The following is a 55266-nucleotide window of genomic DNA, read 5'->3' as shown; positions in this document are numbered from 1 at the left end:
TTCGCATCATGGTGTTCGTCGTGGCGACGATGATCGCGTTCGATTTCTATCCGATCACCGCGATCATGATCATTCTCCTCGCGTTCTTCAACGACGTTCCCATCATGACGATCGCCTACGACCACACCGACGTTGCCCCCGATCCTGTCAGGTGGGACATGCGCCGCGTCATCTCCGTCGCCAGTGCCATGGGCATGGTCGGGATGACGGGGAGCTTCCTGATGTTGCTGCTCGCACTCAAGTGGTTGAAGTTGGATACGGGTCAGGTGCAGACGTTCGTGTTCCTCAAGATGGCAGTCGCCGGTCACCTGGCGCTCTTCGTGGCCCGGACGAGGGGCTTCTGGCTGAAGAAGCCGTACCCCGCGCCGGTCGTCATCTGGTCGGCGATCGCGACGAAGCTGGCGGCCACGGTGCTCGTCGCCTACGGGTTCGGCCTCGTGACCCCGATCTCGTGGGGAGCGATCGGTCTGATCTGGGGGTACGCGATCCTCTTCGCCTTCGTGACGGATGTCGTGAAGATGGCGGTCTACGCCCGCCTGGACCGACGAGACCGGCACAGCAGGCGGTTCGTTCACAATCTGAACCGTTCGATGTTCTCACACGTCGGCCCCCACCGGAAGGGCCGTGTCGGAGATGGCCGCCGCGCAGCATGACGGGGCGACGATGAGCCGGCCCTGGTGGCAGACGGGTGTCATCTATCAGATCTACCCGCGGTCCTTTCAGGACTCCGACGGGGACGGGATCGGCGACCTGGAAGGCATTCGGCGGCGCCTCGACTACGTGAGTGACACGCTTGGTGTCGATGCGTTCTGGTTGTCGCCGTTCTATCCCTCACCGATGGCCGATTTCGGGTACGACGTCTCCGACTACTGCGACGTCGATCCGATCTTCGGAACGCTCGACGAATTCGACGGGCTTCTCGCCGAGGCGCACGAGCGGGGACTGAAGGTGATCATCGACTGGGTGCCGAATCACACATCGGATCGGCATCCCTGGTTCGAGGCGTCACGGTCTTCGCGAGATGACCCGAAGCGCAACTGGTATGTCTGGGCCGATCCGAAACCCGACGGATCGCTGCCCAACAACTGGCAGAGCGTCTTCGGCGGTCCGGCGTGGGAGTGGGACGAGAACACGCAGCAGTATTACCTGCACTCGTTTCTGGCGGAGCAACCGGATCTCAACTGGCGCACCCCTGCAGTCGAGGCGGCGATGCTCGACACGCTTCGGTTCTGGCTCGATCGTGGTGTCGACGGTTTTCGGATGGATGTCGTCGACTTCATCATGAAGGACCCGGAGCTTCGCGACGATCCCGAACCGCCGACCGAAGAGCCGCTGCGAAGCAGGGCTCACGAGGACCTGCACGCGGAGTTCAAGAAGATTCGCTCCGTCCTGGATTCCTACGATCCTCCGAGATTCTCCATCGGGGAGATTCACGAACCGGATTGGGGGCGCTGGGCCTCGTACTACGGTCGGCATCTCGACGAGCTGCACATGCCGTTCAACTTCACGCTGCTGCACGCGCCGTGGAACGCCGGCGTCATACGCCGCCTGGTCGACGCGTGCGACGGCTCCGTCCCCCGGGGAGGTTGGCCCAACTACGTCCTCGGGAATCACGATACGGTACGTCTCGCCACTCGGATCGGATCCGAGCGGACCAGGGTGGCCGCGATGCTGTTGCTCACACTGCGAGGAACGCCGACGCTCTACTACGGCGACGAGCTCGGCATGGAGCAGGTCGACATCCCTCCGGAGCTGCAGCGGGACCCGTGGGGGAGGCGTATGCCCGGGATGGGGCGGGACGGGTGCAGAACACCGATGGAATGGGACACGAGTCTGCACGCAGGCTTCACCGACGGCGTTCCGTGGCTTCCCGTGGCGGAGGGAAGCCGGCTGCGCTGCGTTACGGCGCAAGATGCCACTTCGATCCTTCGGCTCTACCAGGAGCTGCTCGGGCTTCGCAGGCAAACGCCGGCGCTCCAGATCGGGGCGTATCGATCGTTCGACGCTCCGTCTGGGTGCTTCGTGTACGAGCGCTCGCTGGGCCAGGACCGGTTCGTCGTCGCTCTGAACTTCGACGCCGAACCGCGCACGGTGAACGTGGAAGGCGCGGTGCTGCTCTCCACCGGCCTCGATCGGGACGGGCGGGACGTGCAGCACGAACTGCGCCCGAACGAGGGCGTGATCATCGAGCTTTGACGGCTCGCACCTCCGTTCGTACTGTTGAGGAGAACGACCACGAGGAGGAGACCATGTCGGATATCGTCTTCGATCGGCGGGTGGCCATCGTCACCGGTGCCGGAGGGGGGCTTGGCAGAACCTACGCTCTCGAACTTGCCCGTCGTGGTGCCCGCGTGGTCGTCAACGACCTCGGCGGAGCCGTGGACGGCGTCGGAGGCGCGGCTGCGCCGGCCGACGGTGTCGTCAAAGAGATCGAGGCGGCCGGCGGCGAGGCTGTCGCGAACTACGACTCTGTGGCAACCCCCGACGGAGGAGCCGCAATCGTCCAGACGGCTCTCGACGAGTACGGAACCGTCGACATCGTCATCAACAATGCGGGCATTCTCAGGGACAAGAGCTTCGCAAAGCTGGAAACGCCCGACCTGAAGGCGGTCCTGGCCGTGCACCTCGAAGGGGCCTTCTACGTCACCCAGCCTGCATTCAGGGTGATGAGAGAGCACGGCTATGGACGGCTCGTCTTCACCTCGTCGAACGCCGGTATTCTCGGAAACTTCGGCCAGTCGAACTACGGCTCCGCCAAGATGGGCCTCGTCGGACTTTCGAACGTCCTGGCGATCGAGGGAGCCAAGTACAACATCAAGTCGAATGTGATCGCCCCGCTGGCGAGAACACGGATGACCGAAGACCTGCTCGGGGAGCTCGCCAAGTTCATAGACCCGGAACAGGTCGCGGCGATGGTGGTCTATCTGGCATCGGAGGAGTGTGCGTTCACCCACGAGATCTTCTCGGCCGGCGGGGGCCGTTACGCGCGGTTCTTCATCGGAGCGACGAAGGGGTGGTTTGCGGGTGCGGGTGTCGTCCCGAGTGTCGAGGAGATCGCCGCCCACCTCGACGAGATTCGTGACACCGACGGATTCGAGATTCTCGGGCAGATCTCGGACGAGATCGCGTTGCTGCTGCGGTCGCTGCAGGGGGAAGACGATGCCGATTGACCTTGATCGGGCCCTCGGCGCTCCGCTTCCCGAGACGACCGAGTCCTGGGATGAGGACAGGGTGATCCTGTATCAGATCGGCGTCGGGGCCGGCGTTCCGGCAACCGACCCGAACGAGCTTCGATATGTCTACGAGGCCGATCTGAAGGTGCTGCCCTCGTTCGCCACGATCCCCGTCATGTCCTCGATGCTTGGCATCGGCGCGGTGGAGGGGCTGACGTTCAACCCGATTCTGCTCGTCCACGGTGATCAGGAAGTGGTCGTACACCGAGCGTTGCCCACATCGGCGACCGTCACGCAGTCGGGGCGGATCGCCGAAATCTGGGACAGAGGCAAAGGCGCGCTGGTGGTCATCGAAGTCGTGGGGAGGGACGCGAGCGGAGAACCGCTCTACACCGCGAGAGGGGGGCTGTACTTTCGTGGCGAAGGGGGCTTCGGCGGTGCGCCGGGTCCTCGCCCCGGTGACATCGCTCCGGACCGGGACCCAGATCTGGTGGTGGAGTCGCCGACGCTGGAACAGCAGGCGCTGCTCTATAGGCTGAATGGAGACAAGAACCCGCTGCATGCGGACCCGGCCGTTGCCGCCATGGCGGGATTCTCCCGACCGATCCTGCACGGGCTGTGCACCTATGGGATCGTGTGCAAGGCGGCGGTCGATGGCATGTTCGATGGCGATGTCTCGAAGGTCCGCACCTATCGCGCCCGTTTCTCCAAACCGGTGATCCCCGGTCAGACCATCTTGACATCCCTGTGGCGACACGAGGATCGTGTCATCCTGCGGGCATCCGTGAAAGAGACGGGTGAGACGGTGCTCACCAACGCTTCGATCCGATGACCCCGGACGCCCGTGTTCTCCTGGCTCAGCGTCGCCGCCCGAACGGTGCCCACGCGGCAAGGAGAATGCCGAGCACGATGCCTGCGATCGGCAGCCCGATCAAGGTCGTCGTCGTGAGGGGCGCGATGGCGAACTGCTGAAGCAGCAAGGCGACGAAGAATCCGAAGAAGAGACCGGAGATCGTCCCGAGAACTGGCTTGCCTCTCATCAGGTTTTCCTCCCGAACGCCGCTCCAAACAGTGCGAGCCCGGTCACGAAGGTGCCCGCCACCGAAACGATGCCGAGCGGACTCGAGAGCGGAGATCCATCGATCTTGACCATCACGTGTCCGTCACAGCGTCCTCCGGCCGCCTGGTGGAAGCCCGAGAGCTCATAGATTCCACGCGGAATCAGTGATACCGGCACCGGGAATTGCGCCTTGAACTGATCCAGGTCGTAGGTGCCGCTCGCCGATCGTGCATCACCGCTGTTGGGATCCCCCCAGTCGGCGATCTTGATGGTCCACGGACCGACCACCATGCCGAGACTCCCGTGGTGGTTCGTATTCAGGAAGTTGACCGATCCCTGCCATGTGGCGACAACGCCGTCCTTTTCGATAGGAATGACGATGGGGTTACTCGGTGTGTCGTTGTCGGGCCCGTAGGTGATCCCGTCGATCACGGCGGACCCCGTGCAGCCACCCTCGATGGCGGCGTTTGCGGCTGCCGGGAACAGCAGCACGGATACGATCAGCAGCCCTGCGAAGAGCAGCCTCCACAGATTTCTCAATCCGACCCTCCACTCGATCTCCTGAACATATCAGATTGAGGCGAACTATCAACGGCAAAAGCGGTTTCGGCTCATCTCTCGGGGAGGATCACGAGCAGGTTGCCGTCGGCAACGGCGATTCTCGCCTGTTCCCCGATGAACCGGTTCGACAGTCCTCGAGTGCCGCCCGGGTCGAGGTCCTCCCCGTGCAGCGGCCATTGAAGACCGGATGTCCGAACACGCTTCGCCGGTCCGCCGAATGCGAGCAGGCTGATCGTTTCTCCCGGCGAGCCCCGCAGGAGCAACGTTCCGTTGACTCGATGCGCCCAGCCCGTTCCGGTCCGCCACTCGATGTCGAGACCCGTCTGCGCGGCCAGGAGGGACGCATTTGCCAGGAAGTGATCCATGCGGCCGCCGTGCCCACCGATCACGATGAGCGAAGAGACCCCCTTCTCGCGCGCGTGCGCCAATGCGAGCTCGAGATCCGAGGCGTCCTTGTCCACCGGGTGGCGCTGAATCCGAGTGCCCCGCCGTTGCGCCCCTTCGAGCGCCGCCGCCGACGCGGAATCGAGGTCTCCGATCACGATGTCGACCCGAATGCCGAGCGTTGCCGCGAGGTCCAGCCCGGAATCCGCAGCGATCACGTACGTGTCCGCAGGAAGTCCGTCTGCGACCGCCGGTGGGACCTTGTCACCCCCGGAGATGATGATTGCCGTGTCGGTCATGTGTCCAGGATAGAGGAGGGGCCTCACGGTAAACCTATGGTTGAGGCGAATGACAAAATCATCTTACGCGCATTCTGCGCGTAAGAACCTGCTGACCTGGGGGTTTGGTGGCGCCTCGGGGGGAGTCCGGCAGAGGTTCAACCGGTGGTCGAGGCCTCGCCGAGGTAGCGAGCAAGCCATCCGTGGACCTCTCGATACCAGTGCAACGAGTTCTGCGGCTTGAGGATCCAGTGGTTCTCGTCGGGGTAGTAGACGAGGCGGGCCTCTACCCCCTTGGCCTTGAGGATCCCGTAGAGTTCCAGACCCTGTGTCGGCGGAACGCGTGCGTCGCGCTCTCCGGCGATGACGAGCGTGGGCGTCCGACAGCCCGCCGTGTGACGTGCAGGGTTCCAGCGGTCCACGGTGTCGGGGTCTTCCCAATACTCGGCGCCGTAGGCACGGATCCTGCCCATCGTCACGTCCGACGCATACATCCCGGGCAGGTCGGTGACCGCCGCGTGGGCGACTGCACAGGCAAATCGATCCGTCTGCGTTGTCAGCCATGTCGTCAGATAGCCGCCGTACGAGCCTCCGGTGATGGCCATGCGGTCCTCGTCGACAAACCCTCGCTCGAGGAGATGGTCGGTCGCCGACAGGATGTCCTGTGTCGGCAGATCGCCCCAGGCGCCGTGAATCGATGTCGCGAAGTCCTGACCCCAGGAAGTCGAACCGTGGAAGTTCACCAAGGCTACGACGTAGCCGGGGGCCGCAAACGTGTGCGCGTTCCATCGGAAGTGAAATGTGTCCCCGAACATGCCATGGGGGCCCCCGTGGATCATGTGCACGAGCGGCCTGCGGTGGTCGGGATCAAAGTCGGGCGGGTAGACGACGAACGCCTGTACCGGGTCGCCGCCGCCTCCGTCGAAGATGATCTCCTCGACATCGCCCAGTCGCAGCTCGCCCATCAGATCTTCGGTGAAGCGAGTCAGGCGTCGGCTTCCGGATGTGTCGACACCCACGACCTCCGGCGGATGGCTGAGGTCCTGGAAGGTGGCGAACAAGGTGTCCTTGCCGGGTGCCGGATGGCCGAAGGTCCCCCCTCCGGCGATCTGCCGTGGCTCCACGTCTTTCGGCGGCATCCGGTACAGATTCACCCGTGCATGGTCTTGCGCGGTAAGTACGAGGTCTCCCTCCGCGGTGAACTCCCATGAGGATGCGGAACGGTCCCAAGCTTCCGTGAGGACATGGTGTTCGTCCGATTGCCGCTCGTAGCTCACCAGCCGAACGCGATCCGCGTAGTAATCGATTTCGCGCTGCATCCCGTAGACGATGAGGTTTCCATCCGGGCTATAACGGGGCCGAAGCTCATGCCCGGTGCCGTCGGGAGTGAGGCAGCGGGTCGTTCCGCCGGCGACCGGGGTCGTGAAGATGGCGGTGCGAGGACGGTCATGCGGTGGTTCGCTCGTGTCGGCGGAGAAGGCGATCTCCTTCCCATCCGGCGAAACATCGTAGGAGTCGGCCTCTTCGTCCCAACTCCACCACCGTTGCGAGTCGGGGATGAGGTCTCGGATCTCTCGTGAGGCGAAGTCGAACAAGAAGATGTGTGGAACCTTCCCGTCGGTCAGCCAGCGATCCCAATGGCGGTAGAGGCGATCTTCGGTCACGCGGGCCTTGACGGCGGCATCCTCGCGCCGGTCTCGCAGTTTCCGGGTGCCTTCCACGGTCGGAGCCTCGGTGAACAACGGGGAGAGGAAGAGCAGCCCTTCTCCGTCGGGCATCCACTTGGGCCCGACCACACCGAGCGGCATGTCGGTGAGGCGCTCGGCCTCGCCTCCATCGAGTGGCAACACATGGAGTTGCGCCGGTTCGTCGGCGTTCTCCGAGCGAACGAAGGCGATGCGGGTGCCGTCCGGCGCGATGGCGGGCGATCTTGCATCCTGTTTCGGATTGGTGAGGAGCCTCGGCTCGTCCGGAGTGAGCAGGTACAGGCCGGTCGTCGCCTTGTTGTCATCGAGATCGAACCGTGTGACGGGAACCACGACGATTCCGCCGCCTGCGACCGGGTCGCCGACACGGGGAAGCATCCAGAGGTCCTCCGCGGTGATGGGGCGTGTCATGCCGGCAATCTAGTGGCCCACCTGGCCGTATCGACCCGGCCGGGGCTATTCGCCGCTTTTCCTCCGCTTTCCCGGCTTGCGTCGGGTGGCTCGATTCAACGCCTGCATGCGTTGTCGTACCTCGGTGTCGACCGCACCGGCGGTCGCGCGCCACTGCCAGTTGCCGGACGTGGTGCCGGGGCGGTTCATCCTGGCTTCTGTCGGGAGATCGAGCAGATCCTGAAGCGGGGCGAGAGCGAAGACCGATCTCGACTTCCAGACGGCCCACATGATGTCCCATGCGATTTCGCTGTCGTCGGTTCCCAGATACTCCAACACGAATGAGCGTCGGGCGTCGTCGAGGCTCTCGAACCAGCCTCTGGTCGTATCGTTGTCATGTGTTCCCGTGTAGGCGACGCTGTTGCGTGGGTAGTTGTGTGGGAGGAACTCGCTGGTCCGGTCCGTGTCGAATCCGAACTGAAAGACCTTCATTCCCGGGAACCCCAGGAGGTCGCGCAGGGCGGGCACTCGGGGGTCCAGTTCGCCGAGGTCCTCGGCGATGATCGGGAGCGTCCCGAGTTCTCGCTGGATGGTCTTGAAAAAGATCTCTCCGGGCCCGTCGACCCATCTTCCCTCGACCGCGTCGAGTGCTCCTCCAGGCACTTCCCAGTAGTTGACGAATCCGCGAAAATGGTCGATCCGGACGATATCGACGAGCCGAAGCACGGCCCGAAAACGCTCGGTCCACCACGCGAATCCGGTTTGTCGGTGTTCATCCCAGCGATAGAGAGGATTGCCCCACAGTTGGCCGGTCTCGGAGAAGTAGTCGGGTGGCACCCCTGCCTGGAAGGCAGGTTCTCCGGCTTCGGTCAGTTGGAAGAGTCGGCGGTTCGCCCATACGTCGGCGGAATCTCCGGCGGCGAAGATCGGGATGTCTCCGATGATGCTGATGCCGAGCGAACGCGCGTGGCGATGTAGCGCATTCCACTGCCGAGAGAAGAGGAACTGAGCGAACTCATGACGGCGAATCTCTGTCGCGTAGGCCGAGGATGCCTTCTCCATCTGTGCCGGGTCGCGATCCCTCAGCAAGGAAGGCCACAACGTCCAGGATCTGCCGCCGTAGAGATCCTTCAGCGTCATGAACAGGGCGTAATCGCCGAGCCAATTCCGATTCGCGTACCGGAAGCGTTCGAAATCGTCTTGCAGCCCACCGATGTTGGCGAAGGCGTGATCCACCAGATCGCGTTTCCACCCGATGACGGTTCCGTAGTCGACGCGATCGTCTGGAAACGCAGGGGCGCTGCGGATCTCCGCCTCGTCGAGCAGGCCTTCGGTGACGAGACTCTCGGGGCTGATCAGGTTGGGATTCCCGGCGAAGCTCGAGAAGCTTTGATACGGGGAGTCGGCGTAGCCGGTCGGACCGAGTGGGAGAACCTGCCACAGCGCGCACCCCATCTGTGCGAGCTCGTCGAGCCACGCATGCGCAGAAGGCCCGATGTCGCCGATGCCGGGTGGGCCGGGAAGACTCGTCGGGTGGACGAGCACGCCTGATGATCGGGTGAAGTGCATTGGAGCATTATTGCGCGATTGGAGCCGGGAACCCGGCAATGATCGGTGATCAGTCCGGGGTGATCACGATTTCGAGTTCGCTTCGGGCCGCTGCCAGAGACGTCTCGACCTCGAGAGGAGTGTCTGCTCTCGCGAAGAGGAAGCCGAGGTAGCGTGCTCCGTCAGGGACCGGAATGACGTACGTGCCCGGGGGGATCGTGATGACGACCTCGGTGATGCCGGTCACGTCCCTGGCGGCGTCGAGTCCGTCGACCGTCTGCAACGTTCCCGCACTCGGTACAGGGATCATCAGAACGCCCGATGCGATATCTTCGCGTCGGGTGTTCAGGCGCAACCCGAGGGCATGCCTGAGCAACAGATTCTCCAAGGTCGTTCCGAGGAGCCCGAAGTGCAAGGACCGGCCGCACAGCCCTCCGATCGAGCGAGCTGCCACCTCGATGATCGCCACCCGACTCCCGTCGATGCGAAGCTCGGCGTGGATGGGGCCTTCCCGCAGACCCAACGCCTGGACGGCTCGAGCGGTCACCGTCTCGACCTCCTCGAGGATCTCGGGATGGAGCCTCGATGGTGTCACGAGCATGGTCTCTGCGAAGTAGGGGCCCCTCATCGGCTCCGGTTTGTCGAAGAAGGCCAGGACGCTCAGCACCCCCTTGACGAGGAGCCCCTCCAGGATGATCTCCTTCCCCGGGATGTAACGCTCGATGAGGATCGGTTCGTTCGGATTCCGGCCGGCGACGGCGAGGATACGACGGATTCGCTCAACCACGGGCGGGACCTGAAGCGGGTGGTCGACCCTGATGACACCTCTGCTTGCAGAGAGCGAAAGGGGCTTGATCACCACCGGGACTCCGACGAATTCCGCAAGTGCGACGGTATCGCTCGAGGGTGCGGCGAGTTCGAAGGCGGGCTGTGGAACTTCGCGTTCCTCGAGCGCCCTGCGCAGGATCGCCTTGTTGCGGGTGGCGGCGACCGCTGCGGGGGGATTGTGAGCCAGTCCGAGCCCCTCGGAGGCTATCGCCGCGATCATGACGCCGGCATCGTCCACCGGGATCACGGCGTCGATCGGGTGGTGGTCGCCGGCTTCGACGATGGCCTCCGCGGAACGGCGTGGATCCGCACAGTCGATGGGGATGAATCCCTCGTCGCCCAGCAGGGTGTGGCGTTCCTCGGAGGCGATGATCAGACCCACTCCCAGCGATCTGGCTGCCTCGATGAAGTCGCCTGCACGGTAGGTTCCGGTGGGGAGGATGATGACTGCGGTGCTCACGGACCCATGATCGTCGTTTCTCGTCGGTAGGGGCTTGCAGCCTGCCTGGGACCGTGAGCCGGCGAAGCCGAAACAGGGACCGGATGTTGCGTCGGGCCCCCGGTACGATGTGACCCGCAATGGCACGAACACTCACGATCACCGACCTCGCCCGCACCAAGATCATCGAGATCCGGGACCAGGAGGCCGGTGATCTCGAAGCAGCGCTCTTGCTGGAAGTCACCGGAATGCACGGCAACGATTTCGCGTACGAGCTGAGCTTCGTGCCGCTCTCGGACGTGGAGCGGACACACCGCATCGAGCGCCATGGTGAACTTGCGCTCGCTCTGCGAAATGAAGACATCGAGAAGCTCGACGGTGCTCTCCTGGACGTGAAGGCCGGTGGGTTGGCCATGGAGAACCCGAACCGGCCCGCGAGCCCGACCTTCGATCTGGATTCGGTCGGGACGCCGACGGGATCGTTGGCCGAGCAGGTCGCTCAGGTCCTTTCGCAACAGGTGAATCCGGCGATCGTCTCGCACGGCGGATCGGCGGAGCTCGTGGGCGTCGAGGGCCGGGACGTGTACGTGCGGCTACTCGGCGGCTGCCAAGGATGTGGACTCGCCTCGGTCACGTTGCGGCAGGGAATCGAGCAGATCCTTCGTCGCATGATTCCGGATCTCGGACAGATCATCGATGTCACCGACCATCAGGCCGGCACCAGTCCCTTCTACGAATCCGAGAAGAAGTAGTCGACACTCCCCGGGGTCTCGATACCCTTGGCATATGGACTGGCCACGCACCGCCGAGGATCTCCGCGATGTGCAGGCTTGCCTCGGTTCGATGCAGCCGAGTGTCTTCGCCGTGTCGGGGACCCCGTCCGTCGGTGGCGTTTTCGTCTGCTTTCCGAGAGGTGGGACGGGAGCAGGCGACGCCGGTGACCCGGGATGGGCCGCGGCCGTGATGATGCAGCGTGGACGGCATGCCCAGGTTGCAGTGGTGAGGGGCCCTGCCGGTGCCGCCTACCGGCCGGGGCTCCTCGCGCTTCGTGAAGGGCCGCTTCTCGCAGCAGCCGTGGATGCTCTCGAAGGGGAGCCCGACGTGCTCATCGTGAATGCGACCGGGCGAGACAGCCCCCGTCGTTGCGGGCTCGCCGTGCATCTCGGAGCCGTCCTCGCCATTCCCACGGTCGGTGTAACGCACCGTCCGCTCCTGGCCTCCGGCGTGTGGCCCCGGGAGCAGCGCTGGTCCCGGTCCCCACTGACGTTGGGAGGAGAGGTCGTCGGGTACTGGCTGCGGACAAGGGCCGGGGTGCGTCCCCTGTGCGTGCACGCCGGATGGCGAACGGACCCGGAGCTTGCCGTGGAGATCGTGAAGCTTGCGACGGGCCGGTTTCGTACTCCGGAACCCTTGCGCCGGGCGAGAACGGCCGCTCGTCGTTTTCGCACCACACAACGTTTCTGATTCCGCCCGGCGGCCTATTCCCGTCGTGTCGTCGTCAGCGCCTCTGCGATACGATTGACGAAGTTCTCGATCGTGCCCTCTGCGATGCGATGGAGGAGCGCATCGTCGAAGATCTGTCCTATCGAGCCCAGAGGGACCGTGTACGAGCCACTGAGTCTGATCTGGGTCGTGTCCTTCGAGACCCGTAGCAGGTGCAGATCTGCCCGCATCATGGGGAAGAACATCGGCGCCCCCGTCGCCCTCCAGGAGACGGGGATGATCAAGCTGTCCAGTCCCCGCTCAGGGGTGGCCGTCTCCAGTACGACGGTCTTCGCGATCATGGGTGCGACCTTTCCCATTCCGATTCTCGCTCGCAGCTTCTCGCCATTCCGGTATGCCTCGTGGGCCCATCCGCCGAGTTCACCGAGCACCGGCTCGAGTCGTTCGACGGCTATGTCGAAGGGCACAGGGACTTGTGAGAAGTAGGAGACGAACATGGACCGCCTTTCGGTGCGCAGGATTCTTGCAGGCTCATGGGGGTACGACCAGGGTCGAACGGCCCTTCTCGGATGTTGGACGCGAGGAGAGAGCCGGGAGTGTCTCCCGGTGGGAGCCTCGAGACGAGCTGTCCTTCTCGGATGTTGGACGCGAGGAGAGAGCCGGGAGGGGTGTGGGATCGATTGGGGTCGAGTTGCTCCCGGCTCTCTCGGGTACCGGCGCCTGGCACGTAGACGTTACCGGCTCCGGTCCCCTGAACTGTCCCCATCATCTGTCTGTCATCGGAAGCCGACCAGAGGCGAAAGACCCTTTTCGGTTGCGGTGTGTCCGTACAGGCGCGCCAGGCGCGTAACCGCCGTCGTCGACGAACTCGGACGTCTCCGTGCCCGGCTCCGAATCGTCCTACATCCTGCCCTGCAGGCCGAGGAGCGCCGTGAGCCTGTCCGACAGGTTTGGAGCCAATGCTCCCAGCCACGCATAGACGCGTCCACCGAATGCGGGGAGATAGATCTCCGGGCGAGGCCGCCGGATCGCCGAGAGGATCGCCTCTGCGACTCTCTCGGGCGGCATCTTCCTCTGGATCGCCGGGACCCGGAGTCCATCGATGAGCGCGGTGTCCACTCTTCCCGGAAAGATGCTCGTCACGGCGATTCCCCGACTGGCGAGTTCCTGGCGGGCGACGCCGGCGAACCCCGAAAGTGCATGTTTTGCCGCCGCATAAGCCGCTTCCGAGGGAACCCCCTTCTTGCCATCGAGAGAGTTCATGAACACCAACTGGGCTCCCCGCTCCAGGAAGGGGAGCGCCTCCAGGGCGGTGTTGAGGGCCCCGAAGTAGTTCACCGCCATGACGGTCTGCCAGTCCGTGGGCGCCGTTGCCTCGACGGCGGCACTCTGCCAGATTCCGGCGTTCGCCACGACGACGTCGATCCGCCCCCATCGTTGCACGGTACGCTCGATCAGGTCCCTGATCTGGTCACGCTCGGTGACGTCGACGGGTACGGCGAGCGCCTGGCCACCCCTCGCTGTGATCTCTGCCGCAAGGTCTGAGAGGAGTGTTTCTCTGCGGGCGGCGACGGCCACGTTTGCGCCGTTGGTGCCGAGGGCGAGTGCCGTCGCCCTGCCGATCCCTGAAGAAGCGCCGGTGAGCACCACGACGCTGTCTCTGATGGCCCGCCTCATTTCCCTCCACTCTAGGAGGCTGCGACGTAGTCTGGACTGGCGAAGGAGGTGCGATGAGTTTTCGACAGTATCCGACGAGCGATGCGACCTACGACGCCTACGGCACGTACATCTCTCCCGGCAAAGTGGCCTTGTATCGCCGGTTGGAGCTCGGTCTCGTGATGGGATCCAGGGATGGTGCCATCTTCACGGACGCCTACGACGGAACCCGCTTCTACAACTGCCACTGCAATGGTGGTGTCTTCAACCTCGGTCACAGGAATCCGCGTGTCCTCGGTGCCGTCCGAACTGCGCTGGACTCGTTCGATATCGGGAATCATCATCTCGTCTCCGGGATGCGGGCGAGGCTCGCGGAGCGGCTCGTCGCAACGACCGGCGGGGCACTGTCGGGCGTGATCTTCGGTGTGGGAGGGGGAGAAGTGATCGATCTCGCCCTCAAGGCGGCTCGAGGGGTGACCGGTCGACAGAAGATCGTCTCCGCGAAAGGCGGCTACCACGGGCACACGGGGCTCTCGGTGGCAGCCGGTGATCCCGAATACCGCACACCGTTCGGTCCGAACCTTCCCGGCTTCGTGCAGGTCCCGTTCGACGACATCGATGCGCTCGCCGGCGAGATCGATTCCGACACTGCCGCCGTACTCCTCGAGCCGGTGCCGGCGACTCTCGGCATGCCGATCGCAGCCGACGGCTACTTTGCATCGGTTGCGGAGCTCGCGAGATCCAGAGGCGCTCTCCTCGTGCTCGACGAAGTGCAGACCGGGCTCGGTCGGACGGGAACCATGTGGTGTTATCAACAACTCGACGCCGTTCCGGACATCCTCGTCACGGGAAAAGGGTTGAGTGGAGGGATCTATCCGATCAGCGCCACGTTGATGAGTCCCGCGGTGTTCTCTTTCTTCGACGAGCTGCCGTTCGTGCACCTTTCCACGTTCGGCGGCGCAGAACCGGGATGTGCAGCCGCTCTCGCGGTCTTGGACATCGTCGAGACACCCGGCTTTCTCACCCGTGTCCGCGAGCTTGGCGAACGCTTCCGGAGCGGGCTCTCCGACCTGCCGTTCAACCTTCGCCGGCGAGGGATGATGATGGGGCTGGCCTTCCCGGCCCCCGACGCGGCCGTGATGGCCGCCAAGATGTTCTTGGACGCCGGTATCTTCGCCGTGTGGGCCGAGAACGATCGCTCGGTGCTGCAGTTCCTTCCGCCCCTGATCCTCGACGATGAGCAAGTCGAAGACATCATCGCCCGCGTCCGGAGCATCTTCACATGAACCTCGAACCTGTTCGGGTCGACGACCTGGAGGCGTTGGAAGAACGATTTCAGAAGGCGTTCGCCACGGGTCGCGCCGAAGGACTCGATGTCGTCGGGTACGGCGAGATCACGACGGTCGTGTCCTGGGCCGGTATCGACGGCATGGCCGTGGCGAAGCGGCTTCCGACCTTTCGACGCGGTGACGGAGTCGAGGCGTATCTCGCCCTTCTCGAGGATTATGTGACAGGGTTGCGGGCCGTCGATGTCGCGGTCGTGCCGACATCGCATCAGATACTGGGGCTCGACGGTCGAGATGTCGCCGTGTACATCCTCCAGCCGTTGCTTCCCGCCGAGTGCGTCGGGCACGCCTATCTCAGGGAGGCAACGGAAGAACAGGCCATCCGTCTCTTCGACCAGGTCTTCGCAAAGACCGAGGCGGCCATAGGCGCCCAGATCGGGATCGATGCACAGATCTCGAACTGGGCGGTCGACGGGGATGATCTCGTCTATTTCGACGTTACGACGCCTCTCCTGAAAGACGACCAAGGGGTCGATCGCATCGACGTGGACATCTTCCTCGCATCACTGCCCTGGGCTCTGCGGGGGATCGTGAAGCGCTTTCTCGTTCAAGGGATCATCGACGATTACTTCGACGTCCGCACCACCATCCTCAATCTGGTTGCGCAGTTCCACAAGGAACGGCTCATCTCACTCATTCCCTTGGCGCTCGAGCACGCGAATCGCAGGTTGTCGGATCCCATCGGCACGGATGAAGTCAGGCGCTACTACGCGAGTGACGCTCGAATGTGGGAGCTTCTGCAGCGTCTTCGCCGAATCGACCGGTGGTGGCATCACAAGGTTCGCCGGCGCCCGTACCCGTTTCTGTTGCCGGGCAAGATCGACCGTTGACGAGAATGACGACCCGGGTCGTATTCCATGTGGGCATCGCTGCGGTGGCCTTGCTCGTCGGCGGATGCGTGCCGCGGGCATCCGGACCTGCCCGGTCTCCGTCCGATGTTCCGGCTCCGACGACTTCGACCACGGCGACGTCCGTCCCTCCGGCCGTCACGGCGACGTCGACCACCACGACGACGTCGACCACCACGACGACGTTCGCCACGCTGGAGACGACACGGCGCCCCACCGTCCGCATCGCGATGGTGGGTGACGTCATGCTCGGCCGTGGTCTGTCGCGGATCGTTCGCAGCGACCCGCAGAGCATCTTCGAGGACGTGCGATCCGTCCTCTCGGAGGTGGATATCGCCGGCGCGAACATGGAGTCGCCGTTGACGAATCGGCGACACATCGCGCTCAATCCGTACGCGCTCGAGGCGAGGCCGGAGACGGCGCGGCTGCTCGCCGCGGCGGATGTCCTGTCGGTGGCGAACAACCATGCGGGTGACGCCGGGCGGGCATCGGTGATCGACAGTGTCGAGGCGATCGATGATGCCGGGATGCTGGCGGTCGGCGGCGGGGCGAACCTGAGCGAAGCCGTGCGGCCCGTCATCGTGGAGGTGCGGGGCCTTCGCGTGGGGTTTCTCGCTTTCGACGCGACGAGAGCGGGTACCCCGGCAGGTGATGATCGGGCGGGCATCGCACCGTGGAACGACGAGACGGTCCGTACCGCGGTGACCGGGTTGCGCCCCTTGGTGGATCTGCTCGTGGTGGCCGTACACGGCGGGGTCGAATACCGCACACGGACCGACCCGTACATGGCGGAGCTTGCCGGGGAGCTCCACGGCTGGGGCGTGGACGTCGTGTGGGGGAGCGGGCCACATGTCGTCCAGCCCGTCTTCGTGATCGATGGTGCACGACCGACCGTGGTGGCGACGAGCCTCGGCAACTTCCTCTTCGATCAGGGTGATCCTGAAACGAAGGAAGGGGCGATCCTCGAGGTCCTTGCCGACGCCGACGGTGTCGCCGCATACCGGGTGGCGGCGGTGCAGCATCGCGACCGACGGGTGCATTTCGTGCGATGGGACGATCCGGACGGTGACGCGGTGATGCTCGGCACCGGATGGTGGAGCCTCGGTCGCGATTTCGAGTCCGGCGAGCCCGGCGAGCGAGGGGATTCGGAGTGGTCGCGGCGCCTCACGGCCTGCGGCGCAAGCCTTGTCTCCGGATACGGCTCGGATGAGACGGACGGTGTCGCGATGTCCGGAGCGTGGCGATGGCGCAGGTTCAGTGCCCTCGTCGCTCCGATCCTGGATCGCGATGTCGCGCCCGAGTGCGCGGACGTCGATGGCGACGGCCGGACCGACCCCATTCTGGTGCCCTGACGGGTATCCGTTCGAGCATGCCGGAGGTGTAGCGGAGTCATGTGCCGTATGGGCGCGGATCCATGGGAGTGGTTGCACAAGCTCGCGAGAAGCGGGTACCGTGATGCATGCGGCCGGCCGTCCGGTTGGCTACCCTCCATCCGTGCCCGCTATACCCGTTGCCCCAGCGGGGGGTACGGTGAGCCTCCCAGCCCCGGACGGCTGCCGCATGAACCGTTCCGAAGGAGTTCCGAGGGCACACCGCGTCGGCGTATCCTTACGGCCATGCCTCGATTCACCTGTCGAACCTGTGGAGCCGTTTTCTCGCTGCCCCGGCATGTCCTCGACCGCTTCCCGGGATGGGAACCGTCGGTGTGTCGCACCTGTCGGGATGCCGTGAGGCAGGACCGTCCGGCAGCGGCGGTCGACGACGGGCCGACGACCGGGGTGTTCACCGATGGGAGCGCCTCACCGAATCCCGGCCCCGGCGGTTGGGGCGCGGTCTACGTCGTCGACGACGAGATCGTCGCCGAGGCATTTGGACACGCGGAGCACACCACGAACAACCGTATGGAGCTCACCGCGGTGATTGCGGCACTCGACCTCGTTCCCGAGGGCACCCCCATGACCATCTATTCGGATTCGAATCTGGTGGTACGCACCATCAACGAGTGGGCGGCAGGGTGGGAGAAGCGTGGATGGAAGCGCAGGACGGGGCCGGTCGAGAACGTGGATCTGGTGAAGAAGGCGTACTACGGCTGGCGGCCCGAACTGACGTTGGAGTGGATCAAGGGGCATGCCGGCTACCGGTGGAACGAGTACGCGGACAAACTCGCCAATCGGTGGCGGGACTGAACGGTCCTACTCCCCCGGAAACGTCAGCCCGATCTGCTCTCGGATCCGATCGAGGGTGCGCATCACCACCAGCGTGTCGTCGAGGCCCATGCGGGGGCTCTCCGTCGCCCCTTCCAGAAGGCACCGGTGTACCTCTTCGACTTCGAACCGGTACGCCGATCCCTCGTAGCTCGTATCGATCGTCTCGACGACGCTTCCCCGTCGCTCGATCGAGAGCATGGGGGAGTGGTGGAACGGAGGATGGACTCGGACGTATCCGTCGGATCCGGAGACGAATGCTTCCATATTCGAATCTGCCACGAATGACGTGCTCAGCGTGGACACGCCTCCGTTGCGATGGTGGAGGACGATTCCGGCCTGCTCGTCGATCCCTGCATCGGACATTTCGGCTGTCACGGCGATGCGATCGGGGGTGCCGAGGAGCATCGTGGCGAAGGTCACCACGTAGACGCCGAGGTCCATGACCGTTCCGCCGCCGAGTGAGGGGTCGAACAGACGGCCGCTGGGGTGGGGTCCTGCGAGGAATCCGAAGTTGGCCTGGACCGAGCGGACCTTGCCGAGGCGTCCTGAACGTATGATGGCCTCGAGGCGACTGATCGCCGGCTGAAAGCGCATCCACATCGCCTCCATCAGAAACACATCTCGATTTCGAGCGGCGGCGACCATTTCCTCGGCCTGCCGAAGGTTGAGAGCGAAGGGCTTCTCACAAAGGACCGGTTTTGCGTGTTCGAGGGCCGCAAGCGTGTTGGCGTGATGCAGGTCGTTGGTCGTGGCGACGTAGACGACATCCACATCCGGGTCGTTGGCGACGTCCTCGTGTGTGGCGTACCGGCCGGGGATGTCGTGGAGATCGGCAAAGGCTTCCGCTCGCTCTCTCGACGAGGAACCGATGGCAACGATCTCTCCGCCCGGCACCTGGCGCACGGCCTCGACGAGTGCGGACGCGATCCGGCCTGTTCCCATGATGCCCCATCGCACGTTCTTCATGGCACCGACATTACCTCGGTACAGTGGACCTATGAACGACCGGCCCCTCGTCGCGATCTCCGTTCCGCTCTTCGGTGACGAGCGTCACAAGAACTGGGCGAAGGTGGTCGAGAGGGTGGACGAGGCCAAGAGTTCCGGCTGGGCGTTTGAAGGCGAGTTCATCGCAACGGGGGGAGTACAAGACGTCCCTGTGGGTTCCGTGATCCTCGTGTACGGAGAGCGTGGGTCCAGGGCAAACCCGCGAGTGGAGGTGGGGGTGTTCACGGTCAACGCCGACGGAACGTTGTCGCAACAGGCCGATGCGAAAGGACGGGCTTGGGCTCGGACGCTGCGAGATGTCGTCATCGGGTTGCTCGAAGAGGCCGAAGGAAAGCCGGTCGCGCTCCTCCAGTGGTCGCCCGACCTGATGCGGTACGAGGACGAGGCGTTGGTGTCCGAGTTGCGCCGACGTGGCAGAGACCTCTGAGCGCCGGTGATGCGAGACTCGTGGCTTCGTCGGTAGACTCTCGGCGATGAGCGAACTTGCCCAGGCAATTGCCGCGTTGCTCGCGATCACCAATCCGGTGGGTGCTCTGCCGATATTCCTGAGTATCACCGAGGATTCCGATCGTCAGACGCGCCGGCGATACGCGGGCCTCGCTTCCGCCGTGGTGTTCGCGATCCTGGCCCTTTCGGCGATCGGGGGCAGGTGGATACTCGAGGCGTTCGGGATCTCGATGCCGGCGTTCCAGGCGGCGGGCGGTGTCGTCATCGTGCTCATGGGCCTGGAGATGTTGCAGGGGAGTCCGACACGCGTGCAGCATTCGGATCGTCCCATCAGCGAGGAGGACTCGATCCTGGTGCCCTTTGCGATGCCGATGGTGGCCGGTCCCGGGGCGATCACCACGGTCATCACGTTGACGGCCAAATCGGGAAGCCTGGAAGGTGATCTCGTGGTGCTGGTCGCCGTCGCGATCATCGCGTTGATTCTGTTTCTGGTACTCGCTCTCTCGGCGTCGGCGGGACGATTCATTCGCGGCCGTGGCGGTGTCCTCATCATCCGATTCATGGGCCTGATCCTCGTGGCGATCGGGGCCCAGTATCTCTTCGACGGCGTGAAGGCGTTCTTCTTCGCCTCGTGAGCGTCGGCCCTTCGATGCACACACCTCTAGGCTTGTAGACGGAGGTACCGATGAAGAAGCTGTTCAAGATCCTTCTTTGGATGATCGCAGCGGAAGTCGTCATGAAAGCGACGGCGCTCGCACTCACGAGAATCATCGGCGAGAACGCCGACGAGGATGCAGACGACTTCAAACTCGTGGCACTCATGGATGGCCGTAGCTACGAGAGTGTCTCCACGCGCCTCCGTTCCGGACGGGTGATCGTCGCCATGGGAGGTGTCGATATCGACCTTCGTCAGGCCCTTCTCGATCCGGAAGGGGCAAGGCTCGACCTGCGGGTTCTCGCCGGCGGAGCACGTGTCCTGGTCTGCAGGAGTTGGCGGGTCGAAGTCGACCATCGTGTGATCGGCGGTGCGGCCCAGATCGAGATCCCGGATCCGGAGACACTGCCCGATGGCGCGCCGATCCTGCACATCGATGCGCTGACGGTCGGTGGGGGACTCGTGATCGCCAACGCCGAGTCGGAATCTCACGCCGTCCGATCGTGATCGGCCGAGTTGCTCGGGGCACTGCGGCCCCTGGCTACGGTGATGCCGGCGAAGAGGAGGAAGCCCATGCATGCCATTCGTCTTGCGACCCACGGAGGTCCCGAAGTCTTGTCCTGGGACGAGGTTCCCGACCTTCACCCCGGTGAGGGCCAGATCCGAGTTCAGGTTGCTGCTGCGGGCGTGAATTACATCGACACCTATCACCGGCGCGGCCTCTATCCGGTGGATCTGCCGCTGGTTCTCGGCCTCGAGGGAGCCGGTGTGGTCGATGCCGTCGGCGGCGGCGTCCGGCGCTGGAAGGTCGGTGATCGTGTTGCCTGGACTTCGGCTCGGGGGTCCTATGCTGAGCAGACGCTCGTTGCAGCCGATCAGGCCGTCGCCGTGCCCGAGGGCGTCGACCTCGAGATCGCCGCGGCGACCATGCTCCAGGGGATGACGGCGCACTACCTCGTTCATGACACGTACCCTCTTCGGCAAGGAGAGCTGTGTCTCGTTCACGCCGGGGCGGGCGGCGTGGGGAGGCTGCTCATCCAGATGGCCGTGCAGGCAGGGGCACGAGTGTTCGCCACGGCCGGAACCTCGGAAAAGCGTCGAATCGCCGAGTCCCTCGGCGCCGAGGTCGCCTGCGACTACTCGGAGTTCGTCCAGGTCGTCGAGGAGACGGCCGGCCGGAGGCCGCTCCACGTCATCTACGACGGTGTCGGCAGGACCACGTTCCTCGACGGCCTCGCCCTGATGCGTATTCGGGGCATGGTCGTTCTCTTCGGGCAGTCTTCGGGTCCGGTCGAACCGTTCGATCTGCAGGAGCTGAGCCGCAACGGGTCCCTGTACGTGACACGGCCGAGCTTGTTCCACCACATTGCATCGCCCGACGAGCTGGAGCACAGGGCGGGCGAGGTCTTTCGCGGGATTCTGGACGGATGGCTGAACGTCGCCATCGGCCAACGGTTTGCGATGTCCGATGCGGCGGCGGCGCACCTCGCGCTGGAGGGTCGACGGACGACGGGAAAAGTGCTGCTGATTCCCTGACGGCACCGGATCGGGCGTAGTCTTGGGGTATGGATCCCGAGCCCGCATGGTCGATCGTCCCGACGAAGTTCTGGCACGCGCTCGACGACGGCCGGATTCAGTGTGATCTGTGCCCTCGGGAGTGCAAGCTGCGGGAGGGGCAGCGCGGCCTGTGTTTCACGCGTGCGAGACGCGAGGACGAGATCGTGCTCACGTCCTACGGGCGATCGACCGGTTTCTGGGTGGATCCGATCGAGAAGAAGCCCCTGAATCATTTTCTGCCAGGGACCTCGGTGCTGTCGTTTGGGACGGCCGGCTGCAACCTGGCATGCCGGTACTGTCAGAACTGGGATATCTCCAAGGCGCGCGGCGATGACATCTTGGCGCAGCGCTTGTCGCCGCAAGGGATCGCCGACACTGCGAAACGCCTCGATTGTGCCGGCGTCGCCTTCACGTACAACGATCCGGTCATCTTTCATGAGTACGCGGTCGACACGGCAGACGCGGCCCATCGTGCAGGTCTCAAAGCGGTCGCCGTGACCGCCGGGTACGTCAATCCGCAGGCGCGTGCAGAGTTCTTCGAGGCGATGGACGCCGCCAACGTGGACCTGAAGGCATTCACGGATGAGTTCTACCACCGGTACTGCGCAGGCAGACTGCAGCCGGTTCTGGACACGCTGGCGTACATTCGTCACGAGACCGACGTGTGGTTGGAGATCACCACGTTGTTGATACCGGGCCTGAACGACTCCGAAGAGGAGATCGACGAGATGACACGCTGGATCGCCGACACGCTCGGTCCGGACGTTCCCCATCATTTCACCGCGTTCCATCCGGCGTTCAAGATGCTGGATGTGCCGCAAACCCGGTTCTCGACGCTCGAACGTGCCAGAGAGATCGCCATGGGGAACGGGCTGTGGTACGTCTACACGGGAAACATCCCCGATGAGGTGACCCAGAGCACGTGGTGCCCCACGTGCGGCGCGAAGCTGATCGGCCGATCCGGCTACTCGATCACGGCGTGGAACATCGATCGAGGGTGCTGTGGATCCTGTGGCACGGTGGTCTCCGGAGTGTTCGAGGACCGGCCGGGATCCTGGGGACCGATACGACATCCCGTCGTGTTGTAGATTCGGTCGGGCCCGGGGGTTCGAAGCGGTACGCTGCGGCCGATGGTAGAGATTCTCGGCTATGTGGCTTCGGGCCTCGTCGTGCTTTCATTGGCGATGACGTCCGTCGTGCGACTTCGTGTCATCAGCCTGATCGGCGCGGTGCTGTTCGGCATCTACGCCGCTCTGATCGGCGCCGTCCCCATCGTCCTGGTGAATGCGGCCATCATCGTCATCAACGTCTACTTCCTCTGGAAGGTCTTCACCGACGAGGAGTACTTCACGATCTTGGAGGTCCGACCGGACTCGCTGTACGTCGCCGGTCTGGTCCGCTTCTACGAGGAGGACATTGCACGATTCCAGCCGTCCTATCGGCTTGCGCCGAGCTCCGACCAGTTCGCCGTGCTGATTCTGCGAGACATGGTTCCCGCCGGCATCTTCATCGGAGAACCCGACTCTCCGGGTGTCATGCGGGTCCTGCTCGACTACGTGACGCCGGCGCACCGGGATCTGAAAGCGGGACGATTCCTCTTCGATCGGAATCCCGATCTCTTTCGAGACCGTGGATACACGACGCTGGTGAGCGACGGAGGCAGTGTGTCCCACAACCGGTATCTCCAACGTATGGGGTTTCGCCCGGAGGCCGGCCGGTACGTACGCGACTTCTGATCAAAGGTCGACGATCAGCGGCTGGTGTCCGGTCGCCTCGAGGAACTTCAGGAGGTCCGCGGAGGCGATGCTCGTGGTCATCGTGTTGTCCAACGGGTGGAAGTTGAGCGGATCCAGCGCCATGAGGCCACGGTCGAGGACCACCTGCACGGCGCCCTCGGCATCGTTGAGGACCGCAAACGGCGTGACTGCACCCGGTATGACCCCGAGGGTTCGCATGAGTCGGTCGGGACTTCCGAACGAGAAACGTCCTGCGTCCAGCCGTCCGGCGAGATCCTTCAGGTCGATCGGACGGTCCTCCTTGGCGACGACGAGCCACATCTTGCCTTTCTTGTTGCGCAGGAACAGGCTCTTCGAATGACCTCCCGGCAGCTCACCGCGTTCGGAGCGGGCCTCCTCGACGGTGAACACCGCCGCGTGATGGACGGTTTCGGTCGCGATGCCGAGGCCGTCGAGGAAGTGAAAGAGACGATCCGGTGTGGCGGGCTTCATGCCGGCATCCTAGGAGGAACACCGTCGGTGGCATTCCGATAGGCTGACATGCATGAAGTATCCCGAACGTCTTCTCAGCAGCGGCGAGCGTGTCGATCTTGCGTTCCGTCCCCATTGGAAACAGCTCATCTGGCCGGTCTTCGTGTCGGTGATCGCCCTCGTCGGCGTCATCGTCATCGCCGTACGTGCCGAGGGCGCGTGGATGTGGGTCGGTCTCGCCGTCGTGGTTGCGATCTGGCTCGTGCTGTTCGCGCCGCGGTTCACCCAGTGGTTCTTCACCCACTACATCATCACGAATGAACGACTCATCGTCCGCCGAGGCATGTTTTCCCGGCACGGCAAGGAGATACCACTCGAGGTGATGAACGACGCGACCTTCACCCAGACGTTCTGGGAACGGCTGTTGCGATCGGGGGACCTGATCATCGAATCGGCGGGAGAGCAAGGCCAGAGTCATTTCAGCGACATTCCGGACCCGGAAGGGATCCAGTCCGAGATCTACCGGTTGCGGGAGGACCGGATGCTCGCACTTCAGGGTGGGACCGGACCTGTCGAGCAGCTCGAGGGGCTGGCCAGGCTGCACAAGGACGGAGTCCTCAGCGACGAGGAATTCGCCGAGAAGCGGAGCAAGCTCCTCGACCAGATTTGAGGAACCTCGGATCCGACTTTACGTCGGCGTTTCCTGCCCGTAGCGTGTCCAGGTCAGAAGAGGTGTGATGGATCCACAAGAGCCACAGAGTCGCGTCGTTCCGATCATCCTCATCGTCCTTACGTTCGCGGCGGCCTCCCTTGTCGGGATCACGCTGTACCTGATTCTCACGTCGTAGGAGTCCCCGTCATGCAGGAACTGTTGAGCGCGTATCTGCCGGCTGCATCATCGGCCATCTCGTTCGTTTTCGCCTGGATGGTGCTTCGCAGGTGGCTCGATCGAAGGCATCCCTACATGTTGCTGTGGGGTACCGGATTCGTCATGTACGGCATCGGTGGAGCGATGGAGGCGATCTATGGCTTCGCCGGCTGGAGTCCGCTCGTGTTTCGACTCTGGTACCTCTTTGGCGCGATCCTCGTCGCCGCATGGCTCGGCCAGGGCACCGTCTACCTGCTGGTGCATCGGCGCTTTGGGAGAGTGAAACTGGCCAACATTCTCATGGTGATCCTGGCGCTCGGCTCGTTGTACGCGCTGGTCAAGGTCGCCGGGGCGCAACTCGACCCGAGCAAGATGCTCGAAGGGGAACTGAGCGGACCCGCCATCGTCAGCTCCGGCGTTCGGATACTGACACCGTTCTTCAATCTCTACGGTGTGGTCATGCTTGTCGGGGGAGCGATCTACTCGGCGTACCACTTCTGGAGAACGAGAGCTGCGGTGAACCTGATGATCGGGAACATCCTCATCGCGATCGGGGCCATGATGCCGGCATTCGGTGGTTCGGCACAGCGCTTCGGCATACCGGTGGCCTTGTATGTCGGTGAGTTCCTGGGCGCGATCCTGATGTTCATCGGCTACCTGTACTCGTCGCGACCCCAAACCACCCGGATGGTGTGACGCGCGGCCGTGGGTGCCGACTCGAACCGATCGTTCCCACGTTCGGGCCTGCTCAGGAGGTGCGTTTGACGAGGCGCCGGGTGGCAGAGAGCAGCTCGGCGATGCCCTCGAGGAAGCCAGGAATCGAATCGTGGATGAACCGCTCCCAGTTCAGGATGGCGATGATCAGGATGACGACCGGCGGAAGCCACCAACCGCCGACCGATCGTGAGTATGCCAGCCACATGAACAGGCCATAGGAGATTGCCTGAAGCACAGACGAGAGCGAATCGTTCCCCAGTGCGATCCAGCCCCCACCGAACACCACGACGACGAGCAACCCGACGGCCCAGCTCACATACCCTCCGAGAGCCAGCCCGACCATCAGGCCGGCACCGACGAACGTGTCGGCTTGAAGATCCCATCGACCGAGATGTGTCGGCCGCGAGGCGGCACGGGCGCTCTTGCCGTCGAAGTAGTCGGTCAGCCAGGCCGTTGCGAGAAGTGCGGCGGCGGTCTCGAGCCGACCTTGGCCAACCATCGCCACCAGGAGCAAGGCGATGAGTGCTCGCAATCCGGTCAGCATGTCTGCCAACACCGCCATATCTCAATTCTGGCAGATCGCCCCGTTCGGAGCCGGCCCGGGAGGCTCCTAGCCCTCCTGATCTCCGAAAGGGTTCTCCGTATTCTCTCGCAGGAACCGTTCCACTTCCGAAGCGATCTCCTCGCCACTCGGAATCGTCTGCTGCCGTGCCACCAACTCTTCGAGGCGCTGCAGGTAGGCAACCGCCTCCGGCTTGTCGGCAACGGTTGCGTCGAGTTCCCTGCGCTGTTCCGCCGCTTCGTCGACGAGACCGCCCAACGGCAGGTCGATGCCGAGGTGGCGGGCGGCACGCTCGATGAGAGCGATTGCTCCGGCATGGTACGGTCCCGCCACGTAGTGCGGAATCTGCGCCCAGAACCCGACTGCCGGAATACCTCTGCCGGTGATGGCCTGCTCCACGATGTTGACGGCGGCGCCAGGGACCTTGAGGACGCCTTGGGGCAGTTGCTCGTCATCGGGGATGAGATTCTTTCGAGAGGCCGTCGTGAGGATTCGCACGGGTCGGGTGTGGGGGACCGCCGCCGGCACGCCTCCGAGAGAAACCATTTCGACAACGCCGAATGATTCTGCGATCTCGGCAATCGATACGCTCAACGCTTTCCACCGAAAGTCCGGCTCGTTGCCCGTCAGCACGAGCAGGTCGCGTTCATGTCGGACGTGCGTGAGTGTGATCTCGGGCCAGCGAACAACCTGCATCACTCCTTCGACGAACTCGACATCGGGACGCGATGCCCGGTAGTCGAACAGTGCGTCGCCGTCGAAGGTCACGACTTGCCTGCCGTCGCGTGTGAGGGACGCCGCCGCCCGGGTGCCGACCGAGCCTGCGTTCACCCAACCGTCGAAGGCGGCGATGAGCGCGGGAGCGACCAGGTCGGGGATGTCGTCGATGGGTTCATACAATGCCATACGACCTTCAGCGTACTTCAGGTTCCGGTATGTGCCGGCGTTCGAGGAACCTTGCCTTCCGCATGTGACGTCTTACCCTTGACACCGGGCGGTTCCCGGATGACGACGAGGAGTGGGACATGAAACGTGGAATTGCGATTGCAGGCCTGGTGCTTCTGCTGGCGGGGTGCGGGTCGGGTGAGAGCACCGTTCTGGACAAGGCCGCACCCGCGCGAGGGTTTGCAGCAACCGGTGCTGCGGAGCCGGGGACCGACCAGGCCGTGACCGACCAGGCCGTGACCGACCGCAAGATCATCAAGAACGTCTCTATCGACCTCGAGGTGGCGGATCCTGAACAGGGGGCGCGCTCCGTGGAGCGGCTGGCCGATCAGTTCGGCGGCTTTGTCTCGAACGAGAGTCTGTACCGCAACGGTGGCGGTGTGGACGAGACCACGTTCGCACGACTTCAGGTGCGTGTTCCCGCCGACCGGCTGGCACAGTTCCTGGATGCGCTGAAGGCGGGGGCCATCGACGTGCGATCCTTGGACATGTCCTCGCAGGACATCTCTGAGCAATACTCCGACATCGAGGCGCAGCTGCGCAATCTGCGCGCGTACGAGGAGGAGCTACGCCTGCTGCTCGCCGAAGTTCGGGATCGGCCGGAAGCAAAGGCGGACGATCTTCTCACCGTATTCGAGAGCATTCGCCAGGTACGTGGTGAGATCGAGCAACTCGAGGGCAGACAGCGGCTCTTCGACTCCCAGGTTGCATTGGCCACCGTCGATGTGACCCTGACCCCCTCTGAGGCCGTCGCGCCACTGGCGAGGGAGGGATGGAGCGCCGGTTCGATCCTCCGTCAGGCCGTTCGGGGGCTCATCGTCGCGCTGCAATGGATCGCATCCGCGGCGATCTGGCTGGTGGCCTTCTTCCTTCCCGTCCTCATCGTCATTCTCGTGCCGATCGCCTTGGTCGTCTGGCTGGTGATGTGGATCGTCCGGCGGCGCAGACGGGCGGACACGGACGACGGTGACGAGGCCTGAGAGCTACCGGGGGCTTCACCCCCGTCGGGTGAAGCCCCCGGCATCGACTAGCGTGCGGCCGTGGTTTGGTTCGGTGCACTCGTGTCTGCAGGCCTGTTGTGGCTGGCGTTTCCTCCCGTGGGTTGGGGAGCGATCGTCTTCATCGCTCCTGTTCCGTTGCTGTGGGGTTTGCGGCGAGCGAAGGGTCGCTGGTCGGCGGCCGGAGCCACGTATCTGTTCGGGATCGTCTTCTTCACTTCGTTGCTGTGGTGGGTGGCGATCAGCACGCGCGTCGGCGCGGCGGTGCTGTTTCCGGTCATGGGGCTGTATCTCGTGCCACTCGGTTGGATCGTCTGGCGGACCCGCGCATGGGCGCCGGGTCTGTGGTGGATGGTGGTCGTGGGCGGTTGGGCGGCGACGGAGTGGGTACGTGGCCACTGGCCGTTCGGGGGTTTCCCGTGGGGTTCGCTCGGTACCGCGGTTGGTGACGTTCCGGCCTTGCGGGCCACGGCGCAGTGGGTAGGGGAGACCGGCCTTTCGGTGCTGGCGGTGGGGATCGCCGCAGGTCTCGTCCTCGTCCTGGAACGCAAGAGTGCCCGTTGGCTGGCCGGTGCCGTCGGAACCGCGCTCGTGCTCCTGCTCGCCGGATCTCTCTGGCCGCCGCAGACCGACGGAAACGTGCTGCGTGTCGCCGTGATCCAGGGGTCGAGTCCGTGCCCCGGACGCTACTGCCCAGGTGAGAACCAGGAGATCTTCGATTCGCATCTTGCGTTGACACGCACCCTGGAAGCGGGAAGCGTGGATCTCGTCATCTGGCCCGAAAGCTCGGCTCAGTATGGGGCCGAGACGCTGACCAATCCGCAGAACGGGGAGGCTGTGGCCGCGGAGGCGGTGCGATTGGACGCCTCGATTCTCGTAGGGTCGACCCGCGCCGTGGGAGACACCGGGTTCGTCAACGCCAACGTTCTCTACGGTCCGGATGGTGTCGTCGTCGGTGAGTACAGGAAGCGTCAGGGGGTGCCGTTCGGCGAGTACGTGCCGTTTCGGCGGTACCTGGGCTGGGTGAAGGAGATCGATCGTGTGTCTCGGGACATGGTTCCCGGGACGCACCCTGTCGTGTGGGATCTTCCACAGGGCCCCTTCGCCTCGGTGATCTGCTTCGAGGCCGCGTTCCCCCGTCACGTACGCGAAGCGGTGCGCGCCGGTGCGAGATTCGTGGTGGTGACGACCAACGAGTCCGGCTATGGGCGCTCGGCGGCGACGCTGCAGTTCAGTGAGATGACTCGCATGCGGGCGGCCGAGAACGGTATCGACATGGTGCACGCCTCGATCACCGGTTCGAGTGCTCTCATCACCGCCGACGGGACGATCACCGATCGCACGCCGATCATGGAGCCCGCCATTCTTCGTGGCGAGGTCGGATTCCGGACGTTGGGACCAACGTTGTACAACCGGGTGGGAGACTGGGTGCAGCTGCTCGCGATCGCAGGGTTTCTCGCCGCCGTCGGCCTCGGAGTGTGGCGAGAACGGGTGGGCTGACGTTGCCGCCGGCGGCTCTCACGGTCCTTCGGGTGGTGCACCAAGGAGCTTTCCGACGATGGCGGGGACCGTTGAAGCGGCCCGCCCGTCTACCCGAACGGCCGCGAGGTCATCTCGATCGGTCGGTCCGAGGTTGGCGATCACGAGCGGAGCGCCGCGAGACACGGCGTCGAGGACGAAATCGACCGCCGGGTACACCGAAAGCGTGCTTCCGATCGACAAGACGGCATCTGCCTCGTCGGACATCTGTTGGGCCCGGGCGATGGCCGCACCCGGCAGCAACTCGCCGAACAACACGGTGGTCGACTTGAGGATGCCGTGGCAATCGGGGCAGCGGGGGTCGGCTTCGCCTGCGTCGATTCGGTCGAGGATCTCCTTTGCGGGCCAGACCCTGGCACAGGAGACGCAACGAACGCGCCTCAAGTTGCCGTGGAGTTCGGCGACTTCGGTCTCGGGCAGACCTGCCTTCTGGTGGAGCCCGTCGATGTTCTGGGTGATGCAGCCGGCCATCCGACCGCTCTTCCACAGATCCACGACCGCGCGATGGGCCGGATTCGGTTGTAGATCGCCGATGTCGAGCTCTCCGGCGAGGTGGATTCGCCAGACTTCACGGCGGGCCGCGGCGTCCGACAGGTAGCGGCCGATCTCGAACAGCGACGGGTCGACTCGAGACCAGAGGCCGTCCGGACCGCGAAAATCGGGGATCCCGGACTCGACGGAGATCCCGGCGCCGGTGAACACGAGGATGTGGGCGGCTCGGCCGAGGATGTCGACGGCTCGCTGGACGGGCGTCTGCATGCCCCGCAAGATAGTGCACCGCCGGAGATTTCGGCCCGATGGACCGGTGCGGAGGCTATCTGGCCGGTAGCCTCTGCGTCCATGAGCACATGGGTTCACCGGCAGCGACTCTCGACGCGGCACAAGGTGCTGTGGGCCTTCGGGACGTTCGGTGTCTCGCTCTCCTACGAGGCGTTCATCGGCTGGGTGCAGTTCTTCTATCTGGACGTGCTTCGCCTCGCCCCTCTTGCGATGACGTGGGCCTGGGTGCTGTACACCTTGTGGAACATGGTCAACGATCCGATCGCCGGTCAACTCTCCGATCGCACGAGCACCCGCTGGGGTCGGCGGATCCCGTGGATCGTGGCGCTCGCGATACCGCTGGGTATCAGCTTCGCGCTGATCTGGATGCCGCCCGCCGGATTGGGACTCGGGCTCGGTGGGGGCCTCTGGTGGTATTTCCTGATCGCCATATGCGTTTTCGATGCGATGTTCTCCGCGATCACCATCAACTACGTTGCGCTGTTTCCCGCGATGTACCCGGAGCAGGGCCCTCGGGCCGCCGTGGCAGGGTGGCGGCAAGGGTTCGCGATTCTGGGTGTGATCGTCGGCGTGACGTTCGCCAAGAGCCTCGCGGACGCCATCGGGTGGGCCGCGATGGGAGTCCTGTTCGGAGCCTTGGCGAGCCTCGCGTTCTTCATCTCCCTCGGTGGGAGTTTCGAGCCTGCTCGCACGTCCGTCGCATCGGAGGTTCCGTTCAAGACGGCCGTCCGGATGACGCTTCGCAGCGGTTCGTTCCGATGGTTTCTCGTCATGTCGACCGCCATCGAGTTCATGCTCATCGTTCTTCCCGCCGTCGTGCCGCTGTTCGCGAAATACGTGCTGGGGGAGAACGACGGTCTTCGGCAGGGCCTGATCAGCGGTGTCGCGTTCGTCGTCGCCATACCTTCGTTCGCCCTGTGGACGTGGGCGGCGAAACGGTGGGAGAGCCGCTCGGCCATCATCGTCGCGCTCGGCCTCTTCGGTCTTCTGTTGATTCCGCTCGGAGTCGTCCGCTCGTATGACCAGGCACTCGTCGCGGCGGGGGGCCTGGGCGTCGGCCTGGCCGGACTGCTCATGTTGCGTGAGGTCATGCTGGCCGACGTGATCGACGAAGATGCCGCTCGTCACGGGGTGCGTCGCGAGGGGATGTTCTTCGGAATGCACGGGTTCGTCATCCGGGCGGCATTTGCCTTCCAGGGCACGCTGATCGGTGGGATGCTGGCGATCACGGGCTACGACCCCTCGCTCGTCGTGCAGCCGCACAATGTCGCAGTGGGCCTCCGGATCCTCATCTCCGGCGCGCCGCTGCTCGGCGTCGTGGTGGCGGCCTACGCCGCACGCCGATACTCGCTGTACGGGGAACGCCTGGCGGCGGTGAAGGCGGCGACGCCCTGATGGATTGTGTCGTACTCGCGGGCGGCGTGCCGATGCCGGGTGACAGCCTCTACTCGTTGACCCGGGGTCTTCCGAAAGCGCAGGTCGAGGTCGCGGGCATGACGGTCGGCCAGCGGGTCGTCGACGCGCTGACGGACGCGGAGACGATCGATTGCATCGTGATCGTGGGGACCGAGCCCGGGGTGTTCGTGTCTCCGAAGATCGTGGAGACCGTCCCGAATCGTGGTGGCCTCGTCGACAACTTCATGGCGGGCGTCGACGTGCTGCTTGCCCGTGACCCTGCAATGCCGATCGCCGCGGGCTGTTCGTCCGATATTCCGTTGTTGACCGGGGCCATGGTCGACTGGTTCACCTCGGCGGCCCATGCGCACGACGCCGTGGCCGGCGTGATCCGCCGCGACGTCGTTCAGGCGGGCTACCCGGACTATCCGAACGAGTACTGGCGACTCACCGACGGTGAATTCACCGCGGCCGACTTCATCCTCTTCCGTCCGGCGATGGCGTCTGGTCTGAAGGCTCGGCTCGAACCGCTTGCCGGAGCGCGCAAGAACACGCTGCAGACTGCACGGCTGATCGGATGGGGCCTTCTGTTTCGGTATCTGGTTCGGCGTCTCAGCCTCACGCAGGCGGAGCGGGGAATCTCGAAGGCTCTCGAACTGGACCTTCGGATCCTCGACGTTCCTCATCCGGAGATGGGGCTCGATCTCGATCTGCTCGAGCATGCTTCCGTGTTGGAGCGTTGGGTGGCGAGGCGCTAAGGGACACCGGCGTGGTTGCCGATGAGTATGTGGTAGCCGGCAGTGAGGAAATGACGTGAAGCCTATGCAACTGGCCGATCCGATCGCCGCCGCCTCCACCTTTCCCGACGAAGTGGGGAGAATCGCGGCGACCCTGCAGTCTGTTGCCGACCAGCTGGAACTTCGAATCCGTGAGATGGAGACGCTCGATCGAATCACGACGTTGATCAACGATGGTCTTCTCCTCGAGGACATTCTCGACAAGGTCTACGAGAGCTTTCGTGGAGTCATCCCGTACAACAGGATCAGCTTCTCACTGATCGAGGGTGATCGCGTCTCCGCAAAGTGGGTGAAGTCCGACCTTCCGACGGTGAAGCTCGCCACCGGCTACTCGGCGGCCCTGGAGGGAAGCAGTCTCCAACAGATCATCGAAACCGGGAAACCCCGAATCATCAACGACCTGGGTGCGTACTTCCGATTCAAGCCGGACTCCGAATCGACCGGCCTCATCCTGGAAGAAGGTATCCGATCGTCGCTCACCTGCCCCTTGACGAACAATGGTTCGGCGGTCGGGTTCATGTTCTTCTCGAGTGTGGCTCGCAACGCGTACACTCCCGACCATGTCGCAACCTTCCTGCGCATCGCCTCGCAACTCTCGACCATCGTCGAGCGAGGGCACATGATGTCGGAGATAGCGTCGCGCGGGGCCGCGATCGAAGAAAAGAACAGGGAACTGGCTCGGCTGAACGAGACCAAGGATCGCTTCCTCGGCATGGCCGCCCACGACCTTCGTAACCCGGTCTCCGCAGTGCTCATGGCCGCCGAGTATCTGGCGGCATGCGCCCTCGAGGAGGAGCAGCGCGTCTTCGTCGAAGATATCGTTCAGCAGGCCCGGTACATGCTCGAGCTCATCAACGATCTGCTCGACGTTTCCCAGATCGAGTCCGGGGTTCTCGAGCTGCATCGCCAGGAGGTGGACCTCTGTGCGTTCCTCGGTCTCGAGGTGGAACGGCATCGGAAGCTCGCAAAGAACAAGGGCATGACGATCGAGTTCATTCCGACGGAGGGCGGGCTCGTGCAGGCCGATCCGGCCCGCCTTCGCCAAGTGGTGGACAACCTGCTCTCGAACGCGGTCAAGTACTCGCCTCCCGGCACCACCGTTCGCGTCTCCGTGCACAAGGTGCCTTCCGGGTGCAGGGTCGACGTCCAGGACGAGGGTCCGGGTATCACGGGCGCCGACCGGGAACGACTGTTCAGTTACTTCGGAAAGCTGTCCAACCGGCCCACCGGGGGAGAGGCGAGCACCGGACTCGGAATGGCGATCAGCCGGCGCATCGTCGAAGCGCACGGAGGGGAGATCGGGCTGGATCCCGCGCCGGGTGGCGGAAGTATCTTCTGGTTCACGTTGCCATAGGGGGCGGCACCCGGAGTAAGGTCGCCTGGAATGGACGATGCTCAAGTTCGGTCGCGTGCGCTCCGAATCGTCCTCGCATTCGGAGTGGTCTCTCTGCTTGCCGACGTCGTCTACGAGGGTGCGCGAAGTGTCCTCGGGCCTTTTCTGGCGACGCTGGGAGCCACCGCCGCCACCGTTGCGCTGATATCCGGCCTCGGGGAGTTCGTGGGGTACGGCCTGCGGGCGGTTGCCGGCGTCGTCGCGGATCGTACGGGTCGGCGATGGGCGCTGACGATCGGCGGGTACGGCCTCACGATGGTCGCGGTACCGCTTCTGGGTTGGGTGGGCCGTGTGGATCTCGCCCTGGCGTTGGTTGTCGCAGAACGACTGGGGAAGGCGGTGCGCACCCCTGCACGCGATACGCTGCTGTCGGTGGCCACCGAGCCGCTCGGTCACGGTTGGGGGTTCGGTCTGCACGAGGCGCTCGATCAGACCGGCGCCGTTCTGGGTCCACTGCTCCTCGCCGCCGCGCTGAGCGTGAAGGGTGGCGACTACCGATTCGCATTCTCGATCCTCGCGGTTCCGGCGGTCTTCGTGGGCGTCGTGCTGCTGTGGGTGCGCCGGCGTGTGGGAGAACCACCGGCGGCGGAAACGTCTCTGACGCCCGATCATATCGACAGGCCGTTGCGTCGATACCTCGCATTCGCAGCATTCACCGGCCTCGGACTCGCACCGTTTCCGCTCATCGCCTTTCATCTGACGACCAGCGGAGTCCTGTCCGATGTGCAGGTGCCGCTGCTGTTCTCCGCCGCGATGGCGGTGGATGCAGGTGCGGCGCTCATCGCGGGCAGATCGTACGACCGTTGGGGGCTCGTCGCACTCGTCGGGGCGCCGGTCGGATTCGGAGTCGCCGCCATGGTCTTCGGTGTCGATCTGTCGCTCATCTGGGTCGGTGGTCTGGCGTGGGGTGCAGCGATGGGCGTGGCGGAGTCGAGCATGCGCGCTGCGGTGGCGAATCTCTCCCGACCGGAACGCCGTGCCACCGCATACGGTGCGTTCACCGCCGTGTACGGCATCGCGCTGCTCGTCGGGGCCGTGCTGATGGGCCGCCTGTACGAGATCTCCACGGTCGCCGTCATGGCCTTTGTCCTGGCAGCCGAGCTTCTTGCGCTCGTCACCCTCTGGTTCCTGGTCCGGCCGTCGGAGCACCGACCGGCCTGATCAGAACCGCTCGAACGTGACTCGGTCGAGCGTGTCGAAGTCGTGCACGGCGATCCCACCCTGGGTGATCGTGTAGATGTTCGGTCCGATCACCATCGTCCGAATGGGCGCCCAGCGCCACGGCTCGAGCCGGTCCATGTCGTTTCCGGTGACGGGCCCGTCCTCGAAGGCACGCAAGATCTTCTCGAAGGTGAGCTTCCGGCCGTTCACACGCACGGCGAGAATGCCGCTGTCGTACGAGGAGCCGTCACGTCCCCAACCTTCGTACGGCATGAGCACGAGTCCGTTCCAGAACGTGAACGCGTGATGGTCGTTCTCGGCCTGCGAGTAGCCGCCGTCCATCGTCACCTGGTCGATCTTGACAGGATGTGCAGGATCCGAGACGTCGAACATCGAGAGTTTGGTGCCCTTCGTCCTTCCGGTCTTGTCGGCGTCCTGGCCGAGTCCGAGCAGCAGACCGTCACCGGCGGGGTGCAGGTACGCGGAGTACCCGAGGAGCTCGAGCTCACCGGCGACCTTCGGTCGTCTCGGATTCGACAGGTCGATCGTGTAGAGGGGGTCGGTCTGACGGAACGTCACGACATATCCGGTGTCGTCGATGAAACGGACTCCGAAGATGCGCTCACCGCGTCCAAGACCGTCGATTCTGCCCACTTCGGCGAGCCGGTTGCCCTCCAGTTGCAGGATCGTCACGAGGCTTTCGGACTCGTCGGACCACCACCAGCCTTGCGGGGCGGTCGTACTCGCCACCCGCAGCGATCCGTCGTACTCGTCCATCGAGAACTGGTTCAAGAGAAACCCGGTCACTTCACCGCTGGCGACGTAGCGCGGACTTCCCGATGTGTCGAACACGTGGATCCGGCTGTGATACCGCTTCGCTTCGTTGCGGATCTCATCTTGCGCGAGCAGCCCCCAGTTCATCCATGGCTGCGTTGCCACGTAGACGCGCTCGGCCGTCGCATACAGCGTGCTTCCCGACGCGACGACACCGGCGTCATCCCAGGAGCCGATTCCGTTCTCGAGATCGAACGTCAGTATCGACAGCGTGTTCAGACCGGAGAACTCGTTGGGCACCATCACCGACGAGCAGTCGAGCAGCCTGCCTTCCGTGGTGCGGCCGCCGCTCTCGAGGACGTAGTAGGGGAGCCAGTTGTCGAGTTTCGAATCTCGGACGATCTGGCGGTTCTTGGTAGTCGCGAGCCGTTCGGATCGAAGCCCGGATCCTTCCGGATACGCCCAGTCGAAGCCGACCGGCGATGAGGTGATCGCGACGGTTGCCCGGGAGCCCACGAGGCGGGACGAGACGTATCCGCCGTCCAGCCAGAGGGTCTGGACGAGCTTGGGACGGTACGGATCGGACACGTCCACCTGGGCCAGACGGGTCACGGCCGATGGTGGCGCCGCGATGCCCATCTCGGGCGCGAGGGGTCGCGCTCCACCCTGCCGGTCCTGGCCGATCAGGAGCACGGTGTCGCCGAAGAGCAGCATCTGGTCCGGCCACCAGTCACGAAGCTCGAGGCTTCCGGCGATCTCGACCCCGTCGTTCCGTGGAATCGCGATCTGCAGGGAGCCGTTCACCAGAGCGAAGATACGATTGCCGTCGGTCTTGACGATGTCCGCCTCGTCGACACCTGCCACCTGGACATTCGTTCCCGAGTAGTCCTTTGCAGCGGACGCCTGGGTCGTCGAAGGCGTTGCGCGCCGGCCCGGAGCAGCGCGGACTACGTCTTCTTCGAGGAAGGCGGGACCATATGACCCATACCCCGGCAGACCGTACGGTCCGACGAGCGGCATCGCCTCTTCGATGTAGTAATCGAGCAGATCTTCACACTGATCGAAGCTGTGCAGTGCGGCACCGAACACACCGGGAGTGGTTGGAGCTGTCGTCGTGCCTCCCACGGTGCCGACCTCGGCACAGGCGGACGTCAAGACTGCAAGTGCAGTGAGCAGGATGGTGAGTCGGCGCATGGTCCCTCCGTTCGTTCGTGGCTTGGACGACCCGAGGCGGCTGCCGGGTTCCCGGAACCTGCGGTCCACGGTGATTGCGTCGCTCCGATGCCTGTGTGAGACTGACGGCCATGACAACTTCGACCGAACTCGGTGCAGTACTCGACGTCGTGCGCAGCTTCATCGATCGGGAGGTCGTTCCGATCGAATCCGAGTTCCTTGCAGGAGGCTTTGCCGGCGTCTCTCCGAAACTGCGGGAACTCCGTCGCCAAGTGAAGGAGATGGGTCTGTGGGTTCCTCATCTGCCGGAGCAGGTCGGCGGTCCGGGCCTGTCGCTCGTCGAGTTCGCACAGGTGAGCGAGCAACTCGGCCGGACGCCACTCGGGCATTTCGTATTCAACGCCCAGGCTCCCGATGTCGGAAACATGGAGCTGCTGCTGGGGCATGGAAGCGCGGCACAGAAGCAGCAATGGCTGTACCCGTTGATCGACGGAGAGATCCGGTCGTGCTTCTCGATGACGGAACCGGGCCGTGCGGGATCGAATCCCACGTGGCTGGCGACGACAGCGACGAGAGACGGGGACGACTACGTGATCAATGGTGACAAGTGGTTCACGTCTTCGGCCGAGGGGGCCGCGTTCACGATCGTGATGGCCGTGACGAACCCGCAGGCGTCTGAACGCCATCGGAGGGCGAGCATGATCATCGTGCCCACCGATACTCCCGGGTTCGAACTGGTGCGCAAGACATCGGTGATGGGGGAGACCGGATCGGGATGGGCGAGTCACGCTGAGGTGGCGTTCACCGATTGCAGGGTGCCCGTGGAGAATCGGATCGGCCCCGAAGGCTCGGGATTCATTTTGGCACAGGAGCGCCTCGGGCCCGGGCGCATCCACCATTGCATGCGATGGATCGGTGTCTGCGAGCGGGCCATCGAGATCATGTGCCGGCACGCGGTCGATCGGGAACTTGCCCCGGGCAGGCCGCTCGCGTCACGCCAGGTCGTCCAGCACTGGATCGCGGACAGCAGGGTGGAGGTGAACGCATCCCGACTGCTGGTGCTCGATGCGGCGGCGAAGATCGAACGGGAGGGGATCCGTGGAGCTCGCACCGAGGTTTCGGCGATCAAGTTCTACGTCGCCAACACGCTCGGCAGGGTTCTCGACAAGGCCCTGCAGATGCTCGGCGGGATGGGTATGACCGACTACACGCCGATCGCCTACTGGTATCGACATGAGCGGGCCGCTCGCATCTACGACGGTGTCGACGAGGTGCACCGCAACGTCGTTGCCCGCACGGAACTGGCGAAGTACGGGTATCGGGATCGATGAAGGCGCAGGAGGCGCGTCCCGTACGTGCCGGAGAAGAGATCGACGTCGATTCGTTGCAGCACTGGCTGGCTTCTCGGCTCCCCGAACTGGGCGGACCGATCGAGGTGTCCCAGTTCCCGTCGGGTCACTCGAACCTGACGTACCTGCTCGGCATCGGGGATCGCGAACTGGTCCTGCGTCGTCCTCCGCTGGGAGCGCACGTCAAGTCCGGTCATGACATGAGCCGTGAGTACCGAATCCTCACCCATCTGCAACCGGTCTGGCCGAAAGTGCCGGAGCCGATCGCCTTCTGCGAGGACCCTTCGATCCTCGGAGTGCCCTTCTATCTGATGGAGCGGGTGGACGGCGTCATCCTTCGTGGTGGGACTCCGCCCCCGGACGCTTCGACGATGGGCCGTGTCTGCGATGCGTTTGTGGAGACGTTCGTACAGATCCACGGCATCGATGTCGTCGGAGCGGGGCTCGAGACACTTGGTCATCCCGACGGTTACGTCGAACGTCAGGTCGATGGCTGGTCTCGCCGCTGGCATGATGCGATGATCGAACCTGTGGCGTCGATCGACCGGACGATCTCGTGGCTCGCGAAGAACCGGCCGGTCGAGACGGGTACCGCGCTCATTCACAACGATTTCAAACTCGACAACCTGGTTCTCGATCCTGACGATCTGGGCCGGGTGCGCGCGGTGCTCGATTGGGAGATGGCAACGCTCGGCGATCCACTCATGGATCTGGGTTCCAGTCTCGCGTATTGGGCCGAGCCGGGCGATCCTCGCGCGCTGATGGACATCGCGGGAGGGCCGACGGCGGCGCCGGGGAGCCGCACTCGTGTCGAGATCGCGCAACGCTACGCCGGGCTCACGGGTATCGATATCGACGACCTGGTGTTCTACTACGTGTTCGGGCTGTTCAAGCTGGCGGTGATCGCCCAGCAGATCTACTACCGGTACCACCAAGGGTTCACGCACGACGAGCGGTTCGCCTCGTTCGGGGCGGGGGCGCGCATGCTCGGTGACGTCGCGCAGCAGGCGATTGTCAGCGGGGAGATCTCGCGAAGTTGATCAGCGCGTGCAGCGCCGGTCGGGGGTTGCATCGGCGGTCGATGAGACCGTGACGGCGGTAGTAGCCACGGTCGTGATCCATGAAGCCGTCGAGGAACATCGGGATGTCGGGATGCCGTAGACGTGCGGCCGACGCTTCAATGGCCCGATGCGCGATCTGCTCATCGTCGTCGAACACATCGGCCTCGCCGCCGCGAGGCATCTCGATGATCATCGATGCTCCGATGCCGATCGCTCGAGCGGACCGGATCGCCAGGGAGGCGGCTTTCTCGACGGGGTGACCGGGCGCGACCCGGTAGACGAACTCCTCGAACAACTCTGCGGCCCCTGCGTCCACGGAACGGGAAAGGAGATCGTCGGCCCGCGGATCGAACCCGTGTGTGACGAAGTGTTGGATACCGCCTGATCCGATGGGGACGATGGGGGCGAGGGCCCTGGGAACCGGAGATCGGCCGAGGTTCGAGAGCACGGGTTCGATCCGGTCCGGTTGGATGATGATCTCCCAGCGGACGACGGCAGGTGTGCTCTCGTCGATGGCGCTCACGATCGCAGCGTCGGGTGGTCCCACCGAGAAGACGGTGAAACGCAACCCCAGCCGGCCGAGATCGGTGAGGCGTCGACGCCGATCGGCGGACATGATGTCCTCCGCCGGAACACGAACATCGGTGATCCTCGACTCCTGGAGGGCGAGCAGGGGGTAGTCGTTGCGGACCATCTTTCGCACGAACGGGTCGAGCCCATCGGTCGGCAAACCGACCGTGGCCATCCAGTCGTGGCGGAGCGTGACCCCGACCGGACAGGTCCAGTCCGACGCCGCCGACGTTTCGGCCGGTACCGGAAGGCGATCGGTCGTTGTGCATCCGTAGGTGCGAACCGGCCGGACGACGTGTCCGTCCGAGGTGACGTCGACGATGAAGAATCCCAGCTTCGCGCGATCGTCGCGTCCTGCTTCTGCCTCGGGTGGGATCGCCGCCAGTTCCGAGTAGTCCGGTCGCACGAAGCCCGTAGACGGGAGAGCGTAGAAGTCGCAGCGGTGACGGTTGTACAGGAAGTTGTGGACATGCCCGGAGAACCATGCTTCGACGGAGTGCCGTTCGACAAGGTCGATGAGCCAGGATCTTGCCGGCTCTGCAAGATTGTCGTAGTTCTCGGCCTCGTTTCGGTCGCGGATGAACGGCGGATAGTGACTGAACAGGAAGATACGCCGTCCCGCCGCTGCGGCAAGGTCGTTCTCTATCCAGCGGCGCTGCCGACGCTCTCTCTCGAGCCCCGAGTTGAGGATGGGAGTGTCGATGAGCACGAAGTGGCAGCCGTCGTGGTCGAACGACCTGTAGGCAGGCCCCCAGTGCCGTTCGAAAACGTCGTAGGCGGCGTCGTCTACCGGCGGCACCGCGACCTGCGGATTCGGCTTGTCCCCGACATCGTGGTTGCCGGGCAGGTGATGCAGGGGAACCTCGATGCCCTGGTAGAGATCGGCGGCGAGGCGCACCGCGGCTTCGTGCCCGGCTTCGACCGGAAGAGGATGGACGATATCTCCGAGGTGGATGACGAACGAAGGCCCGAGTCGATTGATCAGATCGACAACGAATCGGTTGCGCTCCAGCATGGCGCCGTCGGAGGGGTACCCGCCGCCGTCGTGTCGACGGATGTGCGAGTCGGCGATGACGGCGAATCGGAACGTCGACGGGGGAGCGCTCAACGCGCGTTCTCGTCCTTCATGATCGGACCCTGATATCGCGCCACGCGCCCCCCGGAGCGCGCCACGAGAAGCAACGGGCAGGTCCACGGTCGGGAGTCCATGATGTCCACTGCACGAACCAGCGCCTCTCGGGAGATGATCTCGGGCCCCTTCACCGCGATCAGTGTGGAACGGTCGACGCCGTGGAGGACCTGATCCCCATGCACCCGCTTTATGGCTTCGGTGGCAGCCACGTAGGCCGCGAGTGCGTCGACCTGCTGAGATGCAAACTGTTCGAGCATGTCGTCGATTCTCTCGACCATCGCACTGTCCGGGAACGGTTCGTCCACGAACACGAGGGTGTCGATATCGGGCGACAGCTGCTCCAGGCGTTGCAGGAGTGTGGGTGCGTGCACTTGGAGCGTAGGTCCGGCGAAGCGGCCGCCCATGACGGCAAAGACGACGACGTGCTCCCGATCGCCCCACAATCCGAGTTGGCGGGAGCCGAAGGGGCGGAGCATGTGTGGGCTTGTGACAGGTGGAAATCGCATGGAGCCAACTAGTGTAGAGCGTGTTTCGTCGGATACCTCTCTGCTAGTGCCGGATGCACGCACATGACGACTGCCGCCATTCTCCTTGCCGGAGGGTCGGGTTCCAGGGCAAGGATCGACATCAACAAGGTGTATCTGCCCATTCGGGGTCGTCCGATGCTGGCCTATTCGCTCGACACGATGGGCCGCTCCGACGCGGTGGATGTCATCGTCCTCGTGATTCGCGAGGTGGATCGTGAACAGGCGGAACTACTCGTGCAACAGAACGAGGCGGGAACACCGACGATGATCGTGGAGGGAGGCCCAACTCGCCAGGCGAGTGAATACGAGGGTCTTGCGGCTCTGGCGGATCGGATCGAATCGGGCGAGATCGATTGTGTCGTCATCCATGACGGGGCGAGGCCGTTCATGTCCACCAAGCTCCTCGAACTCGTCATCGCACGTGCACGTCGCGACGGCGGGGCGATTCCGGGCTACGTCCCCGAAGAGCCCCTCTATCAGACGAAGGACGGGATTATCGTGTCCCTCGCCGAGGGAGATCTTCGGAAGGTGCAAACACCCCAGGGTTTCCACGCGCTGCCGCTCCTTCACGCCTATCGGCGGGCAGAGAGGGCCGGATTCGAGGGTGTCGACACCGCGGAGACCGTCGAGCGTTTCAGCGATCTTCCCATTCGCTACGTTCCGGGCGATCCCCGGAACATCAAGGTCACGTTCGTCGAGGATATCTTCGTCGCCGAGGACCTTGCCTACGACTGGCACGGCGGAAGCTGGAATACCGACGGCTGAGCAATTGTGATACCATGTCACAGTTGTGATTTCTGAGTCGATAAGTCGTCGCGGTCGTCTCGCCGAGGCCGCGGAGCGCTACTACATAGAGGGCTGGTCGCAGGACCGAATCGCCCACCATCTGGGCACGAGTCGATCCAACGTGTCCCGGTTGCTCGATGCCGCGCGTCGCGAAGGTGTGATCCGGTTCGTGATAGATCATCCACTGCGACGTCACGGAGCCTTGGAGCAGGAGCTCGTTGAACGCTTCGGGATACGTGAGGCGATAGTGCTGGTTGCTGGTGGCGACACGCTCGCTTCGGTGGGGCATCTTGCCGCCGAGTGGCTCGTGGGACACGTCGGCGATGGCGATCGGGTCGCCATCGGTTGGGGGCGCAGCGTCGAGGCGACCGTCCGCAACGTTGCGGTGGAGGAGCCTCGGGACATCGAGGTTGTGCAAGTCGGTGGGGATCTGACCATGGCACCGGCCGCGTCGGGCCACGAACTCGTTCGGATGCTGGCCGAGGCGTTGGGTGGCCGCCATCGCTTCTTGCACGCACCCGCCCTCGTCGAGGACGAGGCGGTCGCCGAGGAGCTCCTTTCCGACCCCAGGATACGAACCGAGCTCGAGTTCGCCCGCTCCGCAAGTATCGCGCTGGTCGGTATCGGCATACCTGGAGAAGGTTTCGCGGAACGAGCCATCGCGGCCGGCTATCAGGGGTCGATGAAACCGGAGGCGGTGATCTGCGCCCGGCTCATCGATCAGGGTGGAGAGGAGCTCCAGGGACCGCTCAGCCGTCGGGTCGTCGCGTTGAGTCTCGATCAGCTGCGGGCGATTCCCTGTGTCGTCGGTGTCGCCGCCGGAGTGGCAAAGGGCCAGGCGATCGCCGCGTCCTTGACCGGTGGGCTTCTCGATGTCCTCGTATGTGATCAATCGGCTGCGGCAGCGGCACTCCACGGTGAGGCGGCCCGCAGGTATGTGAGGGAATGAGTATGGCAAGAATGGATCCAACCGATGCCGCCCAGGCGGCCGATGTACTCAAGGGAATGTGGTCGATACGCATCTTCGAAGAAGCGGTCGAAGAGCTCTTCTCGAGAGGGCTCTTGCACGGCACGATGCATCTCACGATCGGCCAGGAGGCCGTGGCGGTGGGGGTCTGTGACGCTCTCGACGAGGGTGACTTCATCACCTCGACACACCGAGGTCATGGCCACGCCCTCGCCCACGGGGCAGACCCCGAGCGGATGCTGGCCGAACTCCTGATGAAAGATACGGGATACTGCCGGGGCCGAGGCGGATCGATGCACATCGCGGATGTGGACAGCGGAAACCTCGGCGCCAACGGAATCGTCGCCGGATCGATGACCATCGCCACGGGTGCAGCTCTCTCGCAGCGATTGCAGGAGACCGGAAAGGTCGTCGCCTGTTTCTTCGGAGACGGTGCCGCGAACGAAGGTGCGTTCCACGAGGCGCTCAATCTTGCATCGATCTGGTCACTTCCCGTCGTGTTCGCCTGCGAGAACAATCAGTACGGGATGTCCATGGCCCAGGAGAAGTCGACGGCCGGAGGGTCGGTGGCGAACCGCGCATCCGCCTACGGCATGCCTGGCGTCCAGGTGGACGGCAACGACGTGGTCGCGGTGTTCGAACACTCGAAAGAGGCCGTGGAGCGTGCCCGATCGGGCGAAGGGCCGAGTCTGTTGGAATTCGTCACCTACCGCTACAGGGGCCACTCGAAGTCGGATCGCAATCTCTACAGGACACAGCAGGAGATCGACGAATGGCGCACCACGAAAGATCCGCTCATGCTCTATGAGCAGCGTCTTCGCTCACTCGCCTGGCTCGGAGACGGGGACATCGCCGCCGTACAGGCGGCGGCTCGTGAGCGAATACGAGCGGCGGTGGCGGCTGCCTACAAGGCACCACCCGCGCTCGTAGACGACTTGGAGGGAGCCACGTATGCCTGAGACGAGTTCGTACGCGAAGGCCGTCGGAGCAGCGCTCCGGCTGCTGCTGACGGAGGACCCCCGAGTATTCCTCGCCGGTGAAGACATCGGCATCTACGGCGGGGCATTCGGCATCACCGACGGACTCGTCCAGGAGTTCGGGGAGGACCGAGTTCGGGATACACCGATCTCCGAGGAGGTCATCGTCGGACTGGGGGTCGGCGCCGCCATCACCGGGCTGAGACCCGTGGTGGAAGTGCAGTTCTTCGATTTCATCGTGAACGCAATGGATCCCCTCGTGAATCAGGCGGCGAAGCTGCACTTCATGTACGGAGGACACGTCGATGTCCCGATGGTCGTGCGAGCGGCCGGGGGTGGCGGGACCGGAGCCGCTCAACACAGCCAGAGTCTCGAGGCCTGGTTCGCGCATGTGCCGGGGCTGAAGGTCGTGCTGCCCGCCACTCCGCAAGACGCACACGACCTGTTGCTGGCATCGGTGTTGGATCCGAATCCGGTGGTGTTCGTCGAGCACAAGCTCCTGTACAAGACCGAAGGTCCTTTCGAATCGAGAGCCCGTATTGCCGACACGCCCGCGCGAATCGGCGAAGCCAAGGTCGTTCGTCATGGCACCGATCTGACGATCGCCGCGTATTCGATCATGACGGTCAAGGCGCTGGAGGCGGCGAAGAGACTTGCCGATGCGGGCATCGACGCGGAAGTCGTCGATCTGCGGACGGTGCGGCCACTCGACATCGAAACCGTCCGTGGGTCGGTGAGGAAGACGGGGAGACTCCTCGTCGGCCACGAGGCGCCGACCGCAGTGGGCGTCGGTGCCGAAGTCGTTGCAGGAGTGGTCGAATCCGACGCGCTCGACTACCTCCTCGCTCCGGTACGGCGTGTGTGCGGAAGAGACAATCCGATGCCGTATGCCAAGGAGCTGGAACGGGCAACGATTCCTCAGGTAGATGATATCGAGCGGTCTGCCAAGGAGCTGATGAACGCATGACCGGCGAGAACATCCTCGAGATTCGCCTGCCTGCCATGACCGCGACGATGGAACAGGCGACCATCCTCGAGTGGTTCGTCGCACCCGGTGATCACGTGTCGGAAGGTCGGCCGATCGCCGACGTGGCGACGGACAAGGTCGACATGGAGCTGGTGTCCCCGTACGAAGGCACGGTGGTCGAGTTGCTGGTCGAGCCCGGCACGGTGGTTCCGCTGGGCGCCACCATCGCCACGATTGCGTCCGAGACCGGCGACCTGCTCGCCGGATTGGAGCTGACCGAGCGCGAGCCGTCACCACCTGCGTCCGCAGAGGCTTCACACGGCATCGTGCCGGCAGCGCCACCGGCGCGACTACTCGCCCGCCGGCTGGGTGTCGATCTGGCCGAGGTCGAGCCCACGGGGGCACGTGGTCAAGTGACTTCGGCCGACGTGGAGGCGTTCGTTCGGCGACGCGAGGCTCGCCCTGGAGAGCATGCCGATCGTGTCCCTGAGCAGACTCCTGCTCCGTCCCAGAGTTCGGCGATGCCGGTCGATACCGCGAGGAAGCTCTCGGTGCGTCGAGCCACCGCCGAGATCATGGGCAGGTCCGCGGCGATCCCTCAGTTCACGCTGTACCGAACGATCGTTCTCGATCGCGCCGCAGCGCACAAAGGCGGTCGCAGTTGGACGACCGAACTCGTGAGGGCGCTCGCCGGCGCGCTGCGAGAGCATCCCGAGGTGAACAGCCGGTGGGACGACCGGCAGCGAGAACCCGTGCCGTTCGACACGGTTCGGATCGGAGTGGCGATCGACCGACCGAACGTGGGACTGATCGTCGCAGCGGTATCGGATCCCGACCTCGTCGATCCGGACGAGGCAGATCGTATCGTGCGCTCGACTCTCGAGCGGGCCCGGATCGGTTCGCCCAGCCAGGAAGACATGGCGCAGCCTTCGATCACCCTCTCGAACCTCGGCGGTCTCGGGGTCGATGTATTCGCCGCTCTGGTCTTCCCACCGCAGGCTGCGATCCTGTCGGTGGGGAGCATTCGGATGCGGCCGGTGGCAACGGCGGATGGTGGAGTGAAGGCGGCGCTCACCTGTGAGGTCGGACTCACGGTGGACCATAGGGTGGCCGACGGAGCCGACGGGGCGAGGTTCCTCGAGACGTTCGCTCGACATCTCGAAGGCTGATCCTTCAGTCAGGTCAAGATGTCTCTCACCTCTGCGGTCGAGGATGCCCGAAGGCAGCGGTCGGCGACCTTTCTGGCAGCGTCCGTGGACCATGACCTGATGCGATCCTTCACGATGCTGATCGATGGTGGGTTCATGGACCACTCGTCGATGCCGAGACCCAGCAGTACCGGGACCGCCAGGGGATCTCCTGCCATCTCTCCACACATTCCAACCCACTTTCCGTGCGTGTGGGCGGCTTCGACGACCATCTGGATCAGGCGCAGAACTGCGGGATGGAGCGGGTCGCCGATGGTCGCGACCGTTGGGTTCGTCCGATCGACCGCCAATGTGTATTGGGTCAGATCATTCGTTCCGATCGAGAAGAAATCCAGCCGTGGTGCAAGTGCACCGGCGATGAGTGCCGCCGAAGGTACTTCGATCATGATTCCGACTTCGAAGGAGGCCGTCCGCTCCGCACCGCGGCCGTCGAGCGTGGCCGCTGCCGTGTCGACTGCTGCTCGTGCCGCTTCGACTTCGGCCAGGGTGGCCACCATCGGGAACATGATCTTGAGATTGCCGTGGACTCCGGCGCGCAGGAGGGCTCGAAGTTGTGTCTGGAAGAGGTCGGGCTCTGCCAGGGTCAGGCGGATCCCGCGTCTGCCGAGAAACGGGTTCAGCTCGTTCTCGAGATCGATGCCGGGCACCTGCTTGTCGCCGCCCACGTCGAGAGTCCTCACCACGACGGGACGGTCGCCAAAGATCTCGAGAATCGACCGATAGGCCTCGTATTGCTCATCTTCGGTGGGGAGGGTTCCCCGATCGAGGAACAGGAACTCTGTTCGAAGCAGCCCCACACCCTCGGCTCCCGACCGCTCGGCGCGTTCGGCGTCTGTGACGCTACCGATATTGGCCACGACCTCCTGGCGATGCCCATCCGTGGTGACCGCCGGTTCTGAGGCGCGTTCGGCAGCGACCGTGAGGAGTCGGACTTGTTGTCCACGCTTCTTGCGCAGAGCGGCGAGTTGTTCCGGGTCGGGGTCGATGTAGAGAAGACCGGCATCACCATCCACCCCGACCGTCGTACCGGTGGAAACGTCGAGGTTCGTGAGCCCGACGATCGCCGGGATCCCCATCGACCGGGCCAGAATCGCCGCATGGGAGGTGGCGCTCCCTTCCTTGGTGCAGAAAGCCAACGCCGTTCCCTCCGGAAGTGACATGGTGTCCGACGGTGTCAGATCGTCGGCGATGACAACCGACGGCACGGTGACTTCCGACAATCCTCCGGCGCCCAGCCCCATCAGCTCGCGCACGAGTTGCTGTCCGATGTCTCGCACGTCGATCGCCCGCTGGGCAAAGTAGTCGTCACCGATGGAGGCGAACTCGTCGGCAAGTGCTCCCGTGACCGCGACCACTGCAGCCTCGGCGGTGGCCGCCTCGGTGGCGATCATGTCGGCCGCCTTGGCAGAGATCGCCGGGTCTGCCAAGAACATTCGATGCACCTCGAATATCTCGGCGGCAGTGTCTCCGGCCTGGCCGGCGGTGATTGCCTCGAGCTCACCGAGGCGCCGATCGACGGCTGCGATTGCGGCGAGCAGACGCGCCTGCTCTGCGGGGATGTCGTCGACGGGGCCTTCTGGAATCTCGGGCATCTCCGGTCGATATACGAACGCCGGTCCGATGGCGATACCACCGGCCGCCGGGACACCGTGCATGATGCGGTTCATTCTCCGAAGTTACTTTCGATGAGTCCTTTGAGTGATTGCAGAGCCGCCTCTTCGTCGGGTCCGTCCGCCTGGATGCGAACCTCATGGTCCTTCGCTATCGCGATCTTGAACACGGCGATGATGCTCTTTGCATCAACCGGGTCACTCCCACGAGTGAGATTCGTGAGCGTGATGGAGCTGTCGAATCCTTGGGCGGTCTTGACAAATATCGCAGCCGGACGTGCGTGCAGTCCGACTTCATGTCTCACGGTGACCGTCGTCTCAACCATCTGTTCAACTCCTGTCGGTCATATGCACGGTGATCGTGGCCAGAATCTCGGCGGCTTCGAGCCGTGTGACCGCATCGTCCAGATCGCGCCCGGCGGCCACTACGCCAATCCCTCGGATCACGGTGACACCTTCTGGAAAGGGTCCTGTCGCCACACCCAATCGGATGGAACCTGCAGCTTCGCTCATGGAATCCACGACAGCGTCCGGCACACGACCACTCTCGGCGAGGGTCAGCAACATGGGCGGCACTCCCCATGCTGCCGCCTCGTGGGATGCAAGGGCAGTCACCAGCGGCTCAGAATCATTGATCGGAACCGTGTCCAGTGCTCGATTGTCGATGCAGCCAAGGTCGGTACCAACCGCGGTTCGCGTGGCCGACTTGGCGGATCGACGGACGGCGAGCGCTCCCAGCGTCGGGGGAGCCAATCCGGCTGCCAGGAGACGTTCACCGGCGCGACGAATCTCCGCGACCAGGTCACGTTCCGAGGGGGCGGCGTAGAGGAGGTCGTTACGGATACGATCGACGCGCCGCGGTTGCATCTGGACGGCGCGATCGACCGAGCGGCGCATGATTCGCCGGAGTAGCCCTCCCATGGGCTTCAGTGCTCGGCCGTTTCGAGATCCTGGAGCCTTCTCAGGTTGACGACGGTGAGCGACTCGTCCAGCGCGACATCGTCATAGGTGAGGGTTTCGCCCATTTCGATATCTCGCAGAACTTTCGATCCCGGTGCCAAACCCAGAGGGAGAAGGTGCTGCCGGCGTGCGGTATCGGCGCGTTCTATCAGTCCGTAGACGGTGAAGCCGCCGAGACCATCGATGGTTTCACCGGCTTCCAGAGGCCTCTTGGCCACCGTGATGGCCTCGGCCGTTGGAGGAGCATCGGTAGCGAGAGTCGTTTCGCCCATGATTGCAGCTCGGGCGATCCACACGGGTGTCTCCAGGCTCGTCAGATGGTATGGGCGATAGAGCGCCCAGTACGGTCCAGGACCCATCGACAGGTATTGAAGATCACGTATCAGTTTTGGATGGTCCGTCGTGAATGTCACGAACACGCCGGGGGCGATCCCCAGGCCGAAGTCGACCACCCCTTCGTGTGACTCGATGCCTCCGGCCTCTCGAGGAACGTACGTTTGGGCCAGCGTGTCTTGTGTCACATGGGGTCCGTGCATTCCCCGTACGTCGGGTATGAATTGGATGCCGTTGGCCAGCGATGTCATCTCCACCATCGTCTTGGTGCCGTCGACGAAGGAGGCGAGCATCTTCGGATTCATCTTGCGGTCCCGTGCCGTCTCGGCCATGGAATCGGGGTTCGCCGTGCGGTCGAGCGGATTGTTCTTTCCTTTGCCGGCGGCGACGACCTTGAATCCGAGACTGGTGGCGAAGTCGTAGAGCTCCATCGTGGCGCCCGGCTCATCACCTCCGGTCAGCGTGTAGACGATGCCGGCAGCATTGGCCATCTTGCGAAGAATGTAGCCGACGGTGGCATCGGTCTCGACATTCATCTGCATGACGTGCTTGCCCGCCAGAATCGCGTGATAGGCGACACGGGCGCCGACATCTGGGATTCCTGTCGCTTCGACGACCACATCCAGCGGCTCGGTCGTTGCGGCGAGGTGGGTTCTGGTGGTGGCAACACGCTTGCCGGCACGCACGGCATCTGCAGCCTTGTCGGGATCCTCGGTCTCGATGATGTCTGCTCCGTCCACACCGGCGGAAAGGAAGACTTCCGTGGCACGGCCGGGTACGACGTCGGCCACGACGACCACACGCATGCCGTAGATGGTCTCCATCTGACTGACCAGGCCTTCACCCATCTGGCCGGCGCCTGCAAGACCGATGCGCACGATCTCCCCGCGCTCGTCGCGCGACTTCAGTAGCGGTAACAGCATCAATGCTCTCCTTTGAGAATTCGCACAACGGTGCCTGGCGTTACGTTCGGTGCCGGAACTTCGGGGACGCTCACGTCTCCGGGGAGTTCGGGCTCGGTGCGCCCGTTGAACTTGACGACGAGATGTCCCAGGGCGGCCAGGTTCTCGTTTGCGACGTCTCCCACACAGAGCACCGGGTACGGCTCTGTGCCAATCTGGAGGATGTCACCGGCCTCGACCGGGGCATGCAGCGTGTCGTGATCGATGAGAATGGCGAACTCGTGGAGTTCTTCAGGCGCCTCTTCGCCGAAGAACACCAGGATGCCTTCTGCGGCGAACGCGTCAGCCATTTCCCCTACGCTGATCACGGCGGCTTCGTATTTGACGGTGGTCATGGCATTAGTCACCCAACCCGGCCGTAGGCCAGGCCCATCGAGAGTGGGATGGGATCCGGTGGTCGACCGGATCCCATCGTGTCGGACGTTCCTCAGTCCTCGATCAAGGAGATGTCATCGACAGAAACCCCCGAGACGAAGTTCTCCTCGGTGATGAACCGCGCCAACGGACCCGAGGGACTCGCCCCGTGCACGTCGACGGTCAGCACACCTTTCATGGGGTAGACACCGATGCGAGCCGTTCCACCGCAGTCGATGACAGCGACTGCAATCTCGTTGAAGCCCGCTTTCGACTTGAAGCCGTCGAATGGTCTCCCGCCGGTGAGGTCTGCGATGCGCTGCGCGACTGGGTGGATTCCTCCTCCGGTCACGGAGTAGATCAGATCCCTTCCCGGCTCGGGCTGGATGACCAGTCCTGTGCCCCATCCTTTCATACCGCGTCCGACGTGCACCTTCCGATACCCTCCGGGAGGAGGCGAAGGCTGCGCAGGCTCGGCGGAGACCTCGACGGTCTCGCCGGCCTCGTCTGGAGCGGACTCTGCGTCCGCGGCCGGTATCTCTTCGGCCTCGGGTCGAGTCGCATCCTCCGTTGTTTCAGCAGCTTCTTTGGGGGACTTCTTGAGCCGTTTCAGAAAACCCATTCGGACAACGCCTCCTCTCTCGATCAGGCGTACATTCCGATACTGGCTGCCCACCCGATCACCACGGCTATCGGGCCCGTGATCATCCGGGAGAACAGCACTGCCGGTACCCCGATCTCTACCGTCTCTGGTTCTGCTTCTCCGAGCGCGAGACCCACCGGGATGAAGTCACACCCAACCTGGGGATTGATGGCCCACAAGGCCGTCAGCGCCATGGTTGGCGAGATGTTCCCTCGGCCGATCTCAACACCGATAAGTGTACCGATGATCTGCGCTATGACTGCTCCAGGTCCCAGCAGCGGTGAAAGCAGCGGAAAACCGATGATCACCGAAAGGATGAGGAGTCCAATCACGTTGCTGGCCAAGCCTTTGAGGCCGTTGGCCAGCCAGTCTCCGACGCCTGTTGCGAGGATGATGCCGATGACGAAGGCGATGAATGCCATGAACGGAATCACGGTCTTCAACACGATGTCTACGGCATCACGTCCTGCCTGAAACAGGGCTCCGACCACCAAGCCGGTTCCCTTGCCAAGTCGAGTCAAGAAATCTTGCATATTCAATCCTCCTCGATCAGGCGGCTGGGATCAGGCCGCTGCGCTTCCACAGGAAGGCAGTGATCCGCTCGGTTACGATTCCCCGGATCTGAATGACCAGGAGTCCGGTGAGCAAGTAGCGGACGGCAAGGTCCGTGACATTCAACCCAAGGGCCTCGATGCCGGTCGCAATGCCGAGCCAAACGAAGAGCTCTCCCGGGTTGATGTGCGGGAAGATCCCCAGCGGGGGATGCACATACGACACCGCAGCGTCATAGAACGCCGGCTTGTACTTCTCCGGGAGGAACTGGCCGTTGGTGTATGCCATCGGGTTCGTAAGGAAGAACACCGAGAGCACGGGCCAGACCACATACCTGATCGGGTAGTAGATGATCCCCTCGCGAGCTGCCCATTCACCGAACTTGTTCACGCGTTCCGGCCCGATGAGCGCAATCAACGCGTTCACGCCGGTAAGCAGCACGATGAGCAGTGGGACGATTCCGACCAGCAGACCGGAGAAGACATCGGCACCTTGCTTGAAGACACCGATGAAAGCTTCAGCCCAACTTGCTAGTAATTGCATTGTCTCTCCTCTCAGACTGACAGCGTCTGTTTACTTTCGGTCCGCTGCGATAACCGGTCTCACGTGCGCGCTATGTCATTCAGCCATCCTCCTCGGATCCGTCCACCCTCGATTCCATCGATCTGGAGCGCTTGTCTCTTGCCCTCTGCAGAAAGCCGGCCGCCTGTTCGAATGCTCTCCAGGTCTTTTCGCTCACTCCGGCAGGGGGAGTTCCGATGCCAAGATCATCGAGCCGGAGGCCGATGACGTTTGAAACGGGCTTCAAACCGGCGAAGATGGTGAAACCGGCGAGGCGTTCTGAAGCAATGACTACGTCGGACTGATCGATGACCACGACGACATAGGTCTTGCGTTTCCAATTCGAGCCTGCCATGCCGATGGACATGGCGCTTCCGAGGCGGCGTAGAGACAGTGCACGTGAATGGAATCGATGCATTTGCCAAGTGGAGAGACCGAGCTGGATGAGCCAGGCAACCACGAGAACGACGAGTAGGGCGATCGTCTTGGATTCGAACATCAAGCCACCTCGCTGACACTCTTGTTTGCGTCGATATGGAGGATCGCCTCGGCAGCGGTGGAATCGGTAACGAGGCCGTTGAGATACCCCCCTCTGAGTACCGCGAGGATCGCAGTCGCCTTCCCTTTCCCGGCAGCGACCCCCATGACAAACGGTATGGACGTGAGGTCTTCCAGCGGCATGGCCACGACTCGCCGGTTCTGAGGCAGATCGGCAGGGCGTCCCTGATCATCGAACAAGAACCCCAACAGATCTCCCACGATGCCGCGTTCTTGCAGCTCGGTGATCGTCGCCTGGTCGAAGTATCCGGCACGGACAATACCCGGAATCTGACCGACTGATCCGATACCCGTGATGGCCACGTCACTTCTTCGGGCAAGGTCCAATGTGTGGCTGATCGCCCGCTGAGAGAGGAGTGATTGGGCGGTTTCCTCCTGGTCCACGAGAAGAGGAGTCGCCAGGAAGTGATAGTCACCATTCAGCTTCTCGGCAAGCAGCCTGACGATGCCGGAACCGTCGATGGCCGGGTCGCCTTGGCCGATAGAGCCCATCATCTGCACGGCCGAGACTCCCCGAAGTTGTATCTCCGGCATCGCTCTCACGACATGGAAAAGGGAGGCTCCCCAACCGACGGAAATACGCATGTCGGAGTGGAGATGACCTTGCAGAGACCGTGCGGCCAGACGGCCTACGCGAGCGAGAAGTGTTTCGTACACAAGACCACGGTTATCGAGTACTCGAGCTTCCATCAACCCGAAACGTTCCACGAGTCGCTCTTCCAGATCTGGACATGAGCGCAACGGGAACTTGACCCGGATTTGAACCAATCCGGCATCCCGGGCCTCATGCAACAGACGGGAGACCATCGACCGCGACTTTCCGATGCGAAGAGCGATCTCGCGCTGGTCGAGATTCTCTTCGTAATACCAGACGACAATCTGGCCCAACAACTCGAGCCGTTCCTCGCTCGCAGGCATGAATACCCTCCCAGATACCCGCAGTCAGCGTGAGTAGATCACTTGCAGAGACTGTATGCCTGTACTCACGGGCGCGTCAACGGGTGCATGCACATATGTGCATTGATTATGCACCTATGTGCCGTGTCGCAGTCAGCTGGACAGTTTCGACCTCGGTGACCGGGCCCAAGCTCAACAAGGCAAGATAGTGGTGTGTTACGAGTGATTGGCGTGGTGGAGATGTCGGACGGAACACCTGCCGGTCGACAAGGAGCGGTGACCGGCCATCGTCACGGTGGGTCGGTGGTATCGGGTCGTCGCCGGAGATTCCCATCGATGCGGCGATGGACAACGAGAACATGGCCATGGGTCTGCATATCGCTCGGGCAAGGGTGGGGATCGGTACGCCGCCAAGAAGATCGCGTTCGCCCGGCAGCGTGATCGAGGGAGGAGCCTAGAAGTCCGGAAGACTCCCGTCGGCGACCATCGCCTCGAACCTCTTGCGAATAGGGCCGTCGATGAGTTCGGGGTGACTGAAGATCCAGAAGCGCCCCTGCCGTACGCCGTCCAGCACGATGCGACCGACCTCGTCGGGATCCATGCCTCCTCCGAGCAGCCCGGCCTGTGCCTGTTCGGCTGCCGTCAGTTCGTCGAGCGATGGTTCGTACCCGGTCCTGCGGGCGTTGCTCATCATGTTCTCCACGATGTGTGTCGCCACCGAAGCGGGACACGATACCGACACTCCGATCGGCGAACCGGCCTCACGTAGCTCGCGTGCGAGGGTCTCCATCACGGCGATGACGCCCGACTTGGCAACGTTGTACGTCACTACCGGGGGAAACGCGACGAGGCCGCTCAGCGAGGACGTGGCATTGATGTGTCCTTCGCCCTGAGCTTCCATGATCGGCAAGAACGCATGGATCCCGTTGATCACACCGAACAGATTGACGCTCAGCACGCGCTCCCAGTCGTCGGCCGTCACGTCCATCACAGACTTCGGAAGTGGCCCGCCTGCGTTGTTGCACAGCAGGTGGACCGCTCCATATCGTTCCATGGCAGTGGTCGCCAGGGCATCTACCGACGGCCGGTCCGTGACATCGGTCGGTACGCCAAGCACGGCAGCCCCTGCGCTCTCGAGTCCGTCGACGGCATCCATGAGCCGATTCACGTCGATGTCGGCAAGCACGAGCCGCATGTCGGAGTCGGCGAAAGCGCGTGCCATGCCCAGTCCGATGCCCCCAGCCGCACCCGTGATCACCGCCACTTTCCCGGCTACATCGTGCATCGTGTCCCTTTTAGGAGGAGCCTACCTCGAACAGTATCGGGATCCTGGGGCGGGTGACGGCGGTCAGGGCGGCGCACCGCTGGTGGTGTAGGTGTGGCCGAGTTTGGTGGTCCAGTGGTGGTCGCCGTCGGGGAGGGGCTGGTAGGTCCATCCGGCGTCGTGTCGGA

58 protein-coding genes (1 of these 58 only partly in view) are annotated in these 55266 nt (G+C 63.8%); 30 read left to right on the top strand and 28 right to left on the bottom strand.

Going from position 1 to position 55266, the window contains the following annotated elements; genetic code table 11:
• The 4 genes in view from GXP34_05065 to GXP34_05050 are tightly spaced (at most 53 nt apart) and all read left to right on the top strand, a layout consistent with a single transcriptional unit that may run on beyond the window.
• Positions 1-653 carry the end of a plasma-membrane proton-efflux P-type ATPase gene (locus tag GXP34_05065; protein NOY55341.1) on the top strand. 1888 nt of this gene lie to the left of the window's left edge, so only the last 653 of its 2541 coding nucleotides appear in the window; its start codon lies beyond the left edge, outside the window; it ends in the stop codon at positions 651-653.
• A gap of 10 nt (positions 654-663) precedes the next feature.
• The gene (locus GXP34_05060) at positions 664-2196 is read left to right on the top strand and encodes a DUF3459 domain-containing protein (protein ID NOY55340.1); all 1533 of its coding nucleotides are present in this window, start codon (positions 664-666) and stop codon (positions 2194-2196) included.
• Between the two features lie 53 nt (positions 2197-2249).
• Positions 2250-3170, top strand: coding sequence for an SDR family NAD(P)-dependent oxidoreductase (locus tag GXP34_05055; protein ID NOY55339.1), 921 nt, complete (start codon positions 2250-2252; stop codon positions 3168-3170).
• Complete coding sequence (locus GXP34_05050; GenBank protein NOY55338.1) at positions 3160-4005, top strand: 3-alpha,7-alpha,12-alpha-trihydroxy-5-beta-cholest-24-enoyl-CoA hydratase; 846 nt, start codon at positions 3160-3162, stop codon at positions 4003-4005. The genes GXP34_05055 and GXP34_05050 overlap by 11 nt, the downstream gene beginning before the upstream one ends.
• A gap of 25 nt (positions 4006-4030) precedes the next feature.
• Here GXP34_05050 and GXP34_05045 read toward each other — a convergent pair whose 3' ends face one another.
• The 6 genes from GXP34_05045 to GXP34_05020 all read right to left on the bottom strand — a co-directional run bounded on the left by GXP34_05045 (position 4031) and on the right by GXP34_05020 (position 10388).
• Positions 4031-4213 carry a hypothetical protein gene (locus GXP34_05045; protein ID NOY55337.1) on the bottom strand — a complete coding sequence of 61 codons (183 nt, stop codon included), beginning with the start codon at positions 4211-4213 and terminating at the stop codon, positions 4031-4033.
• The gene (locus GXP34_05040) at positions 4213-4773 is read right to left on the bottom strand and encodes a hypothetical protein (protein NOY55336.1); all 561 of its coding nucleotides are present in this window, start codon (positions 4771-4773) and stop codon (positions 4213-4215) included. The genes GXP34_05045 and GXP34_05040 overlap by 1 nt, the downstream gene beginning before the upstream one ends.
• A gap of 71 nt (positions 4774-4844) precedes the next feature.
• The gene (locus GXP34_05035) at positions 4845-5477 is read right to left on the bottom strand and encodes a thiamine diphosphokinase (protein NOY55335.1); all 633 of its coding nucleotides are present in this window, start codon (positions 5475-5477) and stop codon (positions 4845-4847) included.
• Between the two features lie 137 nt (positions 5478-5614).
• Complete coding sequence (locus GXP34_05030) at positions 5615-7573, bottom strand: S9 family peptidase (GenBank protein ID NOY55334.1); 1959 nt, start codon at positions 7571-7573, stop codon at positions 5615-5617.
• A gap of 45 nt (positions 7574-7618) precedes the next feature.
• Positions 7619-9121 (bottom strand): 4-alpha-glucanotransferase, encoded by a 1503-nt coding sequence (malQ, locus tag GXP34_05025; GenBank protein ID NOY55333.1) that lies wholly within the window; start codon positions 9119-9121, stop codon positions 7619-7621.
• Between the two features lie 49 nt (positions 9122-9170).
• Positions 9171-10388, bottom strand: a complete 1218-nt coding sequence (locus GXP34_05020) for an ATP-grasp domain-containing protein (protein NOY55332.1) — start codon at positions 10386-10388, stop codon at positions 9171-9173.
• Between the two features lie 227 nt (positions 10389-10615).
• On the opposite strand from GXP34_05020, the gene GXP34_05015 reads away from it, so the two are divergent.
• Together GXP34_05015 and GXP34_05010 are read left to right on the top strand one after the other, a co-directional pair.
• Positions 10616-11119: a NifU family protein gene (locus GXP34_05015; protein ID NOY55331.1), complete on the top strand. Its 504-nt coding sequence runs from the start codon at positions 10616-10618 to the stop codon at positions 11117-11119.
• A 91-nt stretch (positions 11120-11210) separates the two neighbouring features.
• Positions 11211-11831, top strand: a complete 621-nt coding sequence (locus tag GXP34_05010) for an endonuclease V (GenBank protein ID NOY55330.1) — start codon at positions 11211-11213, stop codon at positions 11829-11831.
• Positions 11832-11845: 14 nt separating this feature from the next.
• On the opposite strand, the gene GXP34_05005 is transcribed toward GXP34_05010, so the two are convergent.
• Together GXP34_05005 and GXP34_05000 are read right to left on the bottom strand one after the other, a co-directional pair.
• Entirely contained in the window at positions 11846-12307 is a 462-nt protein-coding gene (locus tag GXP34_05005) for a hypothetical protein (GenBank protein NOY55329.1), read from the bottom strand.
• A 403-nt stretch (positions 12308-12710) separates the two neighbouring features.
• Entirely contained in the window at positions 12711-13487 is a 777-nt protein-coding gene (locus GXP34_05000; protein NOY55328.1) for an SDR family NAD(P)-dependent oxidoreductase, read from the bottom strand.
• Positions 13488-13540: 53 nt separating this feature from the next.
• Here GXP34_05000 and GXP34_04995 point away from each other — a divergent pair, with 53 nt between their 5' ends.
• Positions 13541-14752: an aspartate aminotransferase family protein gene (locus GXP34_04995; GenBank protein ID NOY55327.1), complete on the top strand. Its 1212-nt coding sequence runs from the start codon at positions 13541-13543 to the stop codon at positions 14750-14752.
• A 625-nt stretch (positions 14753-15377) separates the two neighbouring features.
• Here the strand turns inward: GXP34_04995 and GXP34_04990 are convergent.
• A complete protein-coding gene (locus tag GXP34_04990) occupies positions 15378-15494 on the bottom strand; it encodes a PTS transporter subunit EIIB (GenBank protein NOY55326.1) in 117 nt (38 codons plus the stop codon).
• Positions 15495-15647: 153 nt separating this feature from the next.
• On the opposite strand from GXP34_04990, the gene GXP34_04985 reads away from it, so the two are divergent.
• Both GXP34_04985 and GXP34_04980 read left to right on the top strand, forming a co-directional pair.
• The gene (locus GXP34_04985) at positions 15648-17012 is read left to right on the top strand and encodes a CapA family protein (GenBank protein ID NOY55325.1); all 1365 of its coding nucleotides are present in this window, start codon (positions 15648-15650) and stop codon (positions 17010-17012) included.
• Between the two features lie 264 nt (positions 17013-17276).
• A complete protein-coding gene (locus GXP34_04980; protein NOY55324.1) occupies positions 17277-17846 on the top strand; it encodes a ribonuclease HI in 570 nt (189 codons plus the stop codon).
• 6 nt (positions 17847-17852) lie between these two features.
• Here GXP34_04980 and GXP34_04975 read toward each other — a convergent pair whose 3' ends face one another.
• Entirely contained in the window at positions 17853-18833 is a 981-nt protein-coding gene (locus GXP34_04975) for a Gfo/Idh/MocA family oxidoreductase (GenBank protein ID NOY55323.1), read from the bottom strand.
• A gap of 31 nt (positions 18834-18864) precedes the next feature.
• Here GXP34_04975 and GXP34_04970 point away from each other — a divergent pair, with 31 nt between their 5' ends.
• From GXP34_04970 to GXP34_04945, 6 genes are all read left to right on the top strand, one after another.
• Positions 18865-19299, top strand: a complete 435-nt coding sequence (locus GXP34_04970; protein NOY55322.1) for a hypothetical protein — start codon at positions 18865-18867, stop codon at positions 19297-19299.
• Between the two features lie 46 nt (positions 19300-19345).
• Entirely contained in the window at positions 19346-19954 is a 609-nt protein-coding gene (locus tag GXP34_04965) for a MarC family protein (protein ID NOY55321.1), read from the top strand.
• A gap of 50 nt (positions 19955-20004) precedes the next feature.
• A complete protein-coding gene (locus tag GXP34_04960) occupies positions 20005-20481 on the top strand; it encodes a cell wall-active antibiotics response protein (protein NOY55320.1) in 477 nt (158 codons plus the stop codon).
• Between the two features lie 66 nt (positions 20482-20547).
• Positions 20548-21510, top strand: coding sequence for a quinone oxidoreductase (locus GXP34_04955; protein NOY55319.1), 963 nt, complete (start codon positions 20548-20550; stop codon positions 21508-21510).
• A gap of 29 nt (positions 21511-21539) precedes the next feature.
• Positions 21540-22619, top strand: coding sequence for an AmmeMemoRadiSam system radical SAM enzyme (gene amrS / locus GXP34_04950; protein NOY55318.1), 1080 nt, complete (start codon positions 21540-21542; stop codon positions 22617-22619).
• Between the two features lie 42 nt (positions 22620-22661).
• Complete coding sequence (locus GXP34_04945) at positions 22662-23267, top strand: YgjV family protein (GenBank protein ID NOY55317.1); 606 nt, start codon at positions 22662-22664, stop codon at positions 23265-23267.
• On the opposite strand, the gene GXP34_04940 is transcribed toward GXP34_04945, so the two are convergent.
• The gene (locus GXP34_04940) at positions 23268-23759 is read right to left on the bottom strand and encodes a prolyl-tRNA synthetase associated domain-containing protein (GenBank protein NOY55316.1); all 492 of its coding nucleotides are present in this window, start codon (positions 23757-23759) and stop codon (positions 23268-23270) included. It lies immediately after the preceding gene.
• 52 nt (positions 23760-23811) lie between these two features.
• Between GXP34_04940 and GXP34_04935 the strand changes: the two genes are divergently transcribed.
• Both GXP34_04935 and GXP34_04930 read left to right on the top strand, forming a co-directional pair.
• Positions 23812-24408 carry a PH domain-containing protein gene (locus tag GXP34_04935; protein ID NOY55315.1) on the top strand — a complete coding sequence of 199 codons (597 nt, stop codon included), beginning with the start codon at positions 23812-23814 and terminating at the stop codon, positions 24406-24408.
• Between the two features lie 189 nt (positions 24409-24597).
• Entirely contained in the window at positions 24598-25302 is a 705-nt protein-coding gene (locus GXP34_04930; GenBank protein ID NOY55314.1) for a hypothetical protein, read from the top strand.
• A gap of 52 nt (positions 25303-25354) precedes the next feature.
• Here GXP34_04930 and GXP34_04925 read toward each other — a convergent pair whose 3' ends face one another.
• Positions 25355-25885 (bottom strand): hypothetical protein, encoded by a 531-nt coding sequence (locus tag GXP34_04925; GenBank protein ID NOY55313.1) that lies wholly within the window; start codon positions 25883-25885, stop codon positions 25355-25357.
• 48 nt (positions 25886-25933) lie between these two features.
• Positions 25934-26791, bottom strand: coding sequence for a PAC2 family protein (locus GXP34_04920; GenBank protein ID NOY55312.1), 858 nt, complete (start codon positions 26789-26791; stop codon positions 25934-25936).
• Positions 26792-26910: 119 nt separating this feature from the next.
• On the opposite strand from GXP34_04920, the gene GXP34_04915 reads away from it, so the two are divergent.
• Both GXP34_04915 and lnt read left to right on the top strand, forming a co-directional pair.
• Positions 26911-27810: a DUF4349 domain-containing protein gene (locus GXP34_04915; GenBank protein ID NOY55311.1), complete on the top strand. Its 900-nt coding sequence runs from the start codon at positions 26911-26913 to the stop codon at positions 27808-27810.
• A gap of 60 nt (positions 27811-27870) precedes the next feature.
• The gene (gene lnt, locus GXP34_04910) at positions 27871-29328 is read left to right on the top strand and encodes an apolipoprotein N-acyltransferase (protein ID NOY55310.1); all 1458 of its coding nucleotides are present in this window, start codon (positions 27871-27873) and stop codon (positions 29326-29328) included.
• An 18-nt stretch (positions 29329-29346) separates the two neighbouring features.
• Here the strand turns inward: lnt and GXP34_04905 are convergent, their stop codons facing one another.
• Positions 29347-30126 (bottom strand): NAD-dependent deacetylase, encoded by a 780-nt coding sequence (locus tag GXP34_04905; GenBank protein ID NOY55309.1) that lies wholly within the window; start codon positions 30124-30126, stop codon positions 29347-29349.
• A gap of 81 nt (positions 30127-30207) precedes the next feature.
• On the opposite strand from GXP34_04905, the gene GXP34_04900 reads away from it, so the two are divergent.
• Genes GXP34_04900 through GXP34_04885 form a run of 4 tightly spaced genes read left to right on the top strand, consistent with a single transcriptional unit; the run spans position 30208 to position 34893 of the window.
• Entirely contained in the window at positions 30208-31542 is a 1335-nt protein-coding gene (locus GXP34_04900) for an MFS transporter (GenBank protein NOY55308.1), read from the top strand.
• On the top strand, positions 31542-32300 hold the full coding sequence (locus GXP34_04895) for an NTP transferase domain-containing protein (protein NOY55307.1): 759 nt from the start codon (positions 31542-31544) through the stop codon (positions 32298-32300). Before GXP34_04900 ends, GXP34_04895 begins: the two co-directional genes overlap by 1 nt.
• A gap of 55 nt (positions 32301-32355) precedes the next feature.
• A complete protein-coding gene (locus GXP34_04890) occupies positions 32356-33693 on the top strand; it encodes a GAF domain-containing sensor histidine kinase (protein NOY55306.1) in 1338 nt (445 codons plus the stop codon).
• 30 nt (positions 33694-33723) lie between these two features.
• Entirely contained in the window at positions 33724-34893 is a 1170-nt protein-coding gene (locus GXP34_04885) for an MFS transporter (protein ID NOY55305.1), read from the top strand.
• Here the strand turns inward: GXP34_04885 and GXP34_04880 are convergent, their stop codons facing one another.
• Positions 34894-36861, bottom strand: coding sequence for a hypothetical protein (locus GXP34_04880; GenBank protein NOY55304.1), 1968 nt, complete (start codon positions 36859-36861; stop codon positions 34894-34896).
• Positions 36862-36971: 110 nt separating this feature from the next.
• Here GXP34_04880 and GXP34_04875 point away from each other — a divergent pair, with 110 nt between their 5' ends.
• Together GXP34_04875 and GXP34_04870 are read left to right on the top strand one after the other, a co-directional pair.
• Positions 36972-38171: an acyl-CoA dehydrogenase gene (locus GXP34_04875; protein ID NOY55303.1), complete on the top strand. Its 1200-nt coding sequence runs from the start codon at positions 36972-36974 to the stop codon at positions 38169-38171.
• On the top strand, positions 38168-39229 hold the full coding sequence (locus GXP34_04870) for a phosphotransferase family protein (protein NOY55302.1): 1062 nt from the start codon (positions 38168-38170) through the stop codon (positions 39227-39229). Before GXP34_04875 ends, GXP34_04870 begins: the two co-directional genes overlap by 4 nt.
• Here the strand turns inward: GXP34_04870 and GXP34_04865 are convergent.
• Positions 39204-40928 carry a hypothetical protein gene (locus GXP34_04865; GenBank protein NOY55301.1) on the bottom strand — a complete coding sequence of 575 codons (1725 nt, stop codon included), beginning with the start codon at positions 40926-40928 and terminating at the stop codon, positions 39204-39206. The two genes, GXP34_04870 and GXP34_04865, sit on opposite strands and share 26 nt — an antisense overlap.
• Positions 40925-41458 (bottom strand): hypothetical protein, encoded by a 534-nt coding sequence (locus GXP34_04860; GenBank protein ID NOY55300.1) that lies wholly within the window; start codon positions 41456-41458, stop codon positions 40925-40927. The genes GXP34_04865 and GXP34_04860 overlap by 4 nt, the downstream gene beginning before the upstream one ends.
• 63 nt (positions 41459-41521) lie before the next feature.
• Between GXP34_04860 and GXP34_04855 the strand changes: the two genes are divergently transcribed.
• Genes GXP34_04855 through GXP34_04835 form a run of 5 tightly spaced genes read left to right on the top strand, consistent with a single transcriptional unit; the run spans position 41522 to position 46345 of the window.
• Entirely contained in the window at positions 41522-42244 is a 723-nt protein-coding gene (locus GXP34_04855) for a 2-C-methyl-D-erythritol 4-phosphate cytidylyltransferase (protein ID NOY55299.1), read from the top strand.
• Between the two features lie 25 nt (positions 42245-42269).
• Positions 42270-43214 carry a sugar-binding transcriptional regulator gene (locus GXP34_04850; protein ID NOY55298.1) on the top strand — a complete coding sequence of 315 codons (945 nt, stop codon included), beginning with the start codon at positions 42270-42272 and terminating at the stop codon, positions 43212-43214.
• On the top strand, positions 43211-44191 hold the full coding sequence (locus tag GXP34_04845) for a thiamine pyrophosphate-dependent dehydrogenase E1 component subunit alpha (protein ID NOY55297.1): 981 nt from the start codon (positions 43211-43213) through the stop codon (positions 44189-44191). Before GXP34_04850 ends, GXP34_04845 begins: the two co-directional genes overlap by 4 nt.
• Positions 44184-45176 (top strand): alpha-ketoacid dehydrogenase subunit beta, encoded by a 993-nt coding sequence (locus tag GXP34_04840; GenBank protein ID NOY55296.1) that lies wholly within the window; start codon positions 44184-44186, stop codon positions 45174-45176. The genes GXP34_04845 and GXP34_04840 overlap by 8 nt, the downstream gene beginning before the upstream one ends.
• Positions 45173-46345, top strand: a complete 1173-nt coding sequence (locus tag GXP34_04835; GenBank protein ID NOY55295.1) for a 2-oxo acid dehydrogenase subunit E2 — start codon at positions 45173-45175, stop codon at positions 46343-46345. Before GXP34_04840 ends, GXP34_04835 begins: the two co-directional genes overlap by 4 nt.
• Before the next feature lie 8 nt (positions 46346-46353).
• Here the strand turns inward: GXP34_04835 and ptsP are convergent, their stop codons facing one another.
• The 11 genes from ptsP to GXP34_04780 all read right to left on the bottom strand — a co-directional run bounded on the left by ptsP (position 46354) and on the right by GXP34_04780 (position 55099).
• Positions 46354-48051 (bottom strand): phosphoenolpyruvate--protein phosphotransferase, encoded by a 1698-nt coding sequence (gene ptsP, locus GXP34_04830; protein NOY55294.1) that lies wholly within the window; start codon positions 48049-48051, stop codon positions 46354-46356.
• Positions 48048-48320: an HPr family phosphocarrier protein gene (locus GXP34_04825; GenBank protein ID NOY55293.1), complete on the bottom strand. Its 273-nt coding sequence runs from the start codon at positions 48318-48320 to the stop codon at positions 48048-48050. Before GXP34_04825 ends, ptsP begins: the two co-directional genes overlap by 4 nt.
• Positions 48321-48324: 4 nt before the next feature.
• On the bottom strand, positions 48325-48891 hold the full coding sequence (locus GXP34_04820; protein ID NOY55292.1) for a hypothetical protein: 567 nt from the start codon (positions 48889-48891) through the stop codon (positions 48325-48327).
• Between the two features lie 29 nt (positions 48892-48920).
• The gene (locus GXP34_04815; GenBank protein NOY55291.1) at positions 48921-50210 is read right to left on the bottom strand and encodes an NAD(P)-dependent oxidoreductase; all 1290 of its coding nucleotides are present in this window, start codon (positions 50208-50210) and stop codon (positions 48921-48923) included.
• Positions 50210-50584, bottom strand: a complete 375-nt coding sequence (locus tag GXP34_04810) for a PTS glucitol/sorbitol transporter subunit IIA (protein ID NOY55290.1) — start codon at positions 50582-50584, stop codon at positions 50210-50212. Before GXP34_04810 ends, GXP34_04815 begins: the two co-directional genes overlap by 1 nt.
• 92 nt (positions 50585-50676) lie before the next feature.
• The gene (locus tag GXP34_04805; GenBank protein ID NOY55289.1) at positions 50677-51225 is read right to left on the bottom strand and encodes a hypothetical protein; all 549 of its coding nucleotides are present in this window, start codon (positions 51223-51225) and stop codon (positions 50677-50679) included.
• A gap of 23 nt (positions 51226-51248) precedes the next feature.
• Positions 51249-51779: a PTS glucitol/sorbitol transporter subunit IIB gene (locus tag GXP34_04800; GenBank protein NOY55288.1), complete on the bottom strand. Its 531-nt coding sequence runs from the start codon at positions 51777-51779 to the stop codon at positions 51249-51251.
• Positions 51780-51795: 16 nt separating this feature from the next.
• Entirely contained in the window at positions 51796-52341 is a 546-nt protein-coding gene (locus GXP34_04795) for a PTS sorbitol transporter subunit IIC (GenBank protein NOY55287.1), read from the bottom strand.
• A 79-nt stretch (positions 52342-52420) separates the two neighbouring features.
• Complete coding sequence (locus GXP34_04790; GenBank protein NOY55286.1) at positions 52421-52858, bottom strand: hypothetical protein; 438 nt, start codon at positions 52856-52858, stop codon at positions 52421-52423.
• Positions 52858-53835, bottom strand: coding sequence for a sugar-binding transcriptional regulator (locus tag GXP34_04785; protein NOY55285.1), 978 nt, complete (start codon positions 53833-53835; stop codon positions 52858-52860). The genes GXP34_04790 and GXP34_04785 overlap by 1 nt, the downstream gene beginning before the upstream one ends.
• Positions 53836-54268: 433 nt before the next feature.
• The gene (locus GXP34_04780; GenBank protein NOY55284.1) at positions 54269-55099 is read right to left on the bottom strand and encodes an SDR family NAD(P)-dependent oxidoreductase; all 831 of its coding nucleotides are present in this window, start codon (positions 55097-55099) and stop codon (positions 54269-54271) included.
• Positions 55100-55266 lie beyond the last annotated feature (167 nt).

This window comes from Actinomycetota bacterium, assembly GCA_013152275.1.
In the GTDB taxonomy this organism is placed as follows: domain Bacteria; phylum Actinomycetota; class Acidimicrobiia; order Spongiisociales; family UBA4744; genus BMS3Bbin01.
The sequence above is the reverse complement of the archived record's forward strand: the minus strand, read 5'-3'. Positions and strand labels throughout refer to the sequence as shown.

Excerpts from the sequence above, each read along its gene's own strand:
- GXP34_04820 (NOY55292.1), bottom strand. The coding sequence starts at position 48,891 with ATGCGCCGCTCGGTCGATCGCGCCGTCCAGATGCAACCGCGGCGCGTC.
- GXP34_04785 (NOY55285.1), bottom strand. The coding sequence starts at position 53,835 with ATGCCTGCGAGCGAGGAACGGCTCGAGTTGTTGGGCCAGATTGTCGTC.
- GXP34_04810 (NOY55290.1), bottom strand. The coding sequence starts at position 50,584 with ATGACCACCGTCAAATACGAAGCCGCCGTGATCAGCGTAGGGGAAATG.
- GXP34_05035 (NOY55335.1), bottom strand. The coding sequence starts at position 5,477 with ATGACCGACACGGCAATCATCATCTCCGGGGGTGACAAGGTCCCACCG.
- GXP34_05000 (NOY55328.1), bottom strand. The coding sequence starts at position 13,487 with ATGAGGCGGGCCATCAGAGACAGCGTCGTGGTGCTCACCGGCGCTTCT.
- GXP34_04860 (NOY55300.1), bottom strand. The coding sequence starts at position 41,458 with ATGCGATTTCCACCTGTCACAAGCCCACACATGCTCCGCCCCTTCGGC.
- GXP34_04980 (NOY55324.1), top strand. The coding sequence starts at position 17,277 with ATGCCTCGATTCACCTGTCGAACCTGTGGAGCCGTTTTCTCGCTGCCC.
- GXP34_04895 (NOY55307.1), top strand. The coding sequence starts at position 31,542 with ATGGATTGTGTCGTACTCGCGGGCGGCGTGCCGATGCCGGGTGACAGC.
- GXP34_04905 (NOY55309.1), bottom strand. The coding sequence starts at position 30,126 with ATGCAGACGCCCGTCCAGCGAGCCGTCGACATCCTCGGCCGAGCCGCC.
- GXP34_04840 (NOY55296.1), top strand. The coding sequence starts at position 44,184 with ATGCCTGAGACGAGTTCGTACGCGAAGGCCGTCGGAGCAGCGCTCCGG.
- GXP34_04945 (NOY55317.1), top strand. The coding sequence starts at position 22,662 with ATGGTAGAGATTCTCGGCTATGTGGCTTCGGGCCTCGTCGTGCTTTCA.
- GXP34_04855 (NOY55299.1), top strand. The coding sequence starts at position 41,522 with ATGACGACTGCCGCCATTCTCCTTGCCGGAGGGTCGGGTTCCAGGGCA.
- GXP34_04825 (NOY55293.1), bottom strand. The coding sequence starts at position 48,320 with ATGGTTGAGACGACGGTCACCGTGAGACATGAAGTCGGACTGCACGCA.
- GXP34_04880 (NOY55304.1), bottom strand. The coding sequence starts at position 36,861 with ATGCGCCGACTCACCATCCTGCTCACTGCACTTGCAGTCTTGACGTCC.
- GXP34_04780 (NOY55284.1), bottom strand. The coding sequence starts at position 55,099 with ATGCACGATGTAGCCGGGAAAGTGGCGGTGATCACGGGTGCGGCTGGG.
- GXP34_04915 (NOY55311.1), top strand. The coding sequence starts at position 26,911 with ATGAAACGTGGAATTGCGATTGCAGGCCTGGTGCTTCTGCTGGCGGGG.
- GXP34_05050 (NOY55338.1), top strand. The coding sequence starts at position 3,160 with ATGCCGATTGACCTTGATCGGGCCCTCGGCGCTCCGCTTCCCGAGACG.
- GXP34_05010 (NOY55330.1), top strand. The coding sequence starts at position 11,211 with ATGCAGCCGAGTGTCTTCGCCGTGTCGGGGACCCCGTCCGTCGGTGGC.
- GXP34_04990 (NOY55326.1), bottom strand. The coding sequence starts at position 15,494 with ATGGGATCCGACAACCTGCGATTCGCGTGCTCGAGCGCCAAGGGAATG.
- GXP34_04985 (NOY55325.1), top strand. The coding sequence starts at position 15,648 with ATGACGACCCGGGTCGTATTCCATGTGGGCATCGCTGCGGTGGCCTTG.
- GXP34_04920 (NOY55312.1), bottom strand. The coding sequence starts at position 26,791 with ATGGCATTGTATGAACCCATCGACGACATCCCCGACCTGGTCGCTCCC.
- GXP34_05055 (NOY55339.1), top strand. The coding sequence starts at position 2,250 with ATGTCGGATATCGTCTTCGATCGGCGGGTGGCCATCGTCACCGGTGCC.
- GXP34_04875 (NOY55303.1), top strand. The coding sequence starts at position 36,972 with ATGACAACTTCGACCGAACTCGGTGCAGTACTCGACGTCGTGCGCAGC.
- GXP34_05015 (NOY55331.1), top strand. The coding sequence starts at position 10,616 with ATGCACGGCAACGATTTCGCGTACGAGCTGAGCTTCGTGCCGCTCTCG.
- GXP34_05005 (NOY55329.1), bottom strand. The coding sequence starts at position 12,307 with ATGTTCGTCTCCTACTTCTCACAAGTCCCTGTGCCCTTCGACATAGCC.
- GXP34_04900 (NOY55308.1), top strand. The coding sequence starts at position 30,208 with ATGAGCACATGGGTTCACCGGCAGCGACTCTCGACGCGGCACAAGGTG.
- GXP34_04935 (NOY55315.1), top strand. The coding sequence starts at position 23,812 with ATGAAGTATCCCGAACGTCTTCTCAGCAGCGGCGAGCGTGTCGATCTT.
- malQ (NOY55333.1), bottom strand. The coding sequence starts at position 9,121 with ATGCACTTCACCCGATCATCAGGCGTGCTCGTCCACCCGACGAGTCTT.
- GXP34_04955 (NOY55319.1), top strand. The coding sequence starts at position 20,548 with ATGCATGCCATTCGTCTTGCGACCCACGGAGGTCCCGAAGTCTTGTCC.
- GXP34_04965 (NOY55321.1), top strand. The coding sequence starts at position 19,346 with ATGAGCGAACTTGCCCAGGCAATTGCCGCGTTGCTCGCGATCACCAAT.
- GXP34_05030 (NOY55334.1), bottom strand. The coding sequence starts at position 7,573 with ATGACACGCCCCATCACCGCGGAGGACCTCTGGATGCTTCCCCGTGTC.
- GXP34_04975 (NOY55323.1), bottom strand. The coding sequence starts at position 18,833 with ATGAAGAACGTGCGATGGGGCATCATGGGAACAGGCCGGATCGCGTCC.
- GXP34_04930 (NOY55314.1), top strand. The coding sequence starts at position 24,598 with ATGCAGGAACTGTTGAGCGCGTATCTGCCGGCTGCATCATCGGCCATC.
- GXP34_04885 (NOY55305.1), top strand. The coding sequence starts at position 33,724 with ATGGACGATGCTCAAGTTCGGTCGCGTGCGCTCCGAATCGTCCTCGCA.
- GXP34_04815 (NOY55291.1), bottom strand. The coding sequence starts at position 50,210 with ATGCTGTTACCGCTACTGAAGTCGCGCGACGAGCGCGGGGAGATCGTG.
- GXP34_04870 (NOY55302.1), top strand. The coding sequence starts at position 38,168 with ATGAAGGCGCAGGAGGCGCGTCCCGTACGTGCCGGAGAAGAGATCGAC.
- GXP34_05045 (NOY55337.1), bottom strand. The coding sequence starts at position 4,213 with ATGAGAGGCAAGCCAGTTCTCGGGACGATCTCCGGTCTCTTCTTCGGA.
- GXP34_04995 (NOY55327.1), top strand. The coding sequence starts at position 13,541 with ATGAGTTTTCGACAGTATCCGACGAGCGATGCGACCTACGACGCCTAC.
- GXP34_04805 (NOY55289.1), bottom strand. The coding sequence starts at position 51,225 with ATGGGTTTTCTGAAACGGCTCAAGAAGTCCCCCAAAGAAGCTGCTGAA.
- GXP34_04835 (NOY55295.1), top strand. The coding sequence starts at position 45,173 with ATGACCGGCGAGAACATCCTCGAGATTCGCCTGCCTGCCATGACCGCG.
- GXP34_04800 (NOY55288.1), bottom strand. The coding sequence starts at position 51,779 with ATGCAAGATTTCTTGACTCGACTTGGCAAGGGAACCGGCTTGGTGGTC.
- amrS (NOY55318.1), top strand. The coding sequence starts at position 21,540 with ATGGATCCCGAGCCCGCATGGTCGATCGTCCCGACGAAGTTCTGGCAC.
- GXP34_04960 (NOY55320.1), top strand. The coding sequence starts at position 20,005 with ATGAAGAAGCTGTTCAAGATCCTTCTTTGGATGATCGCAGCGGAAGTC.
- GXP34_04970 (NOY55322.1), top strand. The coding sequence starts at position 18,865 with ATGAACGACCGGCCCCTCGTCGCGATCTCCGTTCCGCTCTTCGGTGAC.
- GXP34_04940 (NOY55316.1), bottom strand. The coding sequence starts at position 23,759 with ATGAAGCCCGCCACACCGGATCGTCTCTTTCACTTCCTCGACGGCCTC.
- GXP34_05060 (NOY55340.1), top strand. The coding sequence starts at position 664 with ATGAGCCGGCCCTGGTGGCAGACGGGTGTCATCTATCAGATCTACCCG.
- GXP34_04790 (NOY55286.1), bottom strand. The coding sequence starts at position 52,858 with ATGTTCGAATCCAAGACGATCGCCCTACTCGTCGTTCTCGTGGTTGCC.
- ptsP (NOY55294.1), bottom strand. The coding sequence starts at position 48,051 with ATGAACCGCATCATGCACGGTGTCCCGGCGGCCGGTGGTATCGCCATC.
- GXP34_04925 (NOY55313.1), bottom strand. The coding sequence starts at position 25,885 with ATGGCGGTGTTGGCAGACATGCTGACCGGATTGCGAGCACTCATCGCC.
- GXP34_04845 (NOY55297.1), top strand. The coding sequence starts at position 43,211 with ATGAGTATGGCAAGAATGGATCCAACCGATGCCGCCCAGGCGGCCGAT.
- GXP34_04795 (NOY55287.1), bottom strand. The coding sequence starts at position 52,341 with ATGCAATTACTAGCAAGTTGGGCTGAAGCTTTCATCGGTGTCTTCAAG.